Source organism: Cryobacterium sp. M91, from assembly GCF_002929615.1.
In the GTDB taxonomy this organism is placed as follows: Bacteria; Actinomycetota; Actinomycetes; order Actinomycetales; family Microbacteriaceae; genus Cryobacterium; species Cryobacterium levicorallinum.
In genome coordinates this window covers 1-57,671 of record NZ_PJJT01000088.1, presented here as the reverse complement: position 1 = coordinate 57,671, position 57,671 = coordinate 1, and the positions used below count along the sequence as shown (strand labels likewise).

General features: G+C 64.1%; 49 protein-coding genes (1 of these 49 running past the window's edge). 31 read left to right on the top strand and 18 right to left on the bottom strand.

Translation table 11 applies throughout. The annotated features are described in order from the left end of the window. On the top strand, positions 1-2,884 hold the 3' portion of the coding sequence (locus CXY80_RS13600) for a bifunctional RecB family nuclease/DEAD/DEAH box helicase (RefSeq protein WP_104132907.1). 797 nt of this gene lie to the left of the window's left edge; only the last 2,884 of its 3,681 coding nucleotides appear in the window; its start codon lies beyond the left edge, outside the window; the stop codon is at positions 2,882-2,884. Here CXY80_RS13600 and CXY80_RS13595 read toward each other — a convergent pair. After that, entirely contained in the window at positions 2,881-3,306 is a 426-nt protein-coding gene (locus tag CXY80_RS13595) for a hotdog fold thioesterase (RefSeq protein WP_092448532.1), read from the bottom strand. The two genes, CXY80_RS13600 and CXY80_RS13595, sit on opposite strands and share 4 nt — an antisense overlap. Positions 3,307-3,359: 53 nt before the next feature. Between CXY80_RS13595 and polA the strand changes: the two genes are divergently transcribed. From polA to uvrB, 7 genes are all read left to right on the top strand, one after another. Next, positions 3,360-6,032 (top strand): DNA polymerase I, encoded by a 2,673-nt coding sequence (gene polA / locus CXY80_RS13590; protein ID WP_104132820.1) that lies wholly within the window; start codon positions 3,360-3,362, stop codon positions 6,030-6,032. A gap of 144 nt (positions 6,033-6,176) precedes the next feature. Next, positions 6,177-7,853 carry a DUF885 domain-containing protein gene (locus CXY80_RS13585; RefSeq protein WP_104132819.1) on the top strand — a complete coding sequence of 559 codons (1,677 nt, stop codon included), beginning with the start codon at positions 6,177-6,179 and terminating at the stop codon, positions 7,851-7,853. Positions 7,854-8,059: 206 nt separating this feature from the next. Further along, positions 8,060-9,514 (top strand): 30S ribosomal protein S1, encoded by a 1,455-nt coding sequence (rpsA, locus tag CXY80_RS13580; RefSeq protein WP_092448535.1) that lies wholly within the window; start codon positions 8,060-8,062, stop codon positions 9,512-9,514. A 335-nt stretch (positions 9,515-9,849) separates the two neighbouring features. Beyond that, positions 9,850-10,827: a response regulator gene (locus CXY80_RS13575; protein WP_146070740.1), complete on the top strand. Its 978-nt coding sequence runs from the start codon at positions 9,850-9,852 to the stop codon at positions 10,825-10,827. A gap of 18 nt (positions 10,828-10,845) precedes the next feature. Continuing rightward, entirely contained in the window at positions 10,846-11,292 is a 447-nt protein-coding gene (locus CXY80_RS20795) for a nuclear transport factor 2 family protein (RefSeq protein ID WP_092448537.1), read from the top strand. Further along, on the top strand, positions 11,204-11,869 hold the full coding sequence (coaE, locus tag CXY80_RS13565) for a dephospho-CoA kinase (RefSeq protein WP_104132817.1): 666 nt from the start codon (positions 11,204-11,206) through the stop codon (positions 11,867-11,869). The genes CXY80_RS20795 and coaE overlap by 89 nt, the downstream gene beginning before the upstream one ends. 29 nt (positions 11,870-11,898) lie before the next feature. Beyond that, positions 11,899-13,962: an excinuclease ABC subunit UvrB gene (gene uvrB / locus CXY80_RS13560; protein ID WP_092448539.1), complete on the top strand. Its 2,064-nt coding sequence runs from the start codon at positions 11,899-11,901 to the stop codon at positions 13,960-13,962. 122 nt (positions 13,963-14,084) lie between these two features. Here the strand turns inward: uvrB and CXY80_RS13555 are convergent, their stop codons facing one another. The 3 genes from CXY80_RS13555 to CXY80_RS13545 form a co-directional block, all read right to left on the bottom strand. Beyond that, positions 14,085-16,853 (bottom strand): FtsX-like permease family protein, encoded by a 2,769-nt coding sequence (locus CXY80_RS13555; RefSeq protein ID WP_158251655.1) that lies wholly within the window; start codon positions 16,851-16,853, stop codon positions 14,085-14,087. A gap of 71 nt (positions 16,854-16,924) precedes the next feature. After that, positions 16,925-17,653 (bottom strand): ABC transporter ATP-binding protein, encoded by a 729-nt coding sequence (locus CXY80_RS13550; RefSeq protein ID WP_104132815.1) that lies wholly within the window; start codon positions 17,651-17,653, stop codon positions 16,925-16,927. Then, positions 17,650-18,258 carry a PadR family transcriptional regulator gene (locus tag CXY80_RS13545; protein WP_092448542.1) on the bottom strand — a complete coding sequence of 203 codons (609 nt, stop codon included), beginning with the start codon at positions 18,256-18,258 and terminating at the stop codon, positions 17,650-17,652. The genes CXY80_RS13550 and CXY80_RS13545 overlap by 4 nt, the downstream gene beginning before the upstream one ends. 136 nt (positions 18,259-18,394) lie before the next feature. Here CXY80_RS13545 and uvrA point away from each other — a divergent pair, with 136 nt between their 5' ends. From uvrA to CXY80_RS13495, 10 genes are all read left to right on the top strand, one after another. Further along, complete coding sequence (gene uvrA / locus CXY80_RS13540) at positions 18,395-21,262, top strand: excinuclease ABC subunit UvrA (RefSeq protein ID WP_104132814.1); 2,868 nt, start codon at positions 18,395-18,397, stop codon at positions 21,260-21,262. A 14-nt stretch (positions 21,263-21,276) separates the two neighbouring features. Further along, positions 21,277-23,181, top strand: a complete 1,905-nt coding sequence (gene uvrC, locus CXY80_RS13535) for an excinuclease ABC subunit UvrC (RefSeq protein WP_104132813.1) — start codon at positions 21,277-21,279, stop codon at positions 23,179-23,181. A 61-nt stretch (positions 23,182-23,242) separates the two neighbouring features. After that, positions 23,243-24,118 carry an RNase adapter RapZ gene (gene rapZ, locus CXY80_RS13530; protein ID WP_092448545.1) on the top strand — a complete coding sequence of 292 codons (876 nt, stop codon included), beginning with the start codon at positions 23,243-23,245 and terminating at the stop codon, positions 24,116-24,118. An 84-nt stretch (positions 24,119-24,202) separates the two neighbouring features. Continuing rightward, entirely contained in the window at positions 24,203-25,183 is a 981-nt protein-coding gene (gene whiA / locus CXY80_RS13525; protein ID WP_092448546.1) for a DNA-binding protein WhiA, read from the top strand. Between the two features lie 100 nt (positions 25,184-25,283). After that, positions 25,284-25,910 (top strand): superoxide dismutase, encoded by a 627-nt coding sequence (locus CXY80_RS13520; protein ID WP_092448547.1) that lies wholly within the window; start codon positions 25,284-25,286, stop codon positions 25,908-25,910. 123 nt (positions 25,911-26,033) lie between these two features. Beyond that, the gene (gene gap, locus CXY80_RS13515) at positions 26,034-27,041 is read left to right on the top strand and encodes a type I glyceraldehyde-3-phosphate dehydrogenase (RefSeq protein WP_092448548.1); all 1,008 of its coding nucleotides are present in this window, start codon (positions 26,034-26,036) and stop codon (positions 27,039-27,041) included. Between the two features lie 9 nt (positions 27,042-27,050). After that, a complete protein-coding gene (pgk, locus tag CXY80_RS13510; protein WP_104132812.1) occupies positions 27,051-28,265 on the top strand; it encodes a phosphoglycerate kinase in 1,215 nt (404 codons plus the stop codon). Then, entirely contained in the window at positions 28,256-29,056 is an 801-nt protein-coding gene (tpiA, locus tag CXY80_RS13505) for a triose-phosphate isomerase (protein ID WP_170851537.1), read from the top strand. Before pgk ends, tpiA begins: the two co-directional genes overlap by 10 nt. Before the next feature lie 133 nt (positions 29,057-29,189). Next, entirely contained in the window at positions 29,190-29,441 is a 252-nt protein-coding gene (secG, locus tag CXY80_RS13500) for a preprotein translocase subunit SecG (RefSeq protein WP_092107845.1), read from the top strand. A gap of 143 nt (positions 29,442-29,584) precedes the next feature. Then, positions 29,585-29,953 carry an RNA polymerase-binding protein RbpA gene (locus CXY80_RS13495; protein WP_092107849.1) on the top strand — a complete coding sequence of 123 codons (369 nt, stop codon included), beginning with the start codon at positions 29,585-29,587 and terminating at the stop codon, positions 29,951-29,953. Between the two features lie 104 nt (positions 29,954-30,057). Here the strand turns inward: CXY80_RS13495 and pgl are convergent, their stop codons facing one another. The 6 genes from pgl to tkt all read right to left on the bottom strand — a co-directional run bounded on the left by pgl (position 30,058) and on the right by tkt (position 38,388). Beyond that, positions 30,058-30,843 carry a 6-phosphogluconolactonase gene (pgl, locus tag CXY80_RS13490; protein ID WP_092448722.1) on the bottom strand — a complete coding sequence of 262 codons (786 nt, stop codon included), beginning with the start codon at positions 30,841-30,843 and terminating at the stop codon, positions 30,058-30,060. A gap of 2 nt (positions 30,844-30,845) precedes the next feature. After that, complete coding sequence (locus CXY80_RS13485) at positions 30,846-31,802, bottom strand: glucose-6-phosphate dehydrogenase assembly protein OpcA (RefSeq protein ID WP_104132811.1); 957 nt, start codon at positions 31,800-31,802, stop codon at positions 30,846-30,848. Beyond that, on the bottom strand, positions 31,799-33,340 hold the full coding sequence (gene zwf, locus CXY80_RS13480) for a glucose-6-phosphate dehydrogenase (protein WP_092448551.1): 1,542 nt from the start codon (positions 33,338-33,340) through the stop codon (positions 31,799-31,801). Before zwf ends, CXY80_RS13485 begins: the two co-directional genes overlap by 4 nt. Positions 33,341-33,450: 110 nt before the next feature. Then, positions 33,451-35,052: a glucose-6-phosphate isomerase gene (locus CXY80_RS13475; protein WP_092448552.1), complete on the bottom strand. Its 1,602-nt coding sequence runs from the start codon at positions 35,050-35,052 to the stop codon at positions 33,451-33,453. Then, entirely contained in the window at positions 35,052-36,179 is a 1,128-nt protein-coding gene (tal, locus tag CXY80_RS13470; RefSeq protein WP_092448553.1) for a transaldolase, read from the bottom strand. Before tal ends, CXY80_RS13475 begins: the two co-directional genes overlap by 1 nt. A 115-nt stretch (positions 36,180-36,294) precedes the next feature. Further along, positions 36,295-38,388 carry a transketolase gene (tkt, locus tag CXY80_RS13465; protein ID WP_104132810.1) on the bottom strand — a complete coding sequence of 698 codons (2,094 nt, stop codon included), beginning with the start codon at positions 38,386-38,388 and terminating at the stop codon, positions 36,295-36,297. Positions 38,389-38,712: 324 nt separating this feature from the next. Between tkt and CXY80_RS13460 the strand changes: the two genes are divergently transcribed. Further along, positions 38,713-39,633 (top strand): heme o synthase, encoded by a 921-nt coding sequence (locus CXY80_RS13460; protein WP_092448555.1) that lies wholly within the window; start codon positions 38,713-38,715, stop codon positions 39,631-39,633. Positions 39,634-39,655: 22 nt separating this feature from the next. Here the strand turns inward: CXY80_RS13460 and CXY80_RS13455 are convergent, their stop codons facing one another. After that, positions 39,656-40,243, bottom strand: a complete 588-nt coding sequence (locus tag CXY80_RS13455) for a hypothetical protein (RefSeq protein WP_092448556.1) — start codon at positions 40,241-40,243, stop codon at positions 39,656-39,658. Between the two features lie 227 nt (positions 40,244-40,470). Further along, positions 40,471-41,445, bottom strand: coding sequence for a heme A synthase (locus tag CXY80_RS13450; RefSeq protein ID WP_233195378.1), 975 nt, complete (start codon positions 41,443-41,445; stop codon positions 40,471-40,473). 335 nt (positions 41,446-41,780) lie between these two features. Between CXY80_RS13450 and sufB the strand changes: the two genes are divergently transcribed. The 8 genes from sufB to CXY80_RS13410 all read left to right on the top strand — a co-directional run bounded on the left by sufB (position 41,781) and on the right by CXY80_RS13410 (position 49,721). After that, positions 41,781-43,199, top strand: a complete 1,419-nt coding sequence (gene sufB / locus CXY80_RS13445; RefSeq protein WP_092448558.1) for a Fe-S cluster assembly protein SufB — start codon at positions 41,781-41,783, stop codon at positions 43,197-43,199. Next, on the top strand, positions 43,200-44,438 hold the full coding sequence (gene sufD, locus CXY80_RS13440) for a Fe-S cluster assembly protein SufD (protein WP_104132808.1): 1,239 nt from the start codon (positions 43,200-43,202) through the stop codon (positions 44,436-44,438). It begins immediately after the preceding gene. A 2-nt stretch (positions 44,439-44,440) separates the two neighbouring features. Next, positions 44,441-44,767: a non-heme iron oxygenase ferredoxin subunit gene (locus CXY80_RS13435; RefSeq protein WP_092340113.1), complete on the top strand. Its 327-nt coding sequence runs from the start codon at positions 44,441-44,443 to the stop codon at positions 44,765-44,767. Between the two features lie 55 nt (positions 44,768-44,822). After that, positions 44,823-45,587, top strand: a complete 765-nt coding sequence (gene sufC / locus CXY80_RS13430; protein ID WP_092448560.1) for a Fe-S cluster assembly ATPase SufC — start codon at positions 44,823-44,825, stop codon at positions 45,585-45,587. A gap of 4 nt (positions 45,588-45,591) precedes the next feature. Continuing rightward, complete coding sequence (locus tag CXY80_RS13425; protein WP_092448561.1) at positions 45,592-45,921, top strand: metal-sulfur cluster assembly factor; 330 nt, start codon at positions 45,592-45,594, stop codon at positions 45,919-45,921. Positions 45,922-46,170: 249 nt separating this feature from the next. Next, the gene (locus tag CXY80_RS13420) at positions 46,171-46,728 is read left to right on the top strand and encodes a TetR/AcrR family transcriptional regulator (protein ID WP_158251654.1); all 558 of its coding nucleotides are present in this window, start codon (positions 46,171-46,173) and stop codon (positions 46,726-46,728) included. A gap of 106 nt (positions 46,729-46,834) precedes the next feature. After that, positions 46,835-48,433: an ABC-F family ATP-binding cassette domain-containing protein gene (locus tag CXY80_RS13415; protein ID WP_092448563.1), complete on the top strand. Its 1,599-nt coding sequence runs from the start codon at positions 46,835-46,837 to the stop codon at positions 48,431-48,433. Between the two features lie 61 nt (positions 48,434-48,494). Next, on the top strand, positions 48,495-49,721 hold the full coding sequence (locus CXY80_RS13410) for a glycosyltransferase (RefSeq protein WP_092448564.1): 1,227 nt from the start codon (positions 48,495-48,497) through the stop codon (positions 49,719-49,721). A 56-nt stretch (positions 49,722-49,777) separates the two neighbouring features. On the opposite strand, the gene CXY80_RS13405 is transcribed toward CXY80_RS13410, so the two are convergent. From CXY80_RS13405 to CXY80_RS13395, 3 genes are all read right to left on the bottom strand, one after another. After that, complete coding sequence (locus tag CXY80_RS13405) at positions 49,778-50,626, bottom strand: SURF1 family protein (RefSeq protein WP_092448565.1); 849 nt, start codon at positions 50,624-50,626, stop codon at positions 49,778-49,780. Beyond that, positions 50,623-50,751, bottom strand: a complete 129-nt coding sequence (locus CXY80_RS20790; protein ID WP_369828696.1) for a hypothetical protein — start codon at positions 50,749-50,751, stop codon at positions 50,623-50,625. Before CXY80_RS20790 ends, CXY80_RS13405 begins: the two co-directional genes overlap by 4 nt. 143 nt (positions 50,752-50,894) lie before the next feature. Then, positions 50,895-51,170, bottom strand: a complete 276-nt coding sequence (locus tag CXY80_RS13395; RefSeq protein ID WP_092448567.1) for a DUF3099 domain-containing protein — start codon at positions 51,168-51,170, stop codon at positions 50,895-50,897. 146 nt (positions 51,171-51,316) lie between these two features. Here CXY80_RS13395 and CXY80_RS13390 point away from each other — a divergent pair, with 146 nt between their 5' ends. After that, positions 51,317-52,027 (top strand): beta-ketoacyl-ACP reductase, encoded by a 711-nt coding sequence (locus tag CXY80_RS13390; protein WP_092448568.1) that lies wholly within the window; start codon positions 51,317-51,319, stop codon positions 52,025-52,027. Between the two features lie 22 nt (positions 52,028-52,049). Here the strand turns inward: CXY80_RS13390 and serB are convergent, their stop codons facing one another. Together serB and CXY80_RS13380 are read right to left on the bottom strand one after the other, a co-directional pair. Then, positions 52,050-52,703: a phosphoserine phosphatase SerB gene (serB, locus tag CXY80_RS13385; protein ID WP_092448569.1), complete on the bottom strand. Its 654-nt coding sequence runs from the start codon at positions 52,701-52,703 to the stop codon at positions 52,050-52,052. Next, positions 52,700-53,944: a glucose-1-phosphate adenylyltransferase gene (locus tag CXY80_RS13380; RefSeq protein ID WP_092448570.1), complete on the bottom strand. Its 1,245-nt coding sequence runs from the start codon at positions 53,942-53,944 to the stop codon at positions 52,700-52,702. Before CXY80_RS13380 ends, serB begins: the two co-directional genes overlap by 4 nt. 79 nt (positions 53,945-54,023) lie before the next feature. Between CXY80_RS13380 and glgA the strand changes: the two genes are divergently transcribed. The 3 genes from glgA to CXY80_RS13365 all read left to right on the top strand — a co-directional run bounded on the left by glgA (position 54,024) and on the right by CXY80_RS13365 (position 56,510). Next, the gene (glgA, locus tag CXY80_RS13375) at positions 54,024-55,205 is read left to right on the top strand and encodes a glycogen synthase (RefSeq protein ID WP_092448571.1); all 1,182 of its coding nucleotides are present in this window, start codon (positions 54,024-54,026) and stop codon (positions 55,203-55,205) included. A gap of 97 nt (positions 55,206-55,302) precedes the next feature. Then, positions 55,303-56,085, top strand: coding sequence for an ABC transporter ATP-binding protein (locus tag CXY80_RS13370; protein WP_104132807.1), 783 nt, complete (start codon positions 55,303-55,305; stop codon positions 56,083-56,085). A gap of 173 nt (positions 56,086-56,258) precedes the next feature. Then, positions 56,259-56,510, top strand: coding sequence for a type B 50S ribosomal protein L31 (locus CXY80_RS13365; protein ID WP_092448573.1), 252 nt, complete (start codon positions 56,259-56,261; stop codon positions 56,508-56,510). 88 nt (positions 56,511-56,598) lie between these two features. Here CXY80_RS13365 and CXY80_RS13360 read toward each other — a convergent pair whose 3' ends face one another. Next, positions 56,599-57,285 carry an exonuclease domain-containing protein gene (locus CXY80_RS13360; protein WP_092448574.1) on the bottom strand — a complete coding sequence of 229 codons (687 nt, stop codon included), beginning with the start codon at positions 57,283-57,285 and terminating at the stop codon, positions 56,599-56,601. Positions 57,286-57,671: the final 386 nt, after the last annotated feature.

Genomic DNA, 57,671 nt, shown 5'->3' with positions numbered 1-57,671 from the left:
CCTCGCGGCATCGACCGGCAGTACCGACGGAATGACCGAGTCGACGCTCACCGCCCTGCGCACGCAGGCGCGGCTGCAGCTGCAGGCGGTGGCGGGCACTGCCCCGCCGGTTGACCTGTACAACGCGGGTGCGCTGATGGTGCTGCCCGAACCGAACCCCGGCGACATCTTCTTCGACTTCGAGGGTGACCCGCTCTACTCTGAGGGAGACGCGTCTGAGGGAGACGCGTCTGAGGGAGCCGCGTCTGAGGGAGCCGCGTCGGAGGGAGCCGTGACGGAAGGCAGCGCGACCGCGGGCACCAGCACGCAGTGGGGCCTCGACTACCTGTTCGGACTGGTCGACACCGATGAAACCTTTCATGCCTTCTGGGCACACAGCTGGGCCGAGGAGCGCGTGGCGCTCACCGACTTTCTGGCTTACCTCGCCGATCGCCGAGCGCGGTTTCCGGGCATGCACGTCTACCACTACGCCGCGTACGAGCGCACTCACCTACTCAGCCTGGCCGCTCGGCACGGCGTCGGCGAAGACCAGATCGACCAGCTGTTGCGTGAGAACGTGCTGGTCGACCTGTACCCGCTGGTTCGCAAGACGATGCGCGTGGGGTCGCGTTCCTACTCGATCAAGAAGCTCGAACCCCTCTACATGGGGGTCGAGTTGCGCGGTGGCGCGGTCACCAACGCGGCCGATTCCATAACCGAATACGCCGCAGCCCGCGACCTGCACGAGCACGGAGATCGGGCCGAAGCGCAGCGCATGCTCGACTCTATCGCCGACTACAACCGCTACGACTGCGTGTCAACGCTGCGCCTGCGCGACTGGCTGCGCGCGCTGGCACGCGGGGCCGGCATCCGCACTGCTGGCACGCCACTCGAAGCGGATGCCGACACGGTAGAGCCGTCGCCGGTGCGGGACGCCCTGCTCGCCCTCGCGGCCCCGATCAGCCACACCCCGCGCAGCGTAGACCAGACCGCGGCCGCCTTTGCCGCCGCAGCGATCGACTACCACCGGCGCGAGCAGAAGAGTTTCTGGTGGGGGCACTATTTTCGGCTCGAGTACCCGATCGACGAATGGCAGGACACCCGCGACGTGCTCGTCGTCGAACACGTTGCCGTGGAACGCGACTGGTTTCGTGAGGGCCAGCAGCGCGTCGACCGCCGCCACCTCTGGCTGCGTGGGCGGCTCGCTCCGGGCAGCAGCATCAAGCCCGGCGACCAGGCCGGGCCCTATGTGCTCTACGACTACCCGGGGCCGTTCCCCAACCCGGATACCTCCGACGGCGCGCGCACCCACCGCGTTGTGAAAGTGCTCGAAGTCAGCGACGACGGTGGCATCCTGGTCGAAGAGACGCTCCTCAAAGACGTTGCTCGATACGATCACCGGCCGAGCGCCCTCGCGCCGGCTGCCCCGCCGCGGCCGATGCAGCAGAAGCCCGCCATCGATGAATGGGCCGCTGCCATCGTCGACGCCCAGCCGCGCTGGCCGAGCGACCCGATGGTCGACATTCTGCGCCGCACTCCGCCGCGTACCCGCACGGGGCAGCTGACGGCCGTCGCGGCCGCTGGCACCACGATCGACGCCGTCATTGCGACGCTGCTCGACCTCGACCACTCCTACCTCGCGATCCAAGGGCCGCCCGGGACCGGCAAAACCTATCTCGGTGCCCACGTCATGACCGCGCTCGTGCAGCAGCACGGTTGGAAGATCGGTGTCGTCGCGCAATCCCATGCGGTCGTCGAGAATCTTCTTTGCGCTGTCGTTTCGGCGGAGCTCGATCCGGACCTCGTTGGCAAGGTGGCGAAGACCGGGGCCGACCCGGCCGATGCCGCCTTCACTGTACTGCCGAAGGATGGCCAGCTGCTCTTCGCGCTCGACCATGCCGCGACCGGATTCGTGATCGGCGGCACCGCCTGGGACTTCAGCAATCCCGCGCGCGTTCCGCGCCATAGTCTGGACCTGCTCGTCGTCGACGAAGCCGGGCAGTTCTCACTCGCTTCGACGATCGCGTCGAGCGTGGGCGCCCAGAATCTGCTGCTGCTGGGCGACCCGCAGCAACTACCGCAGGTCAGTCAGGGCACCCATCCCGAGCCAATCGACCAGTCCGCGCTCGGCTGGGTCGCCACCGGCCACGACGTGCTGCCCGCCGACCGGGGCTATTTTCTCGCCGAAAGTCGCCGCATGCATCCGGCGGTGACCGCTCCCGTTTCCCGGCTGTCCTATGGCGGCCTGTTGCGCGCCAACCCGGTCACCTCGACCCGGTCGCTCGCCGGCATTGCGCCCGGTGTGCACGCGGTGCCCGTCGTGCACACCGGCAACGCCATCTGCTCACCCGAAGAAGCTCATGTCGTGGTAGACCTCGTGCAGACCACGCTCGGCCGGCTGTGGACCGACCCGAGTGCCGACCGGCTGAATGACTCGCTGACCGAAGCCGACGTGATCGTCGTCACGCCGTACAACGCCCAGCTCACCCTGGTGCGGCAGTCCCTCGACGCTGCAGGTTACCCGGGCGTGCGGGTTGGCACCGTCGACAAATTCCAGGGCCAGGAGGCCGCCGTCGCGATCGTTACGCTTGCGGCCAGTTCGGCCGAGGATGTGCCGCGCGGCCTGTCGTTCCTGATCATGAAGAACCGACTGAACGTCGCCATCTCACGCGCGAAATGGGCCGCGTACCTGGTCTATTCGCCGGCGTTGACCGAGTATCTGCCGGTGACACCGGCCGGTGTCACCGAACTCAGCGCGTTCATCAGCCTGGTGGAGCCTGACCCTGCAGAGAAGTCAGACCCTGCAGAGAAGTCAGACCGCGCAGAGAAGTCAGACCGCGCAGAGAAGTCAGACCGCGCAGAGAAGTCAGACCCCGCAGAGAAGCCCGGCTACGCAGCCAACTAGGCGTGCGGCGGCAGGTCCTTGATGATATTAGTGATGCGAATCGTCGAGCAGCGTCGACCGGCGTCATCGGTGACCACGATCTCGTGCGTGGTGAGCGTACGGCCGAGGTGAATCGGCGTGCAGACCCCGGTCACGTAGCCCGACGTCGCCGAACGGTTGTGCGAGGCGTTGATCTCAATGCCTACGGCGAGCTTGCCCGGTCCGGCGTGCAGATTTGCGGCCATTGAGCCGAGGGACTCGCCGAGCACGACGTAGGCGCCGCCGTGCATAAGCATGGCCGGTTGCGTGTTGCCAGCCACGGGCATCCGTGCCACTGCCCGGTCAATCGTGAACTCGGTGAACTCCAGCCCCATCTTGTCGGCGAGGTCTCCGCCACCGCGCTGCTGAACCCAGGCGAGTGCATCGTCAGTCGTATTGAACATGATCACCTTTGGTCGGGGGAACCCACGCGGGAAGACACTTGTAGGCTGGGGGAGTGTTGGACTCCGAAAAGCCTACCCTGATGATCATCGATGGCCATTCCCTGGCATTCCGGGCGTTCTTCGCCCTGCCAGTGGACAGCTTCCAGACCCACGCCGGGCAGCATACGAACGCCATCCACGGCTTTCTGTCGATGCTGCTCAGCCTGCTGCGCAATGAGAAGCCGACCCACCTCGCGGTCGCCTTCGATATCTCCCGTGCTTCCTTTCGCACCCGGGAATACCCCGAATACAAGGGCACCCGCAATGCGACGCCGCCGGAATTCCTCGGCCAGATTCCGTTGCTGCAGGAAGCCCTCGCCGCGATGAACATCACCACCATCACCAAGGAAGACTTCGAGGCCGACGATATCCTCGCGACCCTTTCGGTCGAAGGCAGCGCAGCCGGCTACAACGTGCTCGTCGTTTCCGGCGACCGCGATGCCATCCAGCTGGTCAACGAGACCGTCACCCTGCTCTACCCGGCCAGCCAGGGCGTGTCGGCCCTCACCCGCTACGACCCGGCTCGGGTGCGCGAACGCTACGGCATCGAACCGGAGCAGTACCCCGACGTGGCCGCGCTCGTTGGCGAAACCAGCGACAACCTGATCGGCATCAGCAAGGTCGGCGAAAAGACCGCCGTGAAGTGGCTCGGTCTGTACGGCAGCCTCGATGGCATCCTGGAACACGCCGACGAGATCAAGGGGGTCGTTGGCAACAACCTGCGCGAGCAGAAGGAGAACGCGATTCGCAACCGCCGACTCAACCGCCTGGTCACCAACCTGGAGCTGCCGATGGCCGTCGCCGCGCTCGAACGCGGCGCCATGGACACCGACGCGGTGCGGGACATCTTTACCCGCCTCGAATTCAAAACCCTGCTCGACCGGGTGCTCAAGCTGGCCGGCGAGGACCCGGCGGTTGAAGCATCCGTTACCGTCATTGTGGAGGTCCCCGCCGTGCAGGCGCCCGTCGCGCAGGATCTGCTCGACGAAGAGCTGCAATCCTGGCTTGACCGGGCCACCGTGACTCACCCGGCGGGCCTTGGCCTCACGGTGGAGGTGCAAAACGGCAAGGCAATCGGTTTCGGGCTGGCCAGCCCGACCGAAACCATCAACCTGCCCTGGCAGCCCGGCCGTAAGGACTACGCCCCGCTCGAAGCGTGGCTCGCGAGCGCAGCTCCGAAGATCATGAACGACGCCAAACATCAAGTGAAAGCGCTGCGTCGCAGCGGGCTGCCCTTCGCCGGCCTCGCCTTCGACACCCTGGTCGGCGCCTGGCTCTTCCGCCCCGGCGGCCCCGACAAAACCCTGGCAGACCTCGTGTCGCGCTACCTCGACGAGACCATGCCCATCGCCGACCCCAACCAGCTCGTTCCCGACGAGACCCAGCAGGCCGGCGCTCCCGCCCAGGCCTGGTACACCCTGCGCCTGTTTGCCGCCGTCGAGAAAGTCCTCGACCCCGGCTCGCTCAAATTGCTGCTCGAGATCGAACTGCCGACCCTGCTGGCCCTGGCCGACATGGAACTGGCCGGCGTCAGCGTCTCGCACGAGCAGCTCGCCGAACTGTCCGCCGAGCTCGGTGCGAGTACGGCCAGCCTCGCCGCCGCCGCCTACGCGGAGATCGGCCGTGAGGTGAACCTCGGTTCACCCAAGCAACTGCAGGACGTGCTGTTCACCCAGCTCGAGATGCCCAAGACCCGCGCCAACAAGACCGGTTTTTCAACGGATGCCGGCGCTCTCGCTGACCTGCAGGCCAGCAACCCGCATCCGTTCCTCGACCTGCTGCTCAAACACCGCGACGCCACCAAGCTGCGCCAGATCGTGGAAACCCTCGACAAGGCCATCGACACGACCGGCCGCATCCACACCACCTACGTGCAGATCGGCACCACCACCGGCCGCATCTCCTCGAACGACCCGAACCTGCAGAACATCCCGGTGCGCACCGATGAAGGCCGGCGCATCCGCGTGGCCTTTCAGGCCGGCGCCGACAGCGAGAGCCTGCTCACCGCCGACTACTCCCAGATCGAAATGCGCATCATGGCGCACCTCTCCGAAGACGCCGGCCTGATCGAAGCGTTCAACGCCGGCGAAGACCTGCACCGGTTCGTCGGTTCCCGCATTTTCGGTGTCGATCCCGCCGACGTGTCCGGCGAAATGCGCAGCAAAGTCAAGGCCATGAGCTACGGGCTCGCCTACGGCCTCAGCGCCTTCGGACTGTCCAAGCAGCTTCGCATCGACACCAAAGAGGCCAAGCAGCTCATGACCGACTATTTCGAGCGGTTCGGTTCGGTGCGCGACTACCTGCGCAACGTCGTCGAGCAGGCCAAGGTCGACGGTTACACCGAGACTATCTTCGGGCGGCGGCGGCCGTTCCCCGACCTGGCCAGCCCGAAACGGGTGCTGCGCGACAACGCCGAACGAGCGGCACTGAACGCGCCGATCCAGGGCTCGGCGGCCGACATTATGAAGATCGCCATGAATGGTATCGCCGCCGATCTGACGGATGCCTCGATGGAGTCCCGCATGTTGCTGCAGGTGCACGACGAATTGATTTTCGATGTTGCCCCGGGGGAGTGGGACGCCCTTCGCCAGGTCGTCACCCACAACATGGAGTCCGCTGCCGACCTGCTCGTTCCGCTGACCGTGCAGGTCGGTCGCGGCGCCAACTGGGACGCCGCCGCTCACTAGTCCAACTGAGCGCGGTTGAAGGGCTGAGGGGGCCCACGGCGTCCTTCCCCGCCCGGTTTCCGAGCGACTCACTCTGTCGCGTTGACCGGCCAATTTCCCCAATTGGGGGGTTCGCAACGAACCGCCGTGTTCTAGGCTCAATGCATGACAAACGACATCCAGCGCACTCCCACGGCCATCGACCAGATCGCCGAAGAGTGGGTGGACACCCTCGTCGACCTCGACCCCACCGTGGGTACCTACATCGGCCGTACAGAGGGAGACGGTCGCTACGGCGACTACTCCCCGGTCGGTCATGAACGGTTCCTCGACGCGGCGAAGACGACGATCGCGCAGTTGGATGCCGCCCGACCGGTGGACAGCGTCGACGAAGTCACGCAGACCGACCTGAGCAGCGAACTGTCGCTCACCGTTGAAAGCTCCGACGCGCAGCTGCAGCTCCGCGACCTCAACGTCATCGCCTCGCCCGCGCAGGAGATCCGCGAAATCTTCGACCTCATGCCCACGAAAACCGTCGAGGACTGGGCCAACATCTCCAGCCGTCTCGGCAACCTGCCGGCAGCCATCGACGGCTACATCGAGACCCTGCGCCGCGGCATCGAACGCGGTGTGACACCGGCGCGCCGCCAGGTGCGGGAGGTATTCGCCCAGGCCCAGCGCCACGCTTCCAACGACGGGTTCTTCGCCGAATTCACCGCGAATGCCTCGCTCGACACCGGAACCCTACCCGCCTCCCTGGCCAAGGATCTCGGCCTCGGTGCCCGCCAATCGGCGACCGCGTACGACAAGCTCGCCACCTTCTTCCGCGACGAGCTCGAGGGTAAGGCCACCGAAAACGACGCGATCGGCCGTGACCTGTACTCCCTCGCCTCCCGCCGCTTTCTCGGCGCCACCATCGATCTGGATGAGACCTACGAGTGGGGCATCGAAGAACTCGCCCGCATGGTTGAAGAGCAAGAGAAGGTCGCCGACCAGATCAAGCCCGGTGCCAGCGTGCTCGAAGCCATCGCCTACCTCGACACCGACCCGAGCCGCAAACTGCACGGCACCCAGGCGCTGCAGGAGTGGATGCAGAAAACCAGCGACAAAGCCGTCGCCGACCTGGCTGAGACCCAGTTCGACATTCCCGACGAGATCAAAACCATCGAGTGCATGATCGCCCCCACCCAGGAGGGCGGCATTTACTACACCGGCCCGACCGACGACTTCTCCCGGCCCGGCCGCATGTGGTGGTCCGTTCCGGTCGGCGTCACCGAATTCGACACCTGGCGTGAACTGACGACCGTGTACCACGAGGGCGTGCCCGGCCATCACCTGCAGATCGGGCAGGCCGTTTATAACCGAGCCAAGCTCAACACCTGGCGCCGCCAGCTGGCCGGCACCTCGGGCCACGCCGAGGGCTGGGCCCTCTACGCCGAACGCCTGATGGAACAACTCGGCTACCTCGACGACCCGGCCGACCGTCTCGGCATGCTCGACGGGCAGCGGATGCGCGCAGCTCGCGTGGTGCTCGATATCGGGGTGCACCTGGGCAAACAACTGCCCGACGGCTCCGGCCCCTGGACCGCCGACTACGCCTTCGAATTTCTCGGCCAGAACGTCAACATGAACGAGAGCTTCGTCAAATTCGAGGTCAACCGCTACTTGGGCTGGCCGGGCCAGGCCCCCTCCTACAAGGTCGGCCAACGCATCTGGGAGCAGCTGCGCGACGCTGCACAGCAGCGCCAGGGCGCCGCCTTCTCGATCAAGGAGTTTCACCGCGCCGCCCTCGACCTCGGCGGCGTCGGGCTGGACACGCTGCGTTCTACGCTGCTGAAGTAGGGCATCCGCTTGTGTCGGCGACCGGCGGGCTGGTCGAGTTGCCCGCGGGGGAGTCGGGTAGCTAGTATGAAGTGTCACATTTGTGACGCCTATCCGCTGCCATGCGCGGAGCGTTCCACGGTCTTTCTGTACCGCGGAGCATCCAAAAACACCTGAATTATTTTTCGCGTCTGGCCCGACTATGTCCATCCTGGAGCAACTACTACATGACAATCGCAACGACCGAACGGGCACCCAAGCAGGTCGCCATAAACGACATTGGATCTGCTGAAGACTTTCTTGCCGCGGTCGAAAAGACTCTGAAATTCTTCAACGACGGAGACCTCATCGAGGGCACCGTAGTGAAGATCGACCGCGACGAGGTTCTCCTCGACGTTGGGTACAAGACTGAGGGTGTCATCCCCTCTCGCGAACTTTCCATCAAGCACGACGTTGACCCCTCTGAGGTTGTCAAGGTCGGCGACCTGGTCGAGGCCCTCGTTCTTCAGAAAGAAGACAAAGAAGGCCGCCTCATCCTCTCCAAGAAGCGCGCTCAGTACGAGCGTGCATGGGGCGACGTTGAGAAGATCAAGGAGTCCGACGGTGTTGTCACCGGTTCGGTCATCGAGGTCGTCAAGGGTGGACTCATCGTCGACATCGGCCTGCGCGGCTTCCTGCCGGCATCGCTCATCGAACTTCGTCGCGTTCGCGACCTGACCCCGTACCTGGGCCAGGAAATCGAAGCGAAGATCCTTGAACTCGACAAGAACCGCAACAACGTTGTGCTGTCGCGTCGCGCCCTGCTCGAGCAGACGCAGAGCGAAAGCCGCACCACGTTCCTCAACAACCTCCAGAAGGGACAGGTCCGCAAGGGCGTCGTCTCCTCGATCGTCAACTTCGGCGCGTTCGTCGACCTCGGCGGCGTCGATGGTCTGGTTCACGTTTCCGAGCTCAGCTGGAAGCACATTGAGCACGCCAGCGAGGTCGTTGAAGTTGGCCAGGAAGTCACCGTCGAGATCCTCGAAGTTGACCTCGAGCGCGAGCGCGTCTCGCTGTCGCTCAAGGCTACGCAGGAAGACCCGTGGCAGGTCTTCGCCCGCACCCACGCCATCGGCCAGGTTGCACCGGGTAAGGTCACCAAGCTCGTTCCGTTCGGCGCGTTCGTTCGCGTCGCAGAAGGCATCGAGGGCCTCGTGCACATCAGCGAGCTCTCCGGCAAGCACGTCGAGCTCGCCGAGCAGGTTGTCTCGGTCGGCGACGAGGTCTTCGTCAAGGTCATCGACATTGACCTCGAGCGTCGCCGCATCTCGTTGAGCCTCAAGCAGGCCAACGATGGCGTCGACCCCGACGGCACCGAGTTCGACCCGGCGCTCTACGGAATGCTCACCGAGTACGACGACAAGGGCCAGTACAAGTACCCCGAGGGCTTCGACTCCGAGACCAACGAGTGGCGCGAAGGCTTTGACGAGCAGCGCGAAAAGTGGGAGCAGGACTACGCTGCAGCCCAGGCTCGCTGGGAAGCCCACAAGAAGCAGGTTTCGACCGCGAACGACGAGATCGCTGCCCCCAGCGACGTCGCACCGGCCGGCTCTGCCTTCTCGAGCGAGTCGGCTGGCGCCGGCACGCTCGCCGACGACGAAGCACTCGCGGCTCTCCGCGAGAAGCTCTCCGGCGGCAACTAGCACCACAGCTTAACCACAGCGCTGTTTCACAGCTACGCAGTGTGACTGCGCACGTCGGGCCGCATCTTTCGGGATGCGGCCCGACGTGTTTAACCGGGGCGACGAAAGCGGATGCCGACGGACCGCGCGCACAGAGGTATCCGCCGTCACTACGCAGCCGTCATTAGATACGTCGTGGTTCGTGGTATACCTAGTAGTGAGGAAATTTCCTCTATTTGGTTGCGTCCCGGTATTCACAAAATTGCCGAGCGGATGCGGCTATCCCCCATGTGCAATCGGCTTCTGGGTGGAATGGCACAGTGCGCAACGGTTTCACAGCCCCATCGGAGAGTTTCATGCATAGTTTTCGTCCCGTTACTGACACCGACAACCCGGTCGAGAACAATTCTGAATGGCGGAGCTCGACTGACGACGCGGGCACACCGTTCGACGGAGCTGTGTCACCGTCAGGCAACGGCGTGCCGCGCCGTGCTGGCCGAACGACCACCGACGGCGATCCGCTTGCCGATACGGCGTCAGCGCCCAACCCCAGCGCCGTGGTCAGAGCATCTTCCGGCTCCGGACCGCAGCAATCTTTGATACCCGGGGACGAGAACGATACTGCACTCGGGGAAGGCTCCCTGCCCGAAGTGATCGCCACGGCTGACCACGACTCCATATTCTTTTTCCCGGGCCTCCGCGACGGCGTTACCGAAGTGGCTGAGTCAGGGGCAACGTCCACTGCTCTGGTGGTCGAGGACGACCACAAGTCGGCGAAGCTCGTCCGTCTTTTCCTCGAAGCCGAAGGTTTCGCGGTGGTTGTAGCATCCACCGGCGAGGAGGCGCTCGTTCTCGCCCGCAAAATTCCGCTCAGCCTCATCACCCTCGACGTGAAATTGCCGCGCATAGACGGGTGGAATTTTTTGCTGCAGCTGCATGATTCGCCAAAATTTGCATCAATTCCGGTCGTGGTCATCGCCGGCGATGCGGACATGAGTGTGGCGCTGAGTCGTGGCGCAGCGGCCGTGCTGGAAAAACCGCTCCAGCGAGCGGAACTGCAGAATTCTCTTGCCCTGCTGGGGTTGCGCCTCAATCGTTCCTATCCCCGCCGCATTCTTGTCGTTGACGAAGACCGGGAAACCATCGAGCAGGCGACTTCGGATGTGGAGGAACCCACCTACTGCGTCAAATCTGCTGAGACCGGCGATGCGGCGATCACCAACGAGGAAGAAGACACCATCGACAGCGATCCAGGACAACCCGTCGTCGCCATGAACAAACCAGACCTCAACCGTGAGGCGTTACTCGCTGAGATCAAGCGCGCCCTCGAATAAGCGGATACGGTGACGCGCATGGGGGAGGAATTAACATGCGAAGTGATTGGGGGATTCCTGGAGGCCTGCAATGACTACGACCTCGACGCCATCATGGGCTATTTCGCAAACGACTGCGTCGTCTCCATGCCGCGGGGAACTCCGCCCCGTGGCGACCAGTACGTGGGCAAGGACGAGGTTCGGGCCAGCCTGGCAAAACGATTCGAGGGAATCCCGAACGTGCACTACGGGAGCGACCAACGCTGGGTCTGCGGTGATGATTTCGGGTATCCGAGTGGACCCAGACCGAAACTTCGACGCGGGCCCCGCGAGGAGTCGGCGCATTCGCTTGGCGCTTGCGCGCGGTGCAAGCCGAGCCAGCAGATAGTCTGGCGGGATGTATGTGATTGGGCTGACCGGCGGTATCGCCTCGGGCAAGAGCACAGTGGCGAAACGGTTGGCGGAGCTCGGAGCTGTGGGCATTGACGCCGACCAGTTGGCCCGCGAGGTCGTCGCACCCGGCACTGTCGGCCTCGCCGCGATCCAAGCGGAGTTCGGCGATAGTGTGGTGCTGCCGGATGGCAGTCTCAATCGGCCGGCGCTCGGTGCCATCATCTTCGCTGATCCGGAGCGACGCGAACGATTGAATGCGATCACCCACCCGGCGGTCCGCCAGCTCACCCGCGACCGGATTGCAGCCGCGGACGCCGCCGATCCGCATGCCATCGTGGTTTATGACGTTCCGCTTTTGGCTGAGGCTGTCGCCGGCGGCCTAGTGACCTTCGATCTCGTCGTGGTCGTGCACGCCGATGCCGCAACCCGAATTCAGCGCATGATCGACCTCCGCGGGTTGACCGAGGCGGAAGCTACTCAGCGGATTGGAGCCCAGGCCACTGACGAGGAGCGCCTCGCCATCGCTGACGTTGTGATCAACAACACCGGGTCCATCGCCGCGACACTAGCGCCGGTCGACGCGCTCTGGGAGCGGGTTCTCGCGGCTGAAGCCGGCAAGATCGCTGTGACCGACGGCATCCGCTTGCCGTCTTCTGCTGCGCAAGACTGACTGTCAGACCGCCTTTGTAGAATGAAGGTATGGAACCAACGCGCTCTGTGAACCCGTTTGAAGTGGTCAGTGAGTACACGCCGAGTGGCGATCAGCCGTCCGCGATCGCCGACCTGACGGCCCGCATCAACGCTGGCGAAACAGACATCGTACTGCTCGGTGCCACGGGAACCGGCAAGTCGGCGACGACCGCCTGGCTGATCGAGCAGGTGCAACGTCCGACGCTCGTTCTGGCCCACAATAAGACGCTGGCCGCCCAGCTGGTGAACGAATTCCGCGACCTCATGCCCAACAATGCGGTCGAATACTTCGTCTCCTACTACGACTACTACCAGCCCGAAGCCTACGTACCCCAGACCGACACCTTCATCGAGAAGGACTCCTCAATCAACGAAGAGGTCGAACGGCTGCGGCACTCCACCACGAACTCGCTGCTGAGCCGCCGCGACGTCATCGTGGTGTCGACGGTGTCGTGCATCTACGGTCTGGGCACGCCGGAAGGCTACATGCAGGCCATGATCGCCCTGCAGGTGGGGCAGAAGGTCAGTCGCGACTGGTTGGTGCGCAAATTCGTCGCCATGCAGTACAAGCGCAACGATGTCGACTTCTCTCGCGGCAACTTTCGGGTTCGCGGCGACACCATCGAGATCATCCCCATGTACGAAGAGCTTGCGATTCGCATCGAGATGTTCGGCGACGAGATCGAGGCGCTGCACAGCCTGCATCCGCTCACCGGTGACATCGTCAAGACACTCGACGCGGTCTCGGTCTTTCCCGGCTCGCACTATGTCGCGAGCGACGACGTCATGCGCCGGGCGATCGGCACCATTGAAATCGAACTGGCCGACCGCCTCGAGGTGCTCGAGCGCGAGGGCAAACTGCTCGAAGCCCAGCGGCTGCGCATGCGCACGACCTTCGATCTCGAGATGATGGAGCAGATCGGCTTCTGCTCGGGTATTGAGAACTACTCCCGGCACATCGACGCCCGCGAACCGGGGGAGGCCCCGCACTGCCTGCTCGACTATTTTCCCGATGATTTTCTCATGGTCATCGACGAGTCGCACGTGACCGTGCCGCAGATCGGCGCCATGTATGAGGGCGATTCCTCGCGCAAGCGCACCCTCGTCGACCACGGCTTTCGGCTGCCGAGCGCGCTCGACAACCGACCGCTCAAGTTCAACGAGTTCAAGAACCGAGTCGGCCAGACCGTGTATCTGTCGGCCACGCCGGGTAAATACGAGATGGGCATAGCGGATGGCATCGTCGAGCAGATCATCCGCCCGACCGGTCTGATCGACCCGCAAATCATCGTCAAGCCGAGCAAGGGCCAGATCGACGACCTGCTCGAAGAGATCAAGAAGCGTTCTGAACGCAACGAACGCGTGCTGGTCACGACGCTCACCAAGAAGATGGCCGAGAACCTCACCGACTTTCTCACCGAGGCGGGGGTACGGGTGCGCTACCTGCACTCGGACGTCGACACCCTGCGCCGGGTGGAGCTGCTCACCGAACTGCGCGCCGGAATCTACGACGTACTCGTCGGCATCAACCTTCTGCGTGAGGGCCTCGACCTGCCCGAGGTATCCCTTGTCGCCATCCTCGACGCCGACAAGGAGGGCTTCCTGCGCTCGGCCACGTCGCTCATCCAGACCATCGGGCGCGCCGCCCGCAACGTGTCCGGCGAGGTACACATGTACGCCGACCGGCTCACCGCCTCGATGGAGAAAGCGATCGACGAGACCGACCGCCGCCGCGAGAAGCAGGTCGCCTACAACACGCTGCACGGCATCGATCCGACCCCGCTGCGCAAACGCATCGGCGACATCACCGAGGCCCTGGCCCGCGAAGAGGCCGACACCGCCGAACTTCTGGCCGGTCGCGATGCCCGCCGTAAGTCGTCGACGCCCAACCGCCGGGTCGGCCTGGCAGCGAACGGTGCCAACGACCTCGAGTCGATCATCGCCGACCTCAATTCGCAGATGCTCGAGGCTGCTGGCGAGCTGAAGTTCGAGCTCGCCGCCCGCCTGCGCGATGAGCTCTCCGAGCTCAAGCGCGAGTTGCGCCAGATGGAGAAGGCCGGCCACCTGCAGTAGCCGTGCCCGGGCCGTCATGGGTCCCGTTGCGGATCGCGGCACGTGTTTGAGAAGCCGGCACTAGTTCAAACACGTGCCAACTTCCCAAACGAGTGCCGCCAGAGCGGATGCCCCCGTCCGACTCAGTCGAACGCGGCCCGATTGCTGAACCGGGTGCGGTTGCCGCCGGCCGTGAGGGCACCGCCGACCGCAACGAGCGCCGGCAGCGCCACCACGATGAGGGCCAGCTGGAGCCATGGCGGCGTGAACGGCAGCAGAGACTGCCCAGCGGTATCGCGGGTCAGCGATAGGGCGAGCGAGGGTACGAGTCCGAGCAGTACCCCGATGACGCTGCCGAGGCCGACGATCACCACCGCCTGCCAGAACCCGAACGCCCGGCGCACCCGTGGAGACGCCCCGAGCGAGGTGAGCACCGCGTTGTCCCGGTGCCCGTCAGCGCGGGCGAGCCCGATGGTGATCGACGCCGTGACCAATGCGATGATCGCGGTGAGGGCGAGCAGCGCCCAGGTCCACGATGCGCCGAAGGCCTGTGGCCCTGGCTCGACCTGCACGAACAGACCTGGTTCGACGGCGGTGACGGCCCCCTGCACCTGGTCTTGCTGCGCCTGAGTCGGAGCCGCATTGAGGCTGCTGACGACCATGGTTGGTCGATGGTCCAGCTCCAGGGAATCGGCCGTCTCCGTGAGCATGAAGATCGCATAGGGCAGCGGATGCTCCGGCGACTGTACGCTCCCGGCCAGCGCCACGCTGCGGGCCGGTGCCACGGGCGCGTCGAGGGTGGCCATCCAGTCGAGGTGGATCGTGTCATCGACCACGTACTGCTGGTAGGTGCTCACCGCACCGCCGGCGGTGAGCGTGGCCCGGGACTGGTCTGACACCGGCACGCCGAGAATGGCAGCGAAATCTGCTATGTCGCCCACCCGGATGTGTTCGCTGATGCTCGACATCATCGGATCGAGGTAGTACGGCGTCGGGCAGCGAATGTCGGTGCGATCTTCCTGATGACCGACCTCCGACCGAGTCGCGTCGCTCGGGCACACCGTGCCCGGATCGAGGCGCGGGTACGCGAAAACGGGGGCTGTGCTGCCGGTTGCGGTCTCGCCGTCGGCCGGGGTCTTGACCCATAAGGGCGGGTTCGCGACGCTGCTGAGCAGGCGCGCCCGGGAGTCGGGGAAGGCCCCGTCCAAGGCGTTACGAACCTCTGGTCCGCTCTCCAGCAGCATCGTCCCGTACGGCGGTTCGTCGACGTAGGCGTTCAGGCTTACCCAGGCCGTGTCCTCGGGAACGGAATAGTAGTAGTCCTTGCTCGAGTTCACCTGGAAGGTCGAGATGAGGCTCATCGCGAAGGCGGCGACGAAAACGCAGCTCATGATGGCAGCGAGGGCCGGCACGCTGCGCCCGGGATTCCGAGCCACGTCCCGGGTCGCCAGTCTGGCTCCGGGGCCGAACCATGAGGCGAGCCCGGCGGCCCAGCGCAGAATCAGCGGAGCGAGAAACACCGCTCCGAGCTGCATGATCACCGGTCCGGCGATGATGAGGCCGATTCCGAAATTGGCCAGCCACGCCTGATAGACGGGGAAGTACGCGGCGAGCTCGAGCAGTCCGCCGCTCACAGCGACGATCGCACCGAGGGCCAGCAGGATGATCCCGGCCGCTGGGCGTCGCGGCGTCGGACGCGGCGGACGTAGGGCACCGCGGAGCGCTCCCAGAACGTCGATCCGCCCGGCTGCCCGGGCCGGCACCGCGGCAGCGCACCAGCCGGCGAGAACGGCGAAGGCCGCGATGATCAGCAGCGACAGCAGATCGAGGTGAAACCCCGGATACCGCGCCGCGCTGCCGTTCGCCGAAATCTGCATGAAGATCCACGCTCCGGCCAGGCCGAGCACCGTTCCTACGGCCGCCCCGAGGGCGCCGAGGATGACGCCGCCGAAGGACATAACGCGAAACAGCATCCGTTTGTCGCCGCCGACGCTGGCCAGGGTTGCCAGGGTGCGCTGCTGGGTTCGGGCGCCGACGGTGAACGCGGCGCCGGCGAGCAGGGCCACCTCGAACAGGGCGAAGCCGCCGAGCAGAATGAGGAATGAATCAAAAAAGCTCAAGGAGACGGTGCCGTCCAGGGGATAGCTGCCCACCGGCGGCGGGTCGAGCAACACGGTGCGCGAGAGCACGGTCGCCCCGCGCGGGTTGAGGTCGCCGATCTGGCTCCAGATCAGCGGGGTGTCGGGCAGATACCACTCGGTCAGCAGGTCGGAATCATCGGGCAGGACCCCGTCGAAGGCGCCGGGGAGACCGTAGAACGAGGTCGCCGCGTCGTCGAGCCAGGCGCTTCGGATCGTGCCGACGATGGTGAACTCGCCGGGCTCGGGGGCGGTGATCACGGCCGTCGACCCGACAGTTGCCCCCAAGCGGTCGAGCGTGGCGGCGGTTACCATGATCTCGCCGTCGTTCGCGGGTGCGGAACCGCTTGTGACATCCCATTTTCCGGCGAAGGACGCATCCCACGGCTGTCCCTGCACCGCCGTGAAGGAGCCGAGTCCGTCCTTCGTTTCGGCGACGACGTTGGCCTGCCGGATGGACAACAAACGGGTTCCGGCTGGGAACAGCGAGGCGGCGGTGACGGGCTCCGGCTCGATTGACTGCGCGGCTTCGCCATTGAATGCCTCGTCGCTCGGCCCCCAATGGCGGTCGTTGAGCGGGTCCTGGGTGAACTTCGGGTCGGGCGACGCGACGATCATCACCCGCGCCTCTGTCGAGCCGAGTTCGAGCACGACCCGTTCGGCGGGAGAGGCAGTGTTGCTCGCGTCCACCGTGGTGATTCCTACCAGTCCGAGCACGGGAATCGCCACGAGCAGCGCGATCAGCGCGCTGCGGCCGCGGGATTGCAGGGCCATTCGCCGGGCGATCCGAAACGCGATTCGGGTACTACCCGAGCGCCCGCCCGCAAGCGAGCTCGGCTCAACGCTCATGCCGGCAGCCCGCTCAGCAGGCTCGACACAGCGGATGCCCGCGACTCGTCCACAATCCGCCCGTCGCGCAGAAAGACGATCCGGTCGGCCCAGGCCGCGTGGCGGGCATCATGGGTGACCAGAATGCCGCCGGCACCGGCATCGACTCGCGAGCGGAGCATCCGCAACACAAGCTCGCCGGTCGTGCTATCGAGGGCGCCGGTGGGTTCATCGGCGAGAATCAACGACCGGCCGCCGACGACGGCGCGGGCGATCGCCACCCGCTGCTGCTGGCCGCCCGACAAATCAGAGGGGAAATGCTGGGCCCGTTCACCGAGCTCGACGATATTGAGCGCATCGAGGGCTGGACGGTGCGCTTTCTTTGACGTCCACCCGTCGAGTTCGAGTGGCAGGCTCACGTTTTCGAGCGCGGTCAGCGAGGGAATCAGGTTGAAATCCTGAAACACGAATCCGAGGCTGCGCCGGCGCAGGGTCGCGAGTTCGCGGGCCGAGAGCTGGCTCAGCCAGTGCCCTTCGACGACGACCTCCCCGGCCGTCGGTGGGGTGAGTCCGCCGGCCACCGTTAGAAGGGTCGATTTTCCCGAACCGGATGCCCCCATCACGGCCACGAGTTCGCCGCGGCGCACCGACAGGTCGACTCCCGCAAGCGCGGTGATCGCGGTCTCGCCGCGGCCGTACTGCATCGAGATTCCGTCGAGCTGCAAGAGAATGTCGGAGCCGGTCATGCGTTGGCCGCCGCAGTCTTGGCCGGGCGACCGCGCTTGGGCACCTCGGTGTTGAGCGGCAGCGGAGCGGCCAGGCCGGCCGCGCGGGCTCTGGCCAGCCGGTGCTCCGAGTGGTCGAGCCAGCGCGCTTCCGCCTCGGCGGCGAAGATGAGCGAGTCGATCACGAGCAGCCAGGCCAGCTGCTCGGATGATTCCGGGTCGGCGGTCGCGTTCTTGGTGCGGGTCAGTTCCTGCAGGGTGCGCATGGTGGCGGTGCGCTGGACCTGAATCACCTGGGCGATGTCGACGCCGGGCAGCGTTACGGCGATCGCGAGCTTGATGGCGAGCTCGTCACGGGTGGCCATTGTGCGCACCACGGGGGAGCCGAGCCAGTCGGCGACCTCCGCCCGTCCGGCATCCGTTATCTCGACGTAATTCTGACCGTCGGCGTCGATATCGGCCTTCTGCACCAGACCGTCGCGCTCCAGCCGGTCGAGGGTGTTGTAGATCTGGCCGACGTTGAGCGGCCAGGTCGACCCGGTGCGCCGGTCGAATTCGGCCCGCAACTGGTAGCCGTAGCACGGCCCCTGGTTCAGGATGGCGAGCAGACTCTGGCGAACAGACATACGACCTCCGGCAATTCAAACGGCTATTAGTCACCGAGTATATACATACTCTGAAACAATATTGGGATGTGCCGGTGTTCGCTCTCGGCGATGCTTGCTGTCAGGCACTGTCAGCGGCGTTGCATAGACTCAATGAGTGTCGATTACCAAGGTAGAAACAGGTCCCAAACTCAGTGTGCGCGGAGCCCGCGTACACAACCTTCACAACGTAGATCTGGAGATTCCGCGCGATGCGCTCGTGGTCTTCACCGGTCTCTCCGGTTCGGGAAAGTCGTCGCTCGCCTTCGACACCATCTTCGCCGAGGGCCAGCGCCGCTACGTGGAGTCACTCTCGGCCTACGCTCGGCAGTTTCTCGGGCAGGTTGACCGCCCCGACGTGGACTTCATCGAGGGTTTGAGCCCCGCGGTCTCGATCGACCAGAAGTCCACCAACCGCAACCCGCGGTCCACGGTCGGCACGATCACCGAGATCTACGACTACATGCGCCTGCTCTGGGCCCGTATCGGCGTGCCGCACTGCGCGATCTGTGGCGAGATTATCCAGTCGCAGACCGTGCAGCAGATCGCCGACCAGCTCATGGAACTGAAGGCGGGTATCCGCTACCAGGTGGTCAGCCCGGTCATTTCGCAGAAGAAGGGCGAGTTTGTCGACCTCTTCCAAGAGCTCGCCGGTGGCGGTTACTCCCGCGCGATCGTCGACGGCACCCAGATTCAGCTGAGCGAACCGCCCACGCTCAAGAAGCAGCAGAAGCACGACATTTCCGTTGTTGTCGACCGTCTGGTCGCCGGCCCCGAACTGCTCAGTCGCCTCACCGACTCGCTCGAAACGGCGCTCAAGCTAACCGATGGCCTCGTGCAGATCAACTTTCTCGACGAGGAAGGCGACAAGGCCTGGCAAAACTACTCCGAGAAGCTCTCCTGCCCGAACAACCACCCGGTGCAGCTGACCGAAATCGAACCGCGCACGTTCTCGTTCAACGCCCCGTTCGGCGCCTGTCCGGAGTGCTCCGGCCTCGGCACCCGCATGTCCGTCGACGAAGACCTGCTGCTCGGCGACCCGGACCTGAGTATCGCCGAGGGTGTTGTACTGCCCTGGACCACCCAGGGCAAGGGCCTGTTCCAGTACTACGAGAAGCTCCTCGACGGTCTCGCCCGCGACCTCGACTTCTCGCTCGACACCCCCTGGGGTGACCTGACCAGCGAGGTGCAGAACGCCGTCATGCGCGGCGATAACTTCGAGGTGCGGGTCAAATGGAAGAACCGCTACGGGCGTGAAATGAGCTACACCTCCGGCTTCGAGGGTGTCGTGCCCTACATCGAACGCCAGTACCTGCAGGCCGAGAGCGACACCCAGCGGCAGCGCTGGTCGGAATACCTGCGCGAGGTCGACTGCCACGTCTGCAAGGGCACGAGGCTCAAGCCCGAGGTGCTCGCCGTGCTCGTGCACGACGCGAGCATTGCGGATGTCTGCGCGCTCAGTTTGAGCGACGCCCGCGAGTTCATGGACCAGCTCACGCTCACCGACCGCGAGGCCGCCATCGCCGCCCAGGTTCTGCGCGAGATTCGCGCGCGCCTCGATTTTCTCATTCGGGTCGGGCTCAACTACCTCAACTTGGCGCGGGCCGCGGCGACCCTGTCCGGCGGTGAGGCACAACGCATCCGCTTGGCCACTCAAATTGGTTCCGGGCTCACCGGGGTGCTCTACGTGCTCGACGAACCCAGCATCGGCCTGCACCAGCGCGACAACCGTCGCCTGATCGAGACGCTGGTCACCCTGCGCGACCTCGGCAACACGCTCATCGTGGTCGAACATGACGAAGACACCATCAAAACCGCTGACTGGATCGTCGACATCGGCCCCGGCGCCGGGGTCAACGGCGGACACGTCGTGCACTCCGGCTCCTACGAGGGGCTGCTCGCCAACACGAAGTCGCTCACCGGCGACTACCTGGCCGGGCGCAAGTCCATCGCCACCCCGACGACCCGCCGCCCGATCGACCCGGAGCGACTCATCGGCGTCACCGGTGCCGAGGCCAACAACCTGCAAAAGGTCTCGGTGACGTTCCCGCTCGGCACCTTCACCGCCGTAACCGGGGTCAGCGGATCTGGCAAGTCATCGCTGGTCAACGACATCCTTTACCGTGTGCTCGCCAATCGGCTGAACGGCGCCCGCAAGCTGCCCGGCAAGCACACCAGGGTCACCGGTCTCGAGCAGCTCGACAAGGTCATCCACGTTGACCAGGCACCCATCGGCCGAACCCCGCGCTCCAACCCGGCCACCTACACCGGCGTGTTCGATAAGATCCGCACCCTGTTCTCCGAGACCATCGAATCGAAGACCCGCGGATACCTGCCCGGTCGCTTCAGCTTCAACGTCAAGGGCGGCCGCTGTGAAGCCTGCTCGGGTGACGGCACCATCAAGATCGAGATGAACTTTCTGCCCGACGTGTACGTGGCCTGCGAGGTGTGCGGGGGAGACCGGTACAACCGCGACACCCTCACCGTGCACTACAAGGGCAAGAACATCGCCGAGGTGCTCGACATGCCGATCAGCGAGGCGGCCGATTTCTTCGAGCCGATCTCGTCGATCCACCGTTTTCTCAAAACGCTGGTCGAGGTCGGACTGGGCTATGTGCGCCTCGGCCAGAGCGCCACGACCCTCTCCGGCGGCGAGGCCCAGCGGGTGAAACTCGCCACCGAGCTGCAGCGCCGGTCCAACGGTCGCAGTGTATACGTGCTCGACGAGCCGACCACGGGCCTGCACTTCGAAGACGTGCGCAAACTGCTGCTCGTGCTCAACAGCCTTGTCGACAAGGGCAACACCGTCATCGTGATCGAGCACAACCTCGACGTCATCAAGTCCGCCGACTGGGTGATCGACCTCGGCCCAGAGGGTGGTTCCGGCGGTGGCAAGGTACTCGCGACCGGCACCCCTGAGCACCTCGCCACGGTCAAGAAGAGCTTCACCGGTTCCTTCCTGAAGGAGGTCCTGGCTGCCGGCTAGGCGGCCGCGAGGCCATGTCTGATGCCCTGAGCTATCGCCCGAAAACGGGCGAGATTCCCACGACCCCCGGGGTCTACCGGTTTCGCGATGCGACCGGGCGCATCCTCTATGTCGGCAAGGCCAAGAACCTGCGGGCCCGGCTGAGCAACTACTTCGCGCCGCTGTACAGCCTGCACGAACGTACCCGCCGCATGGTCACCACCGCGACCGGGGTCGAGTGGACGGTCGTCGGCACCGAGGTTGAAGCCCTGCAGCTTGAGTGGATGTGGATCAACGAGTTCGATCCGCCGTTCAACGTGCAGTTCAAGGACGACAAGTCCTACCCCTACCTCGCCGTCACCCTGGGCGATGAGGCGCCGCGCGCGCTCGTCACCCGCACCGAGAATATCAAGGGCGCCCGCTACTTCGGGCCGTACCCCAAGGTGTGGGCCGTGCACGAAACCATCGAGCTCATGCTCAAGGCCTTCCCCATCCGCACCTGCAACAACGCCAACTACAAACGGGCCATGCAGAGCGGCAAGCCGTGTTTCGCCGGCCAGATCGGGCGCTGCTTCGGCCCCTGCTCCGGCCTGGTCTCGATGGAGGATCACCGCAAGATCGTCAATGAGTTCGTTAGCTTCATGAGGAGTCACGACAAGAAACTCATCAACGAGCTCACCCAGGAGATGAAAGACGCAGCAGCGGCGCAGCAGTACGAAATCGCCGGCAAACGGCGCGACCAGGTGCGGGCGCTCAACGCCGTACTCGAGAAGAGCGCCGTCGTGCTGCGGGACAACGTCGACATCGACCTGTTCGCCATCGAGCAGGACGAGCTGGCCGCCGCCGTGCAGCTGTTCATCGTGCGGGGCGGTCGCATCCGCGGTGTGCGCGGTTGGATGGTCGACAAGGAGCTCGACGTGACCAGGAGCGAGCTCATCGACTCCATGATGCAGACGGCCTACAACAACGAGTCGAAGCCGCCGCGCGAAATCGTACTGCCCGAACTGCCCGACGACGCGGAAGCCCTCGAGACCTGGCTGGCCGATCTGGCCGGGCGCAAGGTACGGCTGGTGGCTGCGCAGCGCGGCGAGAAGGCCGCCCTCCTCGTCACGGCCACCAACAACGCCAAACAGGCCCTCATGCTCTACAAAACCCGGCGTAGCTCCGATTTCGTCGCACGGTCGAAGGCGCTCGAAGACATTCAGGAAGCCCTGGAGATGCCGGCCGCGCCGCTGCGGATGGAATGCTACGACGTGTCCCACCTCAGCGGCACCAACATCGTCGCATCGATGGTTGTCTTCGAAGACGGGTTACCCCGCAAAGACGAATACCGCCGCTTCAACATTCCAGTGTCCACCGACGACACCGACTCGATTTACCAGATTCTCACGCGCCGGCTGGCCTACCTGAAACCCGAATCCGGGGCAGCGGATGCCGCAGATCCCGCTCCGATCGCAGTCGCCGGTCAGAGCGACATCGCCCAGGTCGAGCAGAAGCGAGCCAAATTCAAGTACCAGCCCAACCTGCTCATCGTCGACGGCGGCCAGCCGCAGGTCGCCGCAGCCAAACGGGCACTCGCTGAATCGGGCGTGACCGGAATTCAACTGTGTGGCATCGCCAAGCGGCTCGAAGAAATCTGGCTGCCCGACTCCGACTACCCGGTGATTCTGCCGCGCAACAGCGACGCGCTGTTCCTGATTCAGCGCATCCGCGACGAAGCTCACCGGTTTGCCATCACTCATCAGCGCATCCGACGTAAGAAGGACGTAGCCTCGATCTTGGGGGAGATCGCCGGGCTTGGCCCCGCCCGGGTCAAGGTGCTGCTGCAGCATTTCGGTTCGGTGGCCCGGCTCAAGGTCGCATCCGTGCAGGAAATAGCAGATGTTCGCGGCATCGGCCCGGTGCTGGCCGAGGCGATCCATGCCCATTTGCGCGCGTGAACCGCCCACCGCTGGGTAGGCTGGATAGTCCCACAACTTTTCATTAAGGCGCTTTGAACGTATGACTACGGATCCCGACAAGCAGGAAGTGCTGATCGTCACGGGAATGTCCGGGGCGGGTCGTTCGACCGTCGGCAATGCGCTGGAGGATCTCGACTGGTACGTCGTCGATAATCTGCCCCCGCAAATGCTGCGGCCCCTGGTCGATCTGGTCGAACGTGCCGGTACCAACCTGCCCAAGATCGCCGCCGTGGTCGACATTCGCGGCCGCGATCTGTTCGGTGACTTTCTCGAAACCGTGCAGCAATTGCGAAGTAACACGCAGGTTCAGGTGATCTTCCTCGAAGCGCGGGATGACGCGCTCGTGCGCCGCTTCGAATCGGTACGTCGGCCGCACCCTCTGCAGGGTGATGGCACCCTGCTCGATGGCATCGCGGCGGAGCGGTCTCGCTTGCTGACCGTGCGGGAGTCGAGCGACCTGGTCATCGACACCTCAGACCTCAATGTGCACCAGCTGGCGACGGCCATCACTGAGCGATTCGCCGCAGCCGGATCGGCCGGCGTGCAGCTCACCATTATGAGCTTTGGCTTCAAGTACGGCCTGCCGACGGATGTCGATCTGGTGGCCGATGCCCGCTTCCTGCCGAACCCGTTTTGGATCCCAGAGCTGCGGGCGCACACCGGTGTCGATCCGGAAGTGAGAGACTTTGTACTTGCCCAAAATGGTGCCCTCGAATTTATCGACCACTATGCGGCCGCCCTGGCACCGGTTTTGGCCGGGTACCAGCGGGAAAACAAACGCCATGCCACGATCGGTATCGGCTGCACCGGGGGCAAACATCGCTCCGTCGCCATGGCCCGGGAACTGGCGTCTCGACTCGAAAAACTTCCCGGAGTCGTGGTTAATATCAAGCACCGCGACCTCGGACGCGAATAAGCGAGACCGGGCGCAGCATCCGCTGCTCCACCGCACTCTCATCCCTCAGACCTAACGCAACTGATCAACAGAATGGAAAAGCGATTGGCACTCACCGCCGACGTTAAAGATGAACTTTCGCGCGTGGAGGTCTCCAAGACCACCGTGCGCGCGGCCGAACTGGCCACTATTCTTCGGTTCTCCGGAGGTTTGCACATGATCAGCAGCCGCATCGCGATCGAATCGGAACTGGACACCGCCATCCTGGCTCGCCGGGTGCGGAAGGACCTGGCCGAGCTCTACGGAGTGCGCAGCGCCCTGCAGGTCATTGCCGCCGCCGGCCTGCGCCAGTCCAGCCACTACCTCGTGCAGGTCATCGAGGGTGGGGAGACACTGGCACGACAGACTGGCCTGTTGGATGCCCGTCGGCGCCCGATTCGAGGTCTGCCCAACCGTCTCACCACCGGCTCGAAGGAAGAAATCGCCGCCGTCTGGCGCGGAGCCTTCCTCGCCCACGGCACTCTGACGGATCCGGGCCGTTCGGCGGCCCTCGAGGTCATCTGCCCCGGCAACGAAGCCGCCATGGCATTGGTCGGCGCTGCCGGACGCCTCGGCGTCGCGGCCAAGGCGCGCGAAGTTCGCGGGGTACACCGGGTCGTCATCCGTGACGGCGATGCCATTGGGGCGATGCTCGTGCACATGGGCGCCACCAACACCGTGCTCAACTGGGAGACGCTGCGGCAGCGTCGCGAAGTGCGTGCCACCGCCAACCGGCTGGTCAACTTTGATGACGCGAACCTGCGCCGTTCGGCCGAAGCCGCGGTCGCCGCCTGTGCCCGCGTTCAGCGCGCCATGGACATCCTGGGCGAAGATATCCCCAAACACCTGCGCTATGCCGGCGATCTCCGCCTCAATTTTCGTGACTCCAGCCTTGATGAACTGGGCCACCACGCCGATCCGCCGATGACCAAGGACGCCGTCGCCGGCCGGATCCGCCGGCTGCTCGCCATGGCAGACAAGAAAGCGGTCGAGCTTGGCATCGAGGGAACCGACGTTCCCTACCCGGTTCACCCGGAAGACGCCTGACGTGATCAATTCTGTGCCTGGGAACCGCGCAGGTACACTTGAATGTGCTTACAAGGTCGCCGCATCCGATGTGGCGCCACCACTGAAAAGGAGATAAGTAATGGCTGAATATATCCTGCCCACCCTTGACTATGACTACTCGGCTCTCGAGCCCAGCATCAGCGGTGCCATCATGGAACTCCACCATGGCAAGCACCACCAGGCGTATGTTACCGGCGCGAACACCGCGCTCGCCCAGCTCGCCGAGGCCCGCGACAGCGGCAGCCTCGCCAACGTGAACAAGCTGCAGAAGGACCTCGCCTTCAACCTCGGCGGCCACGTCAACCACTCCATCTTCTGGACCAATCTCTCCCCGAACGGTGGAGACAAGCCTGTCGGCGAACTCGCCGCCGCGATCGATGACAACTTCGGTTCCTTCGATAAGTTCCAGGCGCACTTCACCGCCGCTGCCCTGGGCGTGCAGGGTTCCGGCTGGGCAGTTCTAGCTTGGGACTCCATTGGCCAGCGCCTGATCATCCAGCAGTTCTTCGACCAGCAGTCCAACTTCGCTGCTGGTACCGTTCCGGTTCTCATGCTCGATGTCTGGGAGCACGCCTACTACCTCGACTACCGCAACGTGCGCGCTGACTACGTCAAGGCGTTCTGGAACATCGCCAACTGGGCGAACGTTCAGGAGCGTTTCACCGTCGCACGCGAGAAGACCAACGGCCTGCTGCTACTCTCATAGCCTGCCGGTGCCCCACCCCAGCATTTCGGTGCGCGGGCGGGGCACCGCTGTTTTCCTCCCGTACCCAGTAGTGCATCACTTTTCATCGCGCCAGTCGGCGCCCTTTTCTAACAGGAGTTATTTGTGTCCGTAAAGATCGGCATCAACGGATTCGGCCGTATTGGCCGTAACTACTTCCGCGCAGCCCTCGCGAAGGGCAGCGACATCGAAATCGTCGCCGTCAACGACCTCAGCGACCCCGCGTCGCTCGCCCACCTGCTCAAGTACGACTCCGTCGCCGGTCGTTTGAACGCCTCGGTCGAGGTCGACGGTGACAATATCATTGTCAACGGCAAGCCCATCAAGGTGCTCGCCGAGCGCGACCCGGCCAACCTCCCCTGGGCAGCCCTGGGCGTCGAGATCGTCATCGAGTCCACCGGTCGCTTCACCAAGGCCGTCGACGCGCAGAAGCACATCGAGGCCGGCGCAAAGAAGGTCATCGTCTCTGCCCCGGCAACCGGTGCTGACGTTGCCACGCTTGTGCTCGGTGTGAACGAAGACACCTACGACGCGGCGATTCACAACATTATCTCGAACGCATCCTGCACCACGAACTGCCTCGCGCCGCTCGTCAAGGTGTTCCTGGACAACTTCGGCATCGAGCGTGGCCTCATGACCACGATCCACGCCTACACCGCAGACCAGAACCTGCAGGACGGCCCGCACAGCGACCTTCGGCGTGCCCGTGCCGCCGCGCTGAACATCATCCCGACCTCTACCGGTGCAGCTAAGGCACTCGGCCTGGTCATCCCGGAGAGCGTCGGCAAGCTCGACGGTTACGCGCTGCGCGTTCCGGTTCCGACCGGCTCGATCACCGACCTCACCCTGACGGCCTCGCGCCCGGTCACGGTCGAAGAAGTGAACGCCGCCTACAAGGCTGCAGCCGAGGGCCCCCTCAAGGGCATCCTCAGCTACACCGAGGACCCTATCGTCTCCAGCGACATCGTCGGCGACCCGCACTCCTCGATCTTCGACGCCGGCCTCACCAAGGTGATCGGCGACCAGGTCAAGGTTGCTTCTTGGTACGACAACGAGTGGGGTTACTCCAACCGCCTCGTTGACCTCACCGAGTTCGTCGCCGAGCGACTCTAACGGCCCCCGGTGACGTTACGCACGATTGACTCGCTTGGTTCCCTCGCCGGCAAGCGGGTTATTGTCCGCTTCGACCTGAATGTTCCGTTGAAAAACGGGCAGATCACCGATGATGGACGAGTGCGGGCGTCACTGCCCACCCTCAACGCCCTCGTCGCTCAGGGCGCCCGCGTAGTGATTGTTTCTCACCTCGGGCGTCCCGACGGGGCTGTTGATCCCCAGTACAGCCTGAAGCCGGTCGCTGCTCGCCTGAGCGAACTGGTGGCCCTTCCGGTGGCCTTCGCCACCGACACCGTCGGCGCCTCGGCCACCGAGGCCGTGGCAGCGCTGCAGAACGGTGAAATCGTCGTCCTGGAAAACCTGCGCTTCAACGCCGGAGAAACCAGCAAAACGGATGCCGATCGCCTCGCGTTCGCCCAGCAGCTCGCGCTGCTCGGCGACGCGCTCGTTTCGGATGGCTTCGGCGTTGTCCACCGCAAGCAGGCCAGCGTGTACGATCTCGCCTCGCTCCTTCCGAGCGCTGCCGGACTGCTCATCGCTGCCGAACTCGACGTGCTTGATCGCCTCACCGAAAAGCCAGAGGCGCCGTACACGGTCATCCTCGGCGGGTCCAAGGTGAGCGACAAGCTCGGCGTCATCGGTCACCTGTTGCCGCGCGTGAATTCGCTGCTGATTGGCGGCGGAATGCTGTTCACGTTCCTGGCCGCGCAGGGGCACCAGGTCGGCGCGAGCCTGCTCGAAAGCGATCAGATCGACACGGTTCGCGGTTACCTGGCCGAGGCGGATCGCCTTGGCGTCAAAATCGTGCTTCCGACCGATGTCGTTGTCGCCTCGAAATTCGGTGCAGATGCCGAACACGTCATCACACCGGCCGACGGTATCGAGAACACCCCGTTCGGCGCAGCCGGACTCGGCCTCGACATCGGACCAGACACCGCTCTGGCGTTTGCCGAAATAATTCGGGCATCGAACACGGTGTTCTGGAATGGCCCGATGGGCGTTTTTGAACTCGCACCGTTCGCGGAGGGCACCCGTACCGTGGCCGCCGCACTCACCGAGGTTACCGGCCTCAGCGTGGTCGGCGGTGGCGATTCCGCCGCGGCCGTGCGTATTCTCGGTTTCAACGACGACCAATTTGGTCATATTTCTACCGGCGGCGGTGCCAGCCTCGAGTTCCTCGAAGGTAAGCGCCTGCCAGGACTGGAGGTCCTCGGATGGCAGTGAACATTAACCCTCGGCGTACACCGCTGATCGCGGGCAACTGGAAGATGAACCTGGACCACCTCCAGGCCATCGCCTTTGTGCAGAAGCTCGCCTGGAATCTCAAGGACGCCAATCATGATTTCGCCGCCGTGGAGGTGGCAGTCTTTCCGCCGTTCACCGACCTGCGCAGCGTGCAGACCCTGGTTTCGGCCGACAAGCTGCCGCTCGCCTTTGGTGCGCAGGATGTCTCGGCGCAGGAATCCGGAGCCTACACCGGCGAGATCTCCGGGGCGTTCCTGGCTCAGCTGGAGTGCCAGTACGTCATCATCGGGCACTCCGAACGCCGTACCCTGCACAATGAGTCCGATGAGCAGGTCGCCGCGAAGGTGACCGCAGCCTTGAAGCACAATCTCGTGCCGCTGATCTGCGTGGGCGAAAGTGCTGAAGACCTCGCCGTTCACGGTCCAAGCGCCGTTCCCGTCGCTCAGCTGCGTGCCGCCCTCGCCGGCGTCACCAACGCCGCCGATATCGTCGTCGCGTACGAACCGGTTTGGGCCATTGGGTCCGGACAGGCGGCAACGCCTGAACAGGCCGAACAGGTCGCCGCAGCCCTACGCGGCGTTCTCACCGAACTGCTTGGGCAGGACGTCGCCGACAAGACGCGCATCCTCTATGGCGGTTCGGTCAAAAGCGGCAACATCGCCGCGTTCATGCGCGAACCCAATGTTGACGGTGCCCTGGTCGGCGGTGCGAGCCTGGATATTCCAGAGTTCTCCAGCATCATCCGCTATCAAAAGCACGTCGGTCTCTAAACCGACGCGCACCCTCCCAGTCGTGAGCGAGGGGGTTGCCCGTGTGGCAACCGCCTCGCTTGTGGGCTGAAGGGTATAATTACGATGGTCTGGGCGCCAGAGTTGCGTCCACCGTGTTTGTGAAAGGTTTCGTGTGGAGATTCTCCAGGTCGTCATGCAGGTGCTCGTCGGTATTACGAGCCTCCTGCTCACCATGCTCATTTTGTTGCACAAGGGGCGGGGTGGTGGGCTCTCCGACATGTTCGGCGGCGGTGTGACTTCCAACCTGGGAGCGTCGGGGGTGGCCGAGCGAAACCTCAACCGGATCACGATCATTCTGGGCCTGCTCTGGATCTCCTGCATCGTCGTTCTCGGATTGATCACGAAGTTTGACACAGGAGCTTAACTTTTCGACCAGTGCGGAGTTACCCTGAGGTTTCCGGTGCACTTTGTCGTGCACAGGCTTTCAAGGCACATTGTCTACAGCAGTAGCACCAATCACAGCTCGAACCTGCAGCGCACGACTGCACGAGTCAACGGAGGAACAAGATGGCATCAGGCGGAAGCGCAATTCGTGGCTCTCGTGTAGGCGCGGGGCCCATGGGCGAGCAGGACCGCGGTTTTCACGCGGACCGCATCAAGGTCTCATACTGGGATGCTTTGGGCAATGAGACGGTACGGTACTTTGCTGCGAGCCTGCCCGATGAAGAGATCCCGGTGACCATTGATTGCCCGTCGTCGGGGCTTCCCGCTGGCCGGGACAAGGAGAATCCTCCGTCGGTCGTGAAACTCGAGCCCTACAAGACCCACTTGGCCTATGTCAAGGAGCGTCGTACCGAAGAAGAGGCCGAGTCGCTCCTTGAAGAAGCACTCAACCAGTTGCGCGTTCGTCGGGGCAAGCTGTCGCCTACGAACTGATCTGCACCACCCAAAGGGCCGGCTCTCGAGAAATCGAGAGCCGGCCCTTTGTTGTTTTTCACGCCTGATTAGGGAATCCGATTCAGCGGATGCCCTCGGAAAGCCTAGTAGGCAGCCGCGATCAGGCTTTCCGGCACTTGGGCTGCTGCGTCGTTGTCCACGAAGAACACGGTGTGGTAGCGGCCCTTGATCCCGGCAGCGGGTACCTCGTCGCGGCTGGCTCCAGCGAGAGCCAGTCCGAGCGCCGATGCCTTGTCAGATCCGGCCAGCACCAGCCAGACGCGATCCGACGAGTTGATCACGGGCCGAGTCAGGGACAGACGGTCGGCCGGGGGTTTGGGGGAGTCACGCACAGCGATGACGCTGGCTTCACGCTCGCGGATACCCGATCGGTGAGGGAAGAGCGACGCGATATGGCCATCGGGTCCGACTCCGAGAAACGTGACGTCAAAACGAGGGTACTGGGATCCCTCGGGGGCTCGAGCCAACAACTCCGCCGCATAGTGGGCGGACGCAGCGTCGAGGGCATCCGTCCCCGCTTCGACGTCGTCGTCGGACGCTCCGAAAGCGTGAATATTTTCCGCAGGGACCGAGATGTGGTCCAAAAGTGCTTCGCGCGCCTGCAACTCGTTACGTTCCGGATCGGCGCGGGGAAGCCAACGATCATCGCCCCACCAAAAATTCACCCGGGACCAGTCGATGGTGTCGCGGGCGGCCGACTCGTTGATGGCGGCCAGAACGGCGATGCCCACGGAACCGCCGGTGAGCACGACGTTGGCCTCGTCCTGTTCGTGTAGGACGTCAACCATGTTGGTCAGAAAGCGTGCAGCGACCGACCCGGCCAGCGCTTGCTTGTTCTGGTGCAGCAGCACGCGTCGTTCATTGGTCACGGTCACGCTCCGGTTCTTTGTGCCACCACGTCATCGAGTTGCGGCAGGCCGCGCGTGATCACCTCACCATACAGCTCATCGGGATCGAGTCGGCGCAGTTCATCGGCCAGGCAATCGCGCAGGCTGCGGCGCTTGAGCGTCAGGTCCTGCATCGGCTGGCCCGGCTGGGTGAGGGTGGCAATATCGGGAATCTCGCGTTCGAGGGAAATGGTCCCGGACGCGCGCGTCAGATGTACACCGTGCACACCATTGGCCAGGGGGCCCGTCGTCAGGACGCAGTCCACGGGCACCTGCAGCTGCATCTGCAACCAGGCAGCGAGCAGCGTGGTCGAGGGCGAGGCTGCGGCACCGGTCACCTGGATGCCGATGATCGGCTCATAGGGTGGCTGGTCCAGAACGGCCGCCAACTGGGCCCGCCAGAGCGTCAGTCGGGTCCAGGCGAAGTCGGTGTCGCCGGGACGATAACTGCCGCACAGCTGGTGCAGTGCCGCTTGCGGGTCCGGCTGGGCAGAGGAATCCGTGATCCGGCGATAGGCGATGCGGCCGAGTGGCGAGTCGCCGGGAACGGCTGGCGCGGTGCCCGGCCACCAGGCGACGACGGGAGCATCCGACAAGAGCAGGCCGGTGACCAGGCTTTCCGGATCGTTCGCGGCATCACCGTAGACGCGCAGAACGATGACCTCGCTCGCGCCGGCATCCCCGCCGACGCGAATTTCCGCATCGACGCGAGCAGTCGCATCCGTTTCATCGTTGTCCTGGGTCGACACGACGATGACTCGCATGGGGTGTTCCCGCGAGGCATCGTTGGCGGCTTCAATGGCTTCCTCTTCGTGTCCGAGGGTGGAGGCGATGATCAGCGTCAGTACTCGCCCGAGGGCGACCGCGCCACCCTCCTCGCGGATGCGCACGAGCGCCTTGGAGATCTTCGCGGTGGTCGTGTTGGGCAGATCGACGATCATGGTCGCCTCCAGGTGCGGCCGTCGCGGGCCAATAGGTCGTCAGCGGATGTGGGGCCCCAGGTGCCGGGGCGGTATTGTTCCGGCTGGCCCTGGGTGGCCCAGTATTCTTCCACCGGGTCCAGAATCTTCCAGGACAGCTCGACCTCTTCATGGCGGGGGAACAACGGCGGGTCGCCCAGGAGGACGTCAAGGATGAGTCGCTCGTAGGCCTCAGGGCTGGCCTCGGTGAAGGCATGCCCGTAGCCGAAGTCCATGGTCACGTCGCGAACCTGCATGACCACTCCCGGAACCTTCGAGCCGAACCGAATGGTGACCCCTTCGTCCGGCTGCACGCGAATCACGAGGGCATTGTGTCCGAGTTCGGCCGTCTGGCCGGGCGCGAACAGGTATTGGGGGGCCCGCTTGAAGACCACGGCAATTTCGGTCACGCGACGCCCGAGGCGCTTGCCGGCGCGCAGATAGAACGGAACGCCAGCCCAACGTCGGGTGTCGATCGTCAAACGCATGGCAGCATAGGTTTCGGTGACCGAGTCCGGGTTCATCCCGTCTTCTTCGAGAAAACCGACGACCTTTTCGCCGCCCTGCCAGCCGCCGGCGTACTGCCCGCGGGCGGTGCCGAGGCCGAGGTCGGCGGGGAGCCGCACCGAGGCGAGCACCTTTTCTTTCTCCGCGCGTAGGTCGGCGGCGTCGAAGGAGATCGGCTCTTCCATGGCGGTGAGCGCGAGCAGCTGCAGTAGGTGGTTCTGAATCACGTCGCGAGCCGCGCCGATACCGTCGTAGTATCCGGCACGACCTCCGACACCGATGTCTTCGGCCATGGTGATCTGCACGTGCTCGACGTGGTTGGCGTTCCACAGCGGTTCGAACATCTCGTTGGCGAATCGCAGCGCCAGAATATTCTGCACCGTCTCTTTGCCGAGGTAGTGGTCGATGCGAAAGACGGAGTCGGGTGGAAAGACCGACTCGACGACATCGTTGAGCTCACGGGCCGTTGTCAGGTCGCTCCCGAACGGTTTCTCGATGACGACACGTCGCCACTGGCCGTTCTTCTGCTCGGCCAGGCCGGAACGGCGCAACTGCTCGGTGACGAGGGGGAACGCCTTTGGCGGAATGGCGAGGTAGAACGCATGGTTGCCCATCGTTCCGCGTTCTCGGTCCAGCTCGTCAATGGTTTGCGTCAATCGAGCGAACGCCTCGTCATCGTCAAAGGTGCCCGAAACGAAACGGATGCCTTCGGCTAGCTGCGCCCAGACATCTTCGTGAAAGTCGGTGCGAGCGTGTTCCTTGACGGCGTCATGCACAACCTGCATGAAGTCCTCGTTGTCCCAGTCGCGGCGGGCGAAGCCCACCAGGGCAAAGCCGGGCGGCAGCAGCCCCCGGTTGGCGAGGTCATAGACCGCGGGCATGAGTTTCTTGCGCGCGAGGTCACCGGTGACGCCGAAGATCACGAGGCTGGACGGCCCGGCGATTCGATTCAGACGATAGTCGGACGGCGACCTGAGCGGATTAAACTCCGGGGTAATTTCCACCGGGGACATGCAGCTCCTTTGACGGGACAGTGCAGAAAATTGAGGACACGAAAAAAAATCGGGTGATGCGCAAGCGGGTGGGGTTCCTCGCGGCCGCTGGCCGAGAGGACCCCGATTGGTTAGCTTAAGGCGTCAAAAAGCGTGCTGATGTTCTGCTTCGGCTGGGTCAGCGTCAGTGTCAGCACGGGCCGGCCGTGCTCAGCGAGCACGCTCGCGTCGCCGCTGGCCTGTGCCTGAATGAGCTCACCAAAGGTGAACGGACGCTCAGGAATGTCGAGGTCCTCCGCCGGTGTGGTCAGAATCTGCAGGAAGACGGCCGTTGCCGTTCCACCCTTGTGGAACTGACCGGTGGAGTGCAGAAAACGCGGTCCCCAGCCGAAGGTCACCGGGCGCTTGGAGAGAGCGGCGAGCTTATTGCGAACCTCGGCCAGCTCGGGCAGTGCGAGCCGGTCGACGTAGGCTTGCACGGCCACATAGCCGTCGGGGCCGAGCTCCTCGAGTAGTGCATCAACGGCCGAAGCGAGGTCGCTCGCGGCACCGATGACGTGTGGCGTGCCGCGCACTTCGATACCGTCAGCGATGAACGCGGCGGGTTCCGGTGCGGGGCGGGCGTCCAGCAGACCGCGGGTCGCGATCTTCGCGGATTCAACGTCTGGCTGGTCGAACGGGTTGATACCGAGCAGGCGCCCGGCGACAACGGTCGCGTATTCCCAAACCAGAAACTGTGCACCAAGGGTTCCGCTGACGCGGATCTCGTCGCCGGTTTCGCTGAACAACTCGGTGCCGGCGTCAGCGACGACCCGCACGAGTTGCACATCGGGAAGCGCTTCGGTCAGTTCCGGAGCATCGAGTTCGAGCACGACCGGCAGGATGCCGGTGCCGAGCTTGCCGGTCGATTCGGCGATGAGCTGTTCGACCCAGTCGGCGAAGCCCACAATGTGGGTGCCGTCCGAGACGATGGCGAGCTTGTCGCGGCGCGGGCTGGTCGCGGCGATCGCCGCTCCGAGCACGAGCCCCGGGTTCTCTGGGGAGTCAACGGCCAAAGCCAAGGAGATGGACTCTGCTTCGTCGAGAAGAGCACCGATGTCAACGCCCGCCAGGCCCGAGGGTACGAGGCCGAACGCGGTCAGTGCGGAGTAGCGACCGCCCACGTTGGGATCGGCGTTGAAGACGCGATAACCGTCCGCGAGAGCGGATGCCTCGAGTGGCGATCCTGGATCGGTCACCACGACAATACGTTCGGCTGGATCGATTCCAATGGCACGAAACGCACGCTCAAACACGCGGCGCTGGCTGTCGGTTTCGACGGTCGAGCCGCTCTTCGATGACACCACGAGAGCGGTGCCCACGAGGTTGTCGTTCAGGGCAGCGAGCACCTGGCCGGGGTCGGTCGCGTCGAGAACGGTGAGGTTCACGCCAGCCGTGCGAGTGATGACCTCGGGGGCGAGCGACGATCCGCCCATGCCGGCGAGGGCGATCTGGGTGACGCCGCGCGCCTGCAGGGTGGCACGCAACTCCAGAATCTCGGCCACGAGCGGCCTGGACACCACGACGGATTCGGTCCAGCCGAGGCGCAGTGCGGCCTCGGCTTCCGCCTCCGGCCCCCACAGCGCCGGGTTGAGGCCGGTGACGCCGGAGGCGACGAGATCCGTCACCAGCGTCGGTACGGTGGCGCGTACAGCATCGGCAGCTAAGCCGCTCACCGAGATGCGAAAGCTCATTAGACTGCCGCGGTTGTCGACGCTGCGGTGAGGGCCGTCTGCACGGTGTCGAGCAGTTCGTTCCAGGACACCTCGAACTTCGAGAGGCCTTCTTCTTCGAGCAGCCGGGTGACGTCATCGTACGAGACGCCCTGCGCTCCCAGTGCGTCGAGCACAGCGTTGGCAGCGGCGTAGGAGCCGGTGACCGAGTCGGCCGGGATGACGCCATGGTCGGCCGCAGCCTTCATGGTCTTCTCGGGCATGGTGTTGACGACCTCGGGGGCGACCAGTTCGGTTACGTACAGGGTGTCGGGCAGGCTGGCATCCTTGACGCCGGTCGAGGCCCAGAGCGGGCGCTGCTTGGTGGCGCCGGCCTTGATCAGGCCGAGGGCACGCTCACTGCTGAAGGCCTGCTCGTAGACCTGGTAAGCAAGCTGCGCGTTGGCGACGCCGGCCTTGCTCTTCAGAGCCAGAGCCTCGGGGGTTCCGATGGCTTCGAGGCGGGTGTTGATCTCGGAGTCGACGCGCGACACGAAGAACGACGCAACCGAGTGAATGGTTGAGAGGTCGATGCCGGCAGCCTTGGCCTGCTCGAGCCCAGCCAGGTAGGCGTTGATGACCTGGCGGTGACGCTCGAGGCTGAAGATCAGGGTGACGTTGACGCTGATACCCAGGGCGATGGTCGCTGTGATGGCTTCGAGCCCTTCGACCGTCGCGGGAATCTTGATCATCGCGTTGGGGCGGTTGACCTTCTTCCAGAGCTGCTGGGCTTCGGCGACCGTGCCGGCTGCGTCGCGGGCGAGGCTCGGCTCGACCTCGATCGAGACGCGGCCGTCCTGGCCCTGGGTCGCGTCGTAGACCGGGCGGAAGATGTCGCAGGCGGCGGCAACGTCGTCCGTGGTGATGGCGAAGACGGCTTCGGTGACGTTCGTGCCGGCGGCGGCCAGGGTTGCTACCTGGTCGGTGTAGGCCTCGCCCTTGGCGAGGGCTCCGGCGAAGATGGTCGGGTTGGTGGTGACGCCAACGACGTTGCTGTTCTTGATCAGGTCCTGCAGACCGCCGGAGTTGATGCGCTCACGGGACAGGTCGTCGAGCCAGATGCTGACGCCGGCTGCGGACAGCTGGGCGAGGGGGGTAGTCGTGGTCATAGTGAAAATCTCCTAATAATGCTGCCGTCAGGCAGCTGGCTATAGCGGTTTAATGGAGAGTCATGGAGACGCGCGGTGTTGACCTGCGGCGACGATCCATGCCTGTGGGACAACGTCAGGCTGCGCTGATTGATTCCTTGGCGGCGGCGACGACTGCTTCAGTGGTGATTCCGAATTCGCGGAACAGCGTCTGGTAATCAGCGGATGCACCGAAGTGCTCGATTGAGATGCTGCGGCCGGCATCGCCGACGTAGCCGCGCCAGGTCAGCGCGAGGCCGGCCTCGACGGACACCCGTGCGGTGACGGCTGCGGGCAACACCGATTCGCGGTAGTCGCTGCTCTGCTCTTCGAACCATTCGAGGCAGGGGGCGCTGACCACGCGGGCGTTGATGCCTTCACGGGCAAGCTGGGCCCTAGCGTCGACGGCGAGCTGCACCTCGGAGCCGGTGCCGATCAGAATGACGTCCGGGGTTCCGCCGGCCGCTTCGGCCAGCACGTAGGCGCCGCGGGCGACGTTCTTGGCCGAGGCGAAGACCTCGTCAGATGCTGCGCCCTCACCGCGCTCGTAGACCGGAATGTTCTGGCGGGTCAGCGCGATGCCGGCCGGACCATTACGGCGTTCCAGAATGGTCTTCCAGGCCCAGGCGGTTTCGTTGGCGTCGCTGGGGCGAACCACGTCGAGTCCGGGAATGGCGCGCAGGGTTGCGAGTTGTTCGATCGGTTGGTGGGTCGGGCCGTCTTCGCCGAGCGCGACGGAGTCGTGGGTCCAGACGAAGATCGACGGAGCCTTCATCAGTGCGGCCAGACGCACAGCGGGGCGCATGTAGTCGCTGAAGATGAGGAAGGTGCCGCCGAACGGGCGGGTGTTGCCGTGCAGCACGATGCCGTTGAGAATGGCGGCCATGGCGTGCTCGCGAATGCCGAAGTGCAGCACCCGTCCGTACTCGTTGCCCGACCATTCACCGGTGGAGTGCTCGCTCGGAATAAACGAGGCAGCGCCGCCGATGGTGGTGTTGTTGGATTCGGCAAGGTCGGCTGAGCCGCCCCACAGTTCGGGGATGACGCCGCCGAGGGCGGTGAGAACCTTGCCGGACGCCGCGCGGGTCGATACCGCGGTGCCGCCGGGGAAGACAGGGAGGGCCTCGTCCACGCCGTCAGGCAGATCGCCGGAGAGGACCCGGTCGAGCAGAATCTTGCGCTCCGGGTTGGCCGTCGCCCAGGCATCGAACTGCACGGTCCACTCGGCGTGGGCAGTGACGCCGCGATCGAGGGCCAGCCGGGTGTGGGCGATGACCTCGGGAGCGACGTCGAAGGTCTTCTCCGGGTCGAAGCCGAGAATGGTCTTGACTCCGGCGAGCTCTTCGGCGCCGAGCGCGGAGCCGTGGATCTTGCCGGTGTTTTGCTTCTTCGGGCTCGGCCAGCCGATGATCGTCTTGAGGATGATCAGGCTGGGCTTGCCGGTTTCGTTCTGGGCAGCCTCGATGGCTGCGTTCAGCTCGGCGACGTCTTCGACGTAGGAGCCCGTCTTCTTCCAATTCACCGTCTGCACGTGCCAGTTATAGGCGGCGTAGCGCGCGGCGACGTCTTCGGTGAAGGCGATGTTGGTGTCGTCTTCGATGGAGATCTGGTTGCTGTCGTAGATCGCGATCAGGTTGCCGAGCTGCTGGTGGCCGGCGAGAGAGGATGCCTCGCTCGTGAGGCCTTCCTGCAGGTCGCCGTCGCCGGCGATGACGTAGACGAAGTGGTCGAACGGGCTGGCACCGGTGGCGGCATCCGGATCAAACAGGCCACGCTCGAAGCGTGAAGCGTAGGCGAAGCCGACGGCGGAGGCCAGTCCCTGGCCGAGCGGGCCGGTGGTGATCTCGACGCCGGCGGTGTGCCCATACTCCGGGTGGCCGGGGGTCTTGGATCCCCAGGTACGGAGGGCCTTGAGGTCTTCAAGCTCGAGGCCGTAGCCGCCGAGGTACAACTGCACGTACTGGGTCAGCGAGCTGTGGCCGACCGAGAGAATAAAACGGTCGCGACCGAGCCAGTCGTTGTCGGCCGGGTCCCGGCGCATGATCTTCTGAAACAAAAGATACGCGGCGGGAGCGAGGCTCATCGCTGTACCCGGGTGCCCGTTCCCAACCTTTTCAACGGCGTCAGCCGCGAGAATGCGTGCGGTGTTAACCGCCTGATCGTCAATGGAATCCCATTGGAAAGCTGCCACGTCACGTAACCCTTCATTGAAGCGAAGGCGGGTTGAGCTCAACCCATCCTTTGATAGATGTGCAAGTGTCGGCAACCGTCTCACACTGCGGGGCCGCGCCATCCCGACGCGAGAATTTAGGTGAAATGTCACCCCCAGCGAGTTGGCCTGCTGTTGCCGCCATCTCCCACCCGGGGGCTCGCCGAACTTCTGATTCACTGTGGGGAGCACTATAAGTATAGGGAAGTTTGCGGCGGGACGCTCTATATGACGTGACATGTCCATTGTCGGGAAGGGGCAGTGGGTGACCTACACTAAAAAGACTTGCCTAGCGTTAGAGGAACAATGAACGTCGCCCTGAAGACCCCGGTCCTAAGCGGACCGCGCACAGTGAAGCGCACCCTCAAGGCTTATATCTCCCTGACTAAACCGCGAGTCGTCGAATTGCTTCTGGTAGTAACCGCACCCACGATGCTGCTCGCCGAACGGGGCATCCCCAGCCTCTGGCTGATTCTGGCGACTCTCGTGGGCGGGGCCCTCAGCGCTGGTTCCGCTGGAGCGTTCAACTGCTACCTCGATCGCGATATCGACCGCCTGATGAAGCGCACGAAGAACCGTCCGCTCGTCACCGGTGAACTGAGTGACCGGGAAGCCTTGATCTTTGCGTGGGCGTTAGGCGCGGCATCCATTCTCTGGCTGGGACTGCTGACCAACTGGCTCGCCGCCGCACTGTCGTTCGGTGCCATTTTGCTCTACGTCGTCTTTTACACGATCATTCTCAAGCGTCGCACCCCGCAGAACATCGTCTGGGGCGGTGTGGCCGGGTGCATGCCCGTGCTGATCGGTTGGGCCGCCGTGACTGGCGACCTGTCGTGGCCGCCGGTCATTCTGTTCATGATCATCTTTCTGTGGACGCCGCCGCACTACTGGCCGCTGTCGATGAAGTACCGTGCCGACTACCAGGCCGCCGGCGTGCCGATGCTCGCCGTGGTGCGCGGCCGTGCCCAGGTGGGACTGCAGGTCATCCTGTACGCCTGGGCCACCGTCGCCTGCTCGCTGCTGCTGATCCCGATTGCCGACATGGGGCTGCTGTACACCTTCGTCGCGCTCGTCACCGGCGGCTGGTTCATCTACGAGACGCACCGCCTGTACAGCCTGGCCATCCGGCACGAGCATGTATCGCCGATGCGCGTCTTCCACGGCTCGATCGCCTACCTGACCCTGCTGTTCGTGGCCGTCGGAATCGACCCGCTGCTGCCGTTCTAATCGGGACCAGCCACAGCCCGCGCTAGACCCGGCGGGTGAGGCGGGTGTCGATCTTGCCGACATCGGCCGAGTGAATCACGACGGTCACCACGCGTCCGGCCACGGCCATCGCGGTACCTGTGAAATCGGAGGCCGTCACGGTGATGGCTGGCAGGGCCATGTCGTTGACGATCAGGTTCGATCGGTGCGCCAGCGCTAGCTCGATCTCCGCCTGCTGCTGCGTGTGCCGTCCGGCCCAGAGTTCAGACCCGAACTCGTAGGGATTCTTGGCATAGTTCATCACGATGTATTGCAAGTGTTGGTTGAGTGCATCACGAATGGGGTCTCCGCCCCGATTTGTTGAACCCGGCACGTCGGTGAATACGAATCCGCGCAATTCGGCGATGCCGATCGGGCCGGCCGGCGAATTCTCGAACCAGAAATTGCCCGCGGGATCGGCGAGCCAGTAATGGGCCTGCGCTTCGAGTGTGCGGCCGTGATTGCCGTACCAACTCCAGCCGCGTTCCTGAATGCGCCGTTGCGGCACGAAGCCGAACACCGGCGGTCCGAACAGGGCAAGGCGCGCCGCGTCGTCTGGCGGCTTCGACTTGGCTCCCGGCGCGAGGTGCATGTCTGGAGAATACACCGGAGGCCACCGCCGGGGGAGTGCCGCGCGGCAATTTCCGATCGGGGTATTTGCGCTGCGCCGTGAGGTGCCATCTTCGGCTCCTTCATGCGCGTGAGATGACGTATTCGGCCCATTCAAAGCAACTCACGGTGCCGGATGTGTCGTCTCGCCCGTCCCAGGGCGTGTCCGTGGGGCGAAGGTGTCGTCTCGCGACTCTCGATCGTGTTCAGTTAGCTGCGAGCGTGCTCGTGCGTCGTTTCGGGTACCCGGTCCGTGAGGGTGGTCGGAGCCTTGAGGTTCAGCACGACGGCGGTCATCGCCGCGGCGAGCACGCAGGCGAGCACCATGTGCAGCCCGACGAGCACCGGCGGCAGGCCCAGGTTTGCCTGCAGCAGGCCGACCACAATCTGGACAAGCTCGACCACGAGTAACGTGACGACGAGTTTACGCACGGGCAGCTTGCCTCGAACGGATGCCGCGAGCAGCACGATCGTCAGGACCAGCGTCGCGTAGCCGGGCCAGGCATGCAGGTGCTCGAGCAATTCAGCGTTGAACCCAGTACGACCAGCCTCGGCGTCACCCGAATGCGGTCCGGAGGCCGTGGTCACGACTCCCATCACCACGGTCAGTGCCACCACGAAACTCGTGGCGTGGGCGAGCCCGGCGAAGCCGACCGGTACGACGAGGGCGCGCGGACCCGACGGGAGGTAGACCCGGTGCACCAGCACGGTGGCGATGCACACCATGATCAGCGAGGCCATGAAGTGAAATCCGACGATGAACGGGTTGAGACCGGTCAGCACGGTGACGCCGCCGACGAGGGCCTGCGCGAGAACGCCAACGCCGAGAATGACGGCGAGCGTGAACAGATCCTTGCGCTCGGTGCGCAGTCGCCACAGCAGCACGACGGCCGCTATCGCAATAATGCCGATCAGTCCGGTCATCAGGCGATTGCCGAACTCAATAACGCCGTGCAGGCCCATCTCCGGCGTCGGCACGAGCGATCCGGCAACACAGGTCGGCCAGGTCGGGCAGCCCAGTCCGGAACCGGTGAGGCGTACAGCGCCTCCGGTGCCGACGATCAGGATCTCCGTCACGAGTGACAGCCAGGCGACGACCCGGATTCGTCGGTCGACAGCGCTCGGTAACCAGTAGCGAATTTTCTGGCTGACGACCCGGTATCCTGCGTCGATAGCACTGGACAAGCCCTGATTTTTCCGATTCACCGATTCTGCTCTCTCTGTCGTGCTTATCATCCGTGCGTTTTCATCGTGCCGTGTCCAAATGTGAATCGACCGGCAAGCACGCGAATCCCACTGATCAACCTGTAGAATTGCAACATCCATGGAGATCCTTCCCGCGGTCATCCGATCGAGGGATTCAATCCGGGCCGCAGGGCTCGGGGTCATCGCGATACTCCATGAATATTCTAGGTACGCAACGTAGCTGTCCAGACAACCCGTTCCCCCGTCTCCGTTGGAGGCGCCGTGGGAATGACCGGACTAATATCCGGGTTGTGATGGGTGGAGAAGAGGTTAATATGTCGGATGTCCTGCTAGACCGTCCCGACCTTGAGGGGATCGGCACCTACGAATTCGGGTGGGCCGACTCAGACAAGGCCGGAGCATCCGCTCGTCGTGGTATTTCTCCCGAGGTTGTCACTGACATCTCGAACCTGAAATCCGAGCCGGATTGGATGCTGCAGCGACGGCTGAAGGCACTTCAGCTGTTCGAACGCAAGCCCATGCCCACCTGGGGCGCCGACCTCTCCGAGATCGACTTCGACAACATCAAGTACTTCGTGCGGTCCACGGAGAAGCAGGCCCAGACCTGGGAAGACCTGCCCGACGACATTAAGAACACCTACGAGAAGCTCGGTATCCCCGAGGCCGAGCGTCAGCGCCTCGTCTCCGGTGTCGCCGCCCAGTACGAGTCTGAAGTCGTTTACCACCAGATCAACGAGGAGCTCGAAGCTCAGGGCGTCATTTTCATGGACACCGACACAGCGCTCAAGGAACACCCGGAGTTCTTCGAGGAGTACTTCGGCACCATCATTCCCTCCGGCGACAACAAGTTCGCCGCGCTCAACACGGCCGTCTGGTCCGGCGGATCCTTCGTCTACGTCCCCCCGGGCGTGCACGTTGAAATTCCCCTCCAGGCCTATTTCCGCATCAATACCGAGAACATGGGCCAGTTCGAGCGCACGCTGATCATCGCCGACGAGGGCAGCTACGTTCACTACATCGAGGGCTGCACGGCCCCGATCTACAAGTCCGATTCGCTGCACTCCGCCGTGGTCGAGATCGTCGTGAAGAAGAACGCCCGCGTTCGGTACACGACCATCCAGAACTGGTCGAACAACGTCTACAACCTCGTAACCAAGCGGGCCACAGCCGGCGAAGGCGCGACGATGGAGTGGATCGACGGCAACATCGGTTCCAAGGTCACCATGAAGTACCCGTCCATCTACCTGATGGGCGAGCACGCCAAGGGCGAGACGCTCTCGGTGGCCTTCGCTGGCCCGGGCCAGCACCAGGATGCCGGCGCCAAGATGATCCACATGGCTCCGTACACGCAGTCGTCGATCGTCTCCAAGTCCATCGCTCGCGGTGGCGGGCGCAGCGGATACCGCGGTGAGGTTCGAATGGATGCCTCCGCGCACCACTCCGCCAACACCGTGCGCTGCGATGCACTCCTCGTCGATACCTCGTCGCGCTCCGACACCTACCCATCCATCGACATTCGCGTCGACGACGTGCAGCTCGGTCACGAGGCCACCGTTTCCCGGGTCAGCGCCGAGCAGCTCTTCTACCTGATGAGCCGCGGCATGCCCGAAGACGAAGCCATGGCCATGATCGTTCGCGGATTCATCGAACCGATCGCCCGGGAGCTCCCGATGGAGTACGCCCTCGAACTCAACAAGCTCATTGAAATGGGCATGGAAGGATCCGTCGGCTAAATGTCCGCCGCTTCAGCGCTTTCGAAGAGCGCGTCAACAACTGTGCCCGAATCATCCACACCCGCACCCGAGTCGGTTCTGCCGGCCGGTCAGCACGGAATCAAGAAACACTCCGACGGACGTTTCGGCTACGTGCCGGTACAAACCCGATCGGATCGTTTCAAGAGTGTCAACGTCGCCGACTTCGAGACCGTCACCGGCCGCGAAGCCGTCTGGAAGCTCTCGCCCGTCGCGAAGTTCACCGATCTCACCGCCGGTACCCTCGACGGCTCGCGCTACGAGATAACGTCCACCCCGTCGGAGGACGTCTCCGTCGAGTGGGTCCCCAGAACGGATGCCCGCATCGGCACCGCCGGTCTGCCGGAAGAACGCGCCGCCGCGAACGCCTGGGGCGTTTTCGAGGACGCCCTCGCCATAACGGTGAGCGGCGAAGAGGCCAAGGAGATCACGGTCACGCGATCGGCCCTCGGGAGTTCCGCCCGCGGAGCGCACACCATCATCGAGGCCAAGCCGTTCAGCCAGGCCACGGTCATCCTGGCGAACACGGGTGACGCCCGGTTGAGCGAAAATGTCGAGATCATCCTCGGCGAGTCCGCCAACCTCACGGTCGTCTCGTTGCAGGAATGGGACGACTCGGCGGTGCACCTGGCCAACCATTTTGCATCCATTGGTCGCGATGCGCGCCTCAAGCACGTCGTCGTTTCGCTCGGTGGCAGCATCGTGCGGGTGAACCCGTCTGTGCGTCTGGCCGGACCCGGCTCCGACACGCTGCTACTCGGTCTCTACTTCGCCGATGCTGGTCAGCACCTGGAACAGCAGGTGTACGTCTTCCACGACGCTCCGAAGAGCCGCAGCCGAGTCAACTACAAGGGTGCGCTGCAGGGCCAGGACGCCCGCACGGTCTGGATCGGCGACGTGCTGATCGGCAACAAGGCCGCTGGTACCGACAGCTATGAGCAGAATCGCAACCTCGTGCTCAGCGAGGGCACTCGCGCCGATTCCATCCCGAACCTGGAGATCGAAACCGGCGACATCGTCGGAGCCGGTCACGCTAGTGCCACCGGTCGTTTCGACGATGAGCAGCTGTTCTACCTGCAGTCTCGCGGCATCACCGAGGACGAAGCGCGTCGGCTCGTCGTCCGCGGATTTCTCACCGAGGTCGTGCAGCAGATCGGTTCCCCGGAACTCGAAGCTCGGTTGCAGCTCGCAATCGAAGCCGAACTTATTGGAACGGACTAAGCATGGCCGCGACGAAGATTTGCGCTCTCGATGAGCTCGAAGTAAACCAGGCCGTCAAGGTCGAAATCGACGGGGTCGCCATCGCCCTTGTGCGTGATGCCGCCGGCGATGTTTTCGCCATCGGTGATACCTGCACGCACGGTGATATCTCCCTGTCGGAGGGATTCGTGGAAGGCCAGACTCTCGAGTGCTGGGCTCACGGTTCGATGTTCTCCCTCACGACAGGAAAGCCGCTCTCGCTGCCGGCCTACGACCCGGTCCCGGTCTACAACGTTGAACTCATCGACGGCTTTGTCTTCGTCGATCCTTCCGTCACCGTCGCGGTCTAGTCACACCTTAAAGCAACCGCCTCACCAGCCATTTTTAGAAAGGGATAAGACATTCATGTCTGTTCTTGAAATTATCGACCTGCACGTCAGCGTCGAGACCGACCAGGGCACCAAGCAGATTCTGCGCGGCGTCAACCTCACCATCAACGAGGGCGAAATCCACGCCATCATGGGCCCGAACGGCTCCGGCAAGTCCACCCTCGCCTACACGATCGCTGGCCACCCCAAGTATCACGTCGAGAGCGGTTCCATCCTCCTCGACGGCGCTGACGTGCTCAAGATGACAGTGGATGCCCGTGCCCGCGCCGGCCTGTTCCTCGCCATGCAGTACCCGGTCGAGATTCCCGGAGTCACCGTCACGAACTTCCTGCGCACGGCCAAAACGGCCATCGAGGGCGAAGCCCCGCCGATCCGCACCTGGATCAAGGATGTGCGCGAGTCGATGGCCAACCTGCGCATGGACAAGGCTTTCGCCGAGCGCAACGTCAACGAGGGCTTCTCCGGTGGCGAGAAGAAGCGCAACGAGATCCTGCAGCTTGAACTTCTCAGGCCTAAGTTCGCCGTACTCGACGAGACCGACTCCGGCCTCGACGTTGACGCGCTCAAGATCGTCTCCGAAGGAGTCAACCGTGCCAAGGCCAACACCGGCCTTGGACTGCTGCTCATCACGCACTACACGCGCATCCTGCGCTACATCCACCCCGATTTCGTGCACGTCTTCGTCAACGGACGCATCGCCGAACAGGGCGGCCCCGAGCTCGCCGACCGCCTCGAGGACGAAGGTTACGATCGCTTTCTTGTCCCGTCGAACGTAGGCTAGTCGTATGGTCTCAACACTCAGTCCGGCCCGCTTCGACGAAATCGAAGAAGCTCTCAAGGACGTCATGGACCCGGAGCTCGGCATCAATGTCGTCGACCTTGGACTCATCTATGACCTCGGCTGGGACGACGAGAATGACGCGCTCATCGTGCACATGACGCTCACCTCGGCTGGCTGCCCGCTGACCGACGTGATCGAGGAGCAGACGGCGGAGGCGCTCGATGGCGTCGTCGACCAGTTCCGCATCAACTGGGTCTGGATGCCGCCGTGGGGTCCGGAGAAGATCACCGACGATGGTCGCGACATGATGCGAGCCCTCGGCTTCGCTATGTAGCTCTAGTTCTATCTTGAAGGCCCCGCCTGCACCGCAGGAGGGGCCTTCGGTCTGCCTGGTTCGGGTCGCGCCGAAACCTCAATGTCCGAGCAATAGCAGGTGACCCGTCCCGGCGCGTCACACCACGACATCCGCTTTAGAAAAGGTTTCCACTCAGTAGAACGGTATGCTAGTTGTATGGATATAGGGGAAAACGGGGCCATGAGACGGCGTGCGGCGCAGGCGGCGAGTACTCGGGCGGAGATTGTTATGGCGGCGGGACGCCTCATGCTCGAGCGCGGATACGTGGGCACCTCGGTTGCGGCGATCGCGGCGGAGGCTGGCGTGGTGGTGCAGACCATCTACAACTCCGTGGGGTCGAAAGCGGAATTACTCGCGGCGGTTCTTGATCGAGTGGCCGCGGAACCGGGGGCACCGGCGTTGCTATCGGGGGCCACACGCGAGCGCATTGCTGAGGCGCGAACGGCGACAGAGGTCATCCGCATTCTGGCCCGGTCAAGTGCGCTCGTGAATGAGCGCACCTCGGGCATTCTGCGCATTGTCAGCGAAGCGGCCGTTGTCGATCCGGACGTGGGGGAGTTCGAGCAGAAACGGGACGCTGCCCGGCTGCACGGCTTCGGCGAAGTGGCGGCTGCGCTTCGGGAAAAGCGCGGACTGCGCGGTGGCATCAGCGACCACGAGGCGGCCGCGACGATGTGGGCGCTGGCCCACCCGCACACGTTTCGTACCCTCGTGCTGTCCCTCGGCTGGTCGACGGAGGCGTACCTGAATTGGCTGGAAAAGTCGCTTCTGGCGTCCCTACTGTAGGCGCCGTGTGCCGAGCACAGCCTGAGGGCAAATATACTAGTGAGTTGGACCGCTCTGGCCCACCCACACTTCACACCCGTACAAACACTTCGAATGGACTATTGCTGTGCTCAACGTGCAAGATCTCGAAATCCGCGTTGGAGCCCGCGTGCTCATGGAGGGCGTCAACTTCCGCGTCGCGAGCGGCGACAAGATCGGCCTCGTCGGCCGTAACGGTGCCGGCAAGACGACGCTGACGAAGACTCTCGCCGGGGAGACAAACCCGACCAAGGGTTCGATCAGCCACTCCGGCGAGATCGGCTACCTGCCGCAGGACCCGCGCGCGGGCGACCCGAGCATGCTTGCCCGTACGCGCATTCTGGACGCCCGCGGCCTCGGCACTATTGCCCTGGGCATGCAGGAGTCCAGCATGGCCATGGCCGATTCCGATCCCAAGATCGCCGCCGCCGCCATGAAAAAGTACGGGCGTCTGACCGATGAGTTCAACGGCCTTGGCGGCTACGCCGCCGAAGCCGAAGCCGCATCCATTGCCAGCAACCTGAAACTGCCGGACCACATTCTCGACCAGGCTTTGAGCACCCTCTCCGGTGGCCAGCGTCGTCGCATCGAACTCGCTCGCATCCTGTTCTCGGCCGCCGAGATGATGATCCTCGACGAGCCCACCAACCACCTCGACGCCGACTCGGTGGCGTGGCTGCGCGAGTTCGTCAAGAACTACAAGGGCGGCTGCATCATCATCAGCCACGACATCGAACTCGTCGGCGAAACGGTCAACCGGGTCTTCTACCTCGATGCGAACCGCATGATGATCGACATCTACAACATGAACTGGAAGAACTACCTCCTCCAGCGCACAGCGGATGCCGACCGCCGCAAGAAGGAACGCTCGAACGCCGAGAAGAAGGCCTCGACCCTGCAGCTGCAGGCCGCGAAGTTCGGGGCCAAGGCCAGCAAGGCCGCCGCAGCCCACCAAATGGTGGCCCGGGCCGAGAAGCTGCTCTCCGGCCTCGACGCCGTGCGTGCCGTTGAGCGCGTTGCCAAACTGCGCTTCCCCGAGCCAGCGCCGTGTGGTCGCACACCGCTTATGGCCAAGGACCTCTCGAAGAGCTATGGTTCCCTCGAAATCTTCACCGCGGTCGACCTCGCGATCGACCGCGGATCCAAGGTCGTCATCCTTGGCCTCAACGGTGCCGGTAAGACCACACTGCTGCGCATGCTCGCCGGCGTCGATGAATCCGACACCGGTTCGATCGAACCCGGTCACGGTTTGCGCATCGGTTACTACGCCCAGGAACACGAAACCATCGACGTGAAGCGTTCGGTGCTCGAGAACATGGTCTCCTCCTCGCCGAGCATCACCGAGATGGAAGCACGTCGGGTGCTCGGTTCGTTCCTGTTCACCGGCGATGACTCGAACAAGCCGGCCGGCGTACTCTCCGGTGGAGAGAAGACACGTTTGGCCCTGGCCATGATCGTGGTCTCCGGTGCCAACGTGCTGCTGCTCGATGAGCCCACTAACAACCTCGACCCGGCCAGCCGCGAAGAGATCCTCGACGCCCTCGCCCACTACGCCGGCGCCGTCGTTCTGGTCAGCCACGATGAGGGCGCCGTGCAGGCCCTCAATCCCGAGCGCGTCCTAATCATGCCCGAGGGCACAGAGGACCACTGGAACAAGGACTACCTCGACCTGATCGAGCTGTCGTAACCAATTCCGTGACCCGGTCACCTGTCGGTGACCCAGGCAAAAGGACTAGAGCGTGATATCGATGAGATCGCCACTGCGCATCGCGCTGGTCTGCCTGCACACCTCGCCGGGCACGGACCCTGGCTCCGGCGATGCCGGCGGTATGAACGTCGTCGTGCGGCATCAGGCCGAGCGGCTGGCCGCCCTTGGACACCGTGTGACGATTCTGACTCGGCGGTCAGCGGCGGATCAGCCCGAATCGCAACAGCTGGCCGAGGGCCTCACGCTGCGGTTTCTGGCCGCCGGGCCCGCCCGAGCGCTGTCCAAGGGCACGCACGAGAACTATATCGATGAGTTCTCCGACCGGCTCAACGCTCTCGAGCCGGTCGACATCATCCACTCGCATCACTGGTTTTCCGGCATGGCAGCGCTTCCCGTCGCCCGCAACTGGGGCGTCCCGCACGTTCAGAGTTTCCATAGCATTGCAGCGGATGATGCGTCCCCGCTTTCGGCCGGAGAACGCGCCGAATCACCGGGACGGATGCGGGGAGAAGCGCGGCTGGCGCGGGAATCCGACGCGCTGGTGGCGATCAGTGCGGCGGAGGCCGCCACGATTTCCGGGCGGCTCGGCGGCTCGGCGAGCCGAACCAACATCGTGCTTCCAGGGGTGGACAGCAACTTGTTCTCACCCAAACGCCAGCCCGCCGGCAGCGCGGTCGACCGCGGTTACGCCGTTGTCGCCGCGCGTTTGCAGCCGCTGAAGGGCCTTGATCTGGCGATTCAGGCCATTGCGGCACTACCGGCGGGCCTGCGTCCCGACCTAGTTGTTGCCGGTGATGCCTCAGTCGACTACTCCGGTTACGTTGAGGAGCTCCATCAGCTCGCCGAACGGGCCGGTCTGTCCGGCATCCGCTTTGTTGGGCCGCAGTCCCATGCGCACCTGGCTGAACTGTTTCGCGGGGCCCGCCTGGTGCTCGTGCCTTCGCACTCGGAAACATACGGTCTGGTGGCACTGGAAGCGGCCGCGAGCGGTGTGCCCGTCGTCGCTTCGGCGGCCGGTGGCCTGCGTGAAGCAGTTGTCGATGGGATCACCGGACTGGTCCTGGAATCCCGCGAACCGCGGGTCTGGGCCGACGCGATGGCGCAGATCCTGTCCGATCCGACCCTGGCACGCGAACTGTCGCTGGCTGCTCGCAAGCATGCCCTCGGTCTGGATTGGAACCGTTCGGCAGCGTCGCTGGTGCGGGTGTACCGCGGTCTCCTCGACGAGGCGACCGAGGCCCGGCAGCACCACCGCGCCGTCGCCTGAGGAGCCGTCTCGGCGGGCTCGACCAGCGAAGTGGGCCAGCTCGAGAGTTGAGGTGGCTAGCCCCGCTGCCGGTCGAGCAGCTCGTCTTCAATCTCGGCATCATTGCGTGGCTTCGCCGCGCGCTTGCGGGCGCGTTCCTCGGCGCGTTCGCGCTCCTCGGGGTCCTCAGCATTGACGCTGCGGTATTCTTCGCGCAGTGCCCAGCCGAGTCCGATGAAGGCGAGTAGCCCGAATACGAACCACTGGAACGCATAGGACAGGTGTGGGCCCTCATCGCGGATCGGTTTAAGCACGGCGGCCGGGCGCTTCTCGGTCGCCGTGGGGCTCTCGGTGTCCATCAGCCCGTACGCGCCGGTATAGGTCGGGGCATTGAGTCGTTCTGCGATGGTAGTGAGGTTGATGGTCGCGACCTGGTTGCCGCTGGCCGTGCGGCCGGGCAGATCAGGTTCGCTGGCCTTGAGCCGGGCCACCACGGTGACCGTTCCGGAGGGCGCCGCCGGAACGGTGTCAGGAGCATCCTGTTTCTGCCCGGTGGGCAGCCAGCCGCGGTTGACGATAAAGATCGTGCCGTCGGTAAGCAGCAACGGGGTCAGTACTTCGAAGCCCGGGTTTACGTTGAGCGGGCGGTTGCGCGCGAGCATCTCGTCAGCGGTGAGGTAGGTTCCGGTCAGTTCCACCGGCATCCATTTTTGCGATTCGTCGAAGGCGGCCAGGTTTTCAAGAGCCTCGGCGACGGGCACCGGGTTCGAGTCGAAGTTGGAATCGATCTTGAACAGCTCGGTCAGTGCCTCATCGCGGCGGGCCAGCTGCCAGAAGCCCAGCCCGGCGCAGACCGCGGCGAACAGCATGGTCAGCACGAGATATCCGGCCCAGCGGCGGCTGAAGGCGAACTTCCAGCCCGTCATTGCTGGTCTCCGGAGGAGTCGGGCGTGCACGTTTCGAGTGCGCTCACCGTCAGCGGAAAGTCCCGTGAGGCCAGGAATTCGCGCAGGTAGTCCACGTGTTCGTCGCAGGCCAGCCAGGTTTTCACCCGATCAGCAGAGTGGATGCGCGGGTTGCGCCAGTCCAGCCGCCACCTTCCTGCAGCGCGGCAGTCCGCCCGCGAACAAGTCGTAGATTCCAGAGGTCGACCCAGGCCTATCATCGGACTGCCGCCAGCAACCGCGTCAGCACTCACTTGACCTCGTCGTTGCCGCGGTAGAGCTCGACGCCGCCGGGCCGGAGCACTTCTGCTGCCGGAGGGGAAATTTTCACGGTCGCGACCACGACGGCAAAGTACGGCAGCAGAATAGCGCCGAGCGCGCAGACCACGAGCCACCAACCTTGTACGAAGAGCATGAGCACAATGCAGATGACACGCACTCCCATGGCAATCGAGTATTTGATCATTCGGTTGCGGCGTTCAACCTCGGGGGAGGCGGGGAGGGAGGTGATCGACTGCTGCTTCATAGGTCCATCGGGTTCGTCTACGGTGGAAACTCCACCTATCAAGACTACGTCTGCCCGGCGACTTTGTGGCACGCCTTAAACTTGAATTTGCCGGGTGTTTCCTTGAACCCGATTTACGATACCCAGCGCACCAGGACAGGAACATCATGACAACGACTCGAACAGTGCTCGTCACTGGCGGCAACCGTGGAATCGGCTTCGCCATCGCTGAGGAGTTTCTGGCCCAGGGACATCGGGTTGCAGTGACGTCCCGCTCCGGTCATGGACCGTCCGGCAGCCTCACAGTGCGGGCCGACGTGACAGACGCCGCATCCATTGACGCCGCCTTCACCGAGATCGAAGCGACCTACGGCCCGGTCGAGGTTGTTGTGGCCAATGCCGGAATCACCCGCGATACCCTGCTAATGCGCATGTCAGAGGATGATTTCACCGCCGTTATCGACACCAACCTGAGTGGTGCCTTTCGCGTGGTCAAGCGCGCGAGCAAGGGCATGCTCAAGGCCCGATTCGGGCGCATCGTGCTGATCTCCAGCGTCGTCGGCCTGTACGGCTCGGCCGGGCAGGTGAATTACTCGGCGTCGAAGAGCGGCCTGATCGGCCTGGCCCGCTCGGTCACCCGCGAACTCGGTGCCCGCGGAATCACCGCGAACGTGGTCGCTCCCGGCTTCATCGAAACCGATATGACTGCTGCCCTGCCCGAAGCGCAGCAGGTCGAATACAAACGCAATATTCCGGCCGGCCGGTTCGCTACGCCGAGCGAGGTTGCGCGCGTCGTCAGCTGGCTGGCCGGCGATGATGCCGGCTACATTTCCGGTGCGGTCATTCCCGTCGACGGCGGTCTCGGCATGGGGCACTGACCGTCTTTTTGCAGCTGTCCGTTCAGCCGCGCAGGCCGAGAAGCGGCAGCACCTGGCTGAGGTTGCACAGGTCGATCACCAGGTCGGCCTCACGTTTCACCCGCGGTTTCGCGTTGAACGCGACGGCGAGTCCGGCCGCGTCCATCATGCGCAAGTCGTTGGCACCGTCCCCGACCGCAATAGTCTGCGCGAGCGCGATCTGCTCCTGTGCGGCCCATTCGCGCAGGGCGACAGCCTTGGCCTCGGCATCGATGATCGGTCCGATAACGCGACCGGTCAGGTGGCCGGCCTGTACCTCAAGCCGATTAGCCCGCCAATGATCAAGCCCCAGCTCGGCGGCCAGCGGGTCGAGCAGCTCATGAAAGCCGCCGGACACCACCCCGACCACGCCACCGCCGGCATGAATGCCCGCGATCAGCTCGTGCACGCCGTCGGTCGGGCGGATGCGTCGCCCCACGTCGGCAAAAACGCTCTCGGGCAGCCCCGCCAGGGTCAACACCCGCTCACGCAGGCTCTCGGCAAAGTCGAGCTCACCGCGCATGGCACGGTCGGTCACCTCGGCGACGCGCTCGCGCGCGCCTGCGGCATCCGCGAGCAGCTCAATCACCTCGTCTTGAATGAGGGTGGAGTCGGCGTCCAGAACGACGAGAAAACGTGCTGCGCAGCTAAGGATCACGGAGTAACGAGCACGCCCTTGCCGACGACGGTGATGCCGGATTCGGTCACGCTGAAGCCCCGCGCCAGGTCACGATCCCGGTCGACACCGACGGTGGCGCCAGCTTCGACGATGACTTCCTTGTCGAGGACGGCGCGCCGCACGATGGCGCCGGGTCGAATCTGCACCCGGTCGAAGATGATGGAGTCCACGACCTCGCAGGCGGAGCCGATCGACGTCCAGGGACCGAGCACGCTGCGCTCGATGTGCGCGCCGGAGATGACACAGCCCAGCGACACGATCGAGTCGATCATAGTGCCGAGGGCGCCTTGGCCGTCGCGCACGAACTTGGCTGGCGGCGAATTCAACTGCATGCTGAAAATCGGCCATTTCTGGTTGTACAGGTTGAACACCGGCAGGGCCGAAATGAGGTCCTGGTGCGCCTCAAAGAACGAGTCGATCGTTCCCACGTCGCGCCAGTAGTAGCGGTCGCGATCGGTCGACCCGGGTACTTCGTTTCGCTTCAGGTCATAGACGCCGGCGTCACCACGCGAGACGAAATCGGGAATAATGTCGCCGCCCATGTCGTGGCTGGAGTCGGTGCGCTCACCGTCACGAAGCACGGCCTCGATCAGGGCGTCGGTGTTGAAGACGTAGTTGCCCATCGAGGCGAATACCTCGTGCGGGGCATCAGCGAGTCCGACGGAATCCTTGGGCTTTTCACGAAAGTCGCTGATTCGATCCGGGGTGGCGGCATCCACTTCGATGACACCGAACTGGTCGGCGAGACCGATCGGCTGGCGAATGGCCGCGACGGTGGCGGACAACCCCGACGCGATGTGTGCGTCGATCATCTGACTGAAGTCCATTCGGTAGACATGGTCGGCACCGACCACGACGACAATGTCGGGCTTTTCATCGTGAATGAGGTTGAGGCTCTGCAGAATGGCGTCGGCGGAGCCGCTGAACCAGCGCTTGCCGAGGCGCTGCTGCGCCGGTACCGAGGCGATGTACGAGTTGAATAACCCACCGGAGACATGCCAGGTCTGCGACACGTGGCGGTCCAGGCTGTGTGACTTGTACTGCGTCAGCACGACGATCTGGGTCACGCCCGAGTTGATCAGATTGGAGAGGGCAAAATCCACCAGGCGGTAATGCCCGCCAAAGGGGACGGCAGGCTTCGCCCGGTCTTCGGTCAACGGCATCAGACGTTTTCCCTCACCACCCGCGAGCACGATTCCAAAGATCTTCTTGGCCTTCATGTGTACAGAGTAGGGCCTCCCCGGCAAGCCGACTCGCAACATGGCTGTGCGCCGTGTCGCCCTTTGCTACCTTTGCTCCATGCGAGTGGATCTGATGACCAAGGAATACCCCCCGGAAATCTATGGGGGAGCCGGTGTGCACGTGACCGAACTGGTGCGAGCGCTCCGACATGACATCGAGGTGTCCGTTCGGTGCTTCGGCGCGCCGCGTGACGACCTCGACACGTTCGCCTACGACGTCCCCGCGCAATTGGCCGACGCCAATGCGACCTTGGGCACCCTCGGGGTCGACCTGCAGATGGCGCAGGACGCCGCTGGCGCCGATCTGGTGCACTCTCACACCTGGTACGCGAATGCGGCCGGGCACCTCGCCCAAATGCTGCACGGCATCCCACACGTGGTCACGGCGCACAGCCTGGAGCCATTGCGACCGTGGAAGGCCGAGCAGCTCGGCGGCGGCTATCGGGTGTCGAGCTGGATCGAGAAAACCGCCTTTGAAGCAGCGGATGCTGTGATCGCCGTCAGCGACGGCATGCGTCGCGATATCCTGCGCAGCTACCCCGCACTCGACGCCAGCCGGGTGCACACGGTCTACAACGGCATCGATCTTGAGCGGTGGAAACCGACCAGGGATGACGATTTTGTGCGCGGCCTGGGAATAGACCCCGAGCGCCCCTCCGTCGTCTTCGTGGGGCGCATCACTCGACAGAAGGGCCTGCCCTACCTGTTGCGTGCGGCGCAGTTGCTGCCTCCGGAGGTGCAATTGGTGCTGTGCGCGGGCGCACCGGACACGCCCGGAATTCTGGCCGAGGTTACGGCCGGTGTCGAATCCCTGCAGCAGGAACGCTCCGGCGTGGTCTGGATCAATCGGCTGCTGGCCCAGCACGAGCTCGCCGCGGTCCTGACGCAAGGAACGGTGTTCGTCTGCCCGTCTATTTACGAGCCCCTCGGAATCGTCAATCTTGAGGCCATGGCCTGCGGCCTCGCCGTGGTCGGTACCGCAACCGGTGGAATCCCCGAGGTCGTCGCTGACGGCGAGACCGGACGTCTCGTGCCGATCGAGCAGCTCACCGACGGCACCGGAACGCCCCTGCACCCCGAACAGTTCGTCGCCGACCTGGCCCGCACCCTCACCGAGGTCGTGAGCGATCCGGCTCGCGCGGCCGAGATGGGGCGCGCCGGTCGGGTCCGTGCCGAGCAAGTATTCGGCTGGGCTCAGATCGCCACCCGCACACGGGAGATCTACGCCGCCCTGCTCTGAGCTGGCCGTATCTGCTGCCTCGGCGCGTCCCACTGCGACGCGCCGAGGCATGTTCGCACGGTCTGTCGGCAAGCGCGGCGCCCGATAACATGGTTGCATGGTCAACGTTTTGCATTTCACCGACGTCTCCGTCGTCCGGGGTGGCACCGCCATCCTCGACTCAGTGAATTGGAGCGTCGACGACGACCAACGCTGGGTGATTCTCGGCCCCAACGGTGCCGGCAAGACCACCCTGTTGCAGATCGCCGCCGCCTTCATGCACCCGTCGACCGGGCAGGCCGAAGTGCTCGATGAGACCCTCGGTGGAACGGATGTCTTCGAGCTGCGGCCCCGTATCGGCTTCGCTTCGACCGCCATGGCGCGCAAGGTTCCCGGCAACGAAAAGGTCATCGACGTTGTCATGACGGCCGCGTACTCGGTGACCGGCCGCTGGAATGAAGAATATGAAACCATCGATGAACGCCGTGCCCAGCGCGTTCTGCAGGAATGGAACCTCGATCACCTCGCCGATCGCAAGTTCGGCACCCTCAGTGACGGCGAGCAGAAGCGGGTGCAAATCGCCCGCTCGGTCATGACCGATCCGGAGATGCTGCTGCTCGATGAGCCCGCCGCGAGCCTGGACCTCGGTGCCCGGGAATCCTTGCTGCAACTGCTGAGTGGTTTTGCCCGCGAGACGAACTCTCCGGCCATCATCATGGTGACCCATCACGTCGAAGAAATTCCTCTCGGATTCACGCACGTACTGCTGTTGTCGGAGGGCAAGATCGTCGCCGCCGGCCCGATCGTCACGGCGCTCACCGCCACGGCGCTCAGCGAGACCTTCGGTCTCAAGATTGAGCTCACCGAGACAGATGGACGCTACGCGGCACGAGCGATCTAGGGCGGTTGCTTTCGCCGCGCGCCCAGCGCTCCAAGGCCACGGTGTTCTGCTAAAGTTAATGGCTGGCCATTTGGCCAACCAGCTTGTCGCCTCCTGGGGCTGCGGGCCCAACATTCGAACAGCACTGTGACCAGTTACAAGTCTGTTCACCAGAAGTGCAAAAGGAAATTCTCATGAAGTCTGACATCCACCCCGAGTACGCTCCCGTGGTCTTTCGCGACCTCGCCTCCGGTGCGACCTTCCTGACTCGTTCGACGGTCTCCAGCAAGAAGACCATCGAGTGGGAAGACGGAACCACGTACCCGGTCATCGACGTGGAAATCTCCTCCGAGTCGCACCCGTTCTACACGGGCAAGCAGCGCATCATGGACTCCGCCGGACGCGTGGAGAAGTTCAACTCGCGCTACAAGGGTTTCGGCAAATAGCACCTGTTTTTTAGTTCCAATGAAAAAGCGACCAGCCTCGGCTGGTCGCTTTTTTTATCTAGAGTTTGTTGCTCAGCGCTGGTCCTAGTTAGCGCTGGGGCCAGGCAGTATCGGCCAAAAATTCGGGATCGCGGCCGCGGCGCATGTATTCCTGAAAGCTTTCGGCCTGCTGGCGATACCAAGTGACCTGCAGGGCGTGCATCTCATCGAGGGTGGTCGGAAGGGCCACGCGGTGCGCGCGGTGAATCGCCTGGGCGACCCGGCCGGCGGCGATCGCATCCGCTCCGGCATCGTGCGCTTCATCGAGGCTGACACCGTAGAACGCGCTCGTCACCTCGAGGGTGCGCTTCCCCTTGCGGTACTTGTCGACGGCCTTGTCAATGACGAGGGGGTCGACCACCGGGCTGGGGGAGACGAGCGGGGCGATGCCATAGCGCACGGCTTCACGATTGAGCAGGGTGAGGTCGTACGGGGCGTTGTAGGCGACGATGGGCAGTCCGTCGGCCAGGTGCGCGCGAAGTGCCGCAACAATCTCGGCGACGGCTTCGGTGGCGACGCGACCGTGTTGCACGGCGTACTCGGTCGTGATGCCGTGCACGTTGGTGGCACCGGCGGGAATCTCAACGCCCGGATCGACGAGCCAGTCGATGCGCTCGATGGCGGTGCCGCTCGCGTCGAGGACTGCGACGGTGGCCGACACGATGCGGCAGGATTCTACGTCGATGCCGGTGGTCTCAAGGTCGAATACGGCGAGGTGATCGCTCCAGGTGCTCATACTTCAACCCTAGGGCCGACCACCGACACACTTCCGCGGCGCCACTCTCCGGCGAGGGAACTGGCCGCGAGCGCTGAGATCGACCTGGGAGTTGCGGGTGGCTCACGTCCGGCGTAGGCGGTCGGTACGCGAGGCACAATGCTGGACTTCGGCGCCGCAGTGTCTGTTGCCAGCAACCAACGCGGTTACGTCCCGGAGTGGGGTCGGCTATCGGCGGGGAATTCGTTAGTGAGTATTAGCCCTGCTGGGGGCCATCGATATTGACCTCGGGGGCCACGGAGTGATGCGGTCAGTAGCGCGTTTCGGGGCCGCCGAATATTTCTGTTGGGGGCCATCTGCTTAGCTCCTTCTGCCGCGTGTAGAGGCACGCGGCAGAAGGAGTAATC

Bases quoted from the DNA above. Each gene is read 5' to 3' on its own strand.
- CXY80_RS13595 (WP_092448532.1), bottom strand. From the start codon at position 3,306: ATGTTCAATACGACTGACGATGCACTCGCCTGGGTTCAGCAGCGCGGT.
- CXY80_RS13585 (WP_104132819.1), top strand. From the start codon at position 6,177: ATGACAAACGACATCCAGCGCACTCCCACGGCCATCGACCAGATCGCC.
- rpsA (WP_092448535.1), top strand. From the start codon at position 8,060: ATGACAATCGCAACGACCGAACGGGCACCCAAGCAGGTCGCCATAAAC.
- CXY80_RS13575 (WP_146070740.1), top strand. From the start codon at position 9,850: ATGCATAGTTTTCGTCCCGTTACTGACACCGACAACCCGGTCGAGAAC.
- CXY80_RS20795 (WP_092448537.1), top strand. From the start codon at position 10,846: ATGGGGGAGGAATTAACATGCGAAGTGATTGGGGGATTCCTGGAGGCC.
- coaE (WP_104132817.1), top strand. From the start codon at position 11,204: ATGTATGTGATTGGGCTGACCGGCGGTATCGCCTCGGGCAAGAGCACA.
- uvrB (WP_092448539.1), top strand. From the start codon at position 11,899: ATGGAACCAACGCGCTCTGTGAACCCGTTTGAAGTGGTCAGTGAGTAC.
- CXY80_RS13555 (WP_158251655.1), bottom strand. From the start codon at position 16,853: ATGGCCCTGCAATCCCGCGGCCGCAGCGCGCTGATCGCGCTGCTCGTG.
- CXY80_RS13550 (WP_104132815.1), bottom strand. From the start codon at position 17,653: ATGACCGGCTCCGACATTCTCTTGCAGCTCGACGGAATCTCGATGCAG.
- CXY80_RS13545 (WP_092448542.1), bottom strand. From the start codon at position 18,258: ATGTCTGTTCGCCAGAGTCTGCTCGCCATCCTGAACCAGGGGCCGTGC.
- uvrC (WP_104132813.1), top strand. From the start codon at position 21,277: ATGTCTGATGCCCTGAGCTATCGCCCGAAAACGGGCGAGATTCCCACG.
- rapZ (WP_092448545.1), top strand. From the start codon at position 23,243: ATGACTACGGATCCCGACAAGCAGGAAGTGCTGATCGTCACGGGAATG.
- CXY80_RS13520 (WP_092448547.1), top strand. From the start codon at position 25,284: ATGGCTGAATATATCCTGCCCACCCTTGACTATGACTACTCGGCTCTC.
- tpiA (WP_170851537.1), top strand. From the start codon at position 28,256: ATGGCAGTGAACATTAACCCTCGGCGTACACCGCTGATCGCGGGCAAC.
- CXY80_RS13495 (WP_092107849.1), top strand. From the start codon at position 29,585: ATGGCATCAGGCGGAAGCGCAATTCGTGGCTCTCGTGTAGGCGCGGGG.
- CXY80_RS13485 (WP_104132811.1), bottom strand. From the start codon at position 31,802: ATGATCGTCGATCTGCCCAACACGACCACCGCGAAGATCTCCAAGGCG.
- zwf (WP_092448551.1), bottom strand. From the start codon at position 33,340: ATGTCCCCGGTGGAAATTACCCCGGAGTTTAATCCGCTCAGGTCGCCG.
- CXY80_RS13475 (WP_092448552.1), bottom strand. From the start codon at position 35,052: ATGAGCTTTCGCATCTCGGTGAGCGGCTTAGCTGCCGATGCTGTACGC.
- tal (WP_092448553.1), bottom strand. From the start codon at position 36,179: ATGACCACGACTACCCCCCTCGCCCAGCTGTCCGCAGCCGGCGTCAGC.
- CXY80_RS13460 (WP_092448555.1), top strand. From the start codon at position 38,713: ATGAACGTCGCCCTGAAGACCCCGGTCCTAAGCGGACCGCGCACAGTG.
- CXY80_RS13455 (WP_092448556.1), bottom strand. From the start codon at position 40,243: ATGCACCTCGCGCCGGGAGCCAAGTCGAAGCCGCCAGACGACGCGGCG.
- sufB (WP_092448558.1), top strand. From the start codon at position 41,781: ATGTCGGATGTCCTGCTAGACCGTCCCGACCTTGAGGGGATCGGCACC.
- sufD (WP_104132808.1), top strand. From the start codon at position 43,200: ATGTCCGCCGCTTCAGCGCTTTCGAAGAGCGCGTCAACAACTGTGCCC.
- CXY80_RS13435 (WP_092340113.1), top strand. From the start codon at position 44,441: ATGGCCGCGACGAAGATTTGCGCTCTCGATGAGCTCGAAGTAAACCAG.
- sufC (WP_092448560.1), top strand. From the start codon at position 44,823: ATGTCTGTTCTTGAAATTATCGACCTGCACGTCAGCGTCGAGACCGAC.
- CXY80_RS13425 (WP_092448561.1), top strand. From the start codon at position 45,592: ATGGTCTCAACACTCAGTCCGGCCCGCTTCGACGAAATCGAAGAAGCT.
- CXY80_RS13420 (WP_158251654.1), top strand. From the start codon at position 46,171: ATGGCGGCGGGACGCCTCATGCTCGAGCGCGGATACGTGGGCACCTCG.
- CXY80_RS13410 (WP_092448564.1), top strand. From the start codon at position 48,495: ATGAGATCGCCACTGCGCATCGCGCTGGTCTGCCTGCACACCTCGCCG.
- CXY80_RS13405 (WP_092448565.1), bottom strand. From the start codon at position 50,626: ATGACGGGCTGGAAGTTCGCCTTCAGCCGCCGCTGGGCCGGATATCTC.
- CXY80_RS13395 (WP_092448567.1), bottom strand. From the start codon at position 51,170: ATGAAGCAGCAGTCGATCACCTCCCTCCCCGCCTCCCCCGAGGTTGAA.
- CXY80_RS13390 (WP_092448568.1), top strand. From the start codon at position 51,317: ATGACAACGACTCGAACAGTGCTCGTCACTGGCGGCAACCGTGGAATC.
- CXY80_RS13380 (WP_092448570.1), bottom strand. From the start codon at position 53,944: ATGAAGGCCAAGAAGATCTTTGGAATCGTGCTCGCGGGTGGTGAGGGA.
- glgA (WP_092448571.1), top strand. From the start codon at position 54,024: ATGCGAGTGGATCTGATGACCAAGGAATACCCCCCGGAAATCTATGGG.
- CXY80_RS13370 (WP_104132807.1), top strand. From the start codon at position 55,303: ATGGTCAACGTTTTGCATTTCACCGACGTCTCCGTCGTCCGGGGTGGC.
- CXY80_RS13365 (WP_092448573.1), top strand. From the start codon at position 56,259: ATGAAGTCTGACATCCACCCCGAGTACGCTCCCGTGGTCTTTCGCGAC.
- CXY80_RS13360 (WP_092448574.1), bottom strand. From the start codon at position 57,285: ATGAGCACCTGGAGCGATCACCTCGCCGTATTCGACCTTGAGACCACC.